Raw genomic sequence first — 57,671 nt, 5'->3', positions numbered from 1 at the left:
GTTAAAATAACAGAGATCAGAATAAGCGTTGCAACCGTCGGGTTGCTTGCCGCTTCCTCGGTCATTCCCATTCCGTGTACAAAAAGCTCTTGAATACATTGTCCCACCACGCATATCGCACCGCCAAAAACAAACGCCTTCAAGCAATTCCCGAGAATCGACCGTGGAGGCTCCATCGTTTTGGCGAAGGATTGATATTCCTTTGGCGACATCGACATTTTTTTATAATTGTTTTTGCTTTTGCTTTTTACAGCCACTGCAGCATCCTCCTATTCCGCTACGGCTTCTCCCTATGCGCGAACTCGAAGCTCCGTAACCGTTATGCTTTCTTCTCGTTCATTATTTGTAATAGCAGGAAGCAATATTCCAGCAAAAAAAAGGATTGCCCGGACTAATGATCTAGTCGCGGGCAATCCTTCATTCAAAAACATATCGCAAACAATAAAAGGACAAGTAAAACGTACAATATAAGCACAAGTATGCTCATTAAATAGCGTTGCTGCCGCTTCGTGGACACAAGCGCTGCTCCCCTCATACCGGGCATTTATCTACAGTATATGCCAAACACCTAGTGAAGGAGCCTATCCCGTGCGATTAAGGTGGGCAAATGCTTTGCATTTACTCTTCAACAATCATGACGCCTTTCGCTGCCAAGCTGTAAGTCCCGCTTACAAGCTCGCCGGTCAAGAGCTCATTGCGAGGCCGTGCGCCAAGCTGCAGTTCGGCAGCTTCTGAATTATGGTTCAAAATAAAGGTAAACGATTGGCCGTCCTTGTTCCGGCGGGTTACCTCGACTCCTGCAGGAGCATCCAACAGCGGCTCGATCCCTTTTTCCTTGCAAATGTTCGTTAGAAGCGATTGAAGGAAATGCTGGTCAGGGCTGGAAGCGATATACCATGCTTCTCCTTCGCCGAATTTATTGACCGTTACAGCAGGCATCCCTTTGTAGAAATCAGAGCCGTACTCCGCGACAACCTCAGCGCCTTCTGAATGAATGAGATCGCAAAGCAGGCTGCACGTGTAGGTTCCGCTTAACGCGCCGTCTGCTTTTCTCATCACCATTTGATTTTGCTGGCCAGGCAGCAAGGCATCGATTTCCTCCGCCCAAATGCCGAGCACTTTGCGAAGCTTGCCTGGGTAACCGCCCGTCGTGACAAGATCACTTTCGTTAACGATGCCGCTGAAGAAGGTGGTGATGAACGTTCCGCCGCGCGCGACAAAGGCTTCAACCTTCTCGGCAAAGCCCGGTTTGATCATGTACATAACCGGAGCTATAACGAGATCATACTTCTCAAGACTTTCTTCCACGCTGATCATATCGGTTTGAACGTTCAGTTCAAACAGCGCGTCGTAATATTTATGAACCTCGTCCACATATTTGAGCGCTATGCTTGGGCCGCTCGACAGTTCTACTGCCCAGCGGTTTTCCCAATCAAATACAATTGCAGCTCTCGCATCAATACGCGAATCAAGCAGCTTATCCGACAGCTTGGTAAGCTCATGACCAAGCTCCGCGCATTCGCTGAAAACGCGCGTATGCTCGTGGCCTACATGCTCAATAACCGCGCCATGGTACTTCTCGCATGCTCCGATCGAGCGGCGCAGCTGGAAGAACATAACCGTATCGGCGCCGTGCGCCACCGCTTGATAGCTCCACAGCCGCATGACGCCTGGACGCTTCAGCGCGTTATAGGCTTGCCAGTTTTGCTGGCTTGGCGTTTGCTCCATTAGCATGAAGGGCTGGCCGCTCTTCAAGCCGCGCATCAAGGCATGTGTCATCGCGGTATAGCTGACCGGAGTATCAATCGAAGGATAGTTGTCCCATGACACCACGTCCATATGCTTGGCCCATTTAAAATAATCAAGCTCCGGGTATGTCCCCATTAGGTTAGTCGTAATTTGTATGTTAGGCGAATGCTTGCGGATTTCATCATGTTCAATCAAATAGCAATCCAGCAACGCATCCGATTGAAATCTGCGGTAATCAAGCGAAATGCTTTGGAAGTTGGTACGATTGCCGCCCCATTCCTCGCTAAGCGCATTCGGAGGGACAATTTCATCCCAGTCATAAAACGTATGGCCCCAGAAGCTCGTATACCATGCTTTATTTAGTTGCTCAATCGTGCCGTAGCGTTGTTGCAGCCACGCCTGAAAGGCGTCGGCACAGTTGTCGCAATAACAGTAGCCGCCATATTCATTGGAAATATGCCAAGCAACAAGCGCTGGGTGATCCTTATAACGCTCAGCCAATTTGCCGGCGATCAGCTTCGAATATTTGCGGTATGCCGGACTGCTTGGGCAAGAATTGTGGCGACCGCCAAATTTACGCTTGCGGCCCTCATAATCGACGCGGGTTACATCCGGATATCTTTTGGCCATCCATGCCGGATGGGCGCCTGTACTTGTAGCTAAGCAAACCGAAATTTTGTCCTGATGCAATTTATTTATTATGTTGTCCAACTCTTCAAAGTCATACGTATCTTCGTTTGGCTGTATGCGGGCCCATGAAAACACATTTACCGTCGCAACATCAATGTCCGCAAGCTTGAACATGCGAATATCTTCTTTCATTGTCTCATCGTCCCACTGCTCTGGGTTATAGTCGCCGCCGTACCAAATTTTTGGAAGTTTAGAATTGATCATAATTTTTACTGTTCTCCCTTCGATTTTCACCTGATGACAACGAGGGAAGAGAGCTCATAGTATGAGCCCTCTTCATCGCTGCCTATTTTAAACTTATTTCGACCAAAGCGCCACGCGATCTTGTACCATTTTTGTAAATTCAGCGTTCAATTTAGCTACGCCTGCATCCTCAAGATCCTTGAGGAAAGCATCATAGATTTTATCAAAGTCAGCCGGTTTAGCAAGAATCGCTTCAGGAATGCGTTTTTTCATAATGTCTTGCGTTTTTTGGAAAATAACGTTCGCTTGCGAGCCTGTTTCGAACGGAAGCGTCCAAGCTGCGCCGTATTTGCGCTCTGGGAATGCATCGTCAGCAGGCCACAAATCTCTGTAAGTTTTTGCGTTGTATTTCGCAAGCGTCTTCTTGTCTTGCTCCGAGTACGCCGTTTGAATTTGCTCAGGGAACGTCGTCGTGTAATAGTTGCCGGATGGATCCTTCACGCCGTCGCCATAACGAGCCGACAGCAAGTAGTTGCCGATACCTGTCGTTTTCTTAAATGTATTGTTGTCGTTCGACTTCTGAGCTTGGACGTCGGCAGGAATAACGCGTTTGCCGCCTTCAATGTTGTAGTGCTTGCCTTCAATCCCCCAGTTAACAAGTACTTGGCCTTCATCGGAAGCCAGGTAATCAAGGAATTTGATTAGACGAACAGGATCTTTGGCATTCTTCGTGATCCCTATTCCGTAGCCGGAAAGGTATCCCGTGCCTTGAAATGAGTGATCTTGGAACGTGTCATTCAACGTAACAGGGAAACGAGCGTAAGTCGCATTGAATTTGCCTTCTGCTTTCAATGCGTTTTCCGCATCGGCGTAATCCCAGTTTTGGTCGATTAAGCCCAGAACCCGACCAGATGCCACTTTAGCTTTGTATTGGTCGTACTTTTGAACGAAGCTTTCTTTGTCAAGCAAGCCGATATCGTTCATGTGGTTGAGCCAACGGAAATATTCTCTTTCTTCCGGGCGTTGATAGTGCATGATCGCTTCATGCGTTTCTTGGTTAACGTAGAACTCGCCGTCATCCGGCGCCCCTGTTGCGTAGAAAGCAGGGTTCGTCACGGAAATCAAGATTTGCCATTCGCCGCCGTTAAGCGACATGCCGATTGTCGGCTGGCCGTCTGCCGTTTTAGGGTTTTTCTCGATATAAGCTTTGATTGCCGCTTCGTAATCTTGTACGGTTTTGATTTCAGGATAACCGGCTGCTTCAAGCACTTGATGCTGCAGTTGGAAGCCGCCGCCCGCTTCAAAGTACGTTTGTCCTACGCCGTCTTGTGGAAGCATATAAATCGCATCGTCATCCTCGCTCCAGCGAAGGCGGTTGAAATATTCGCCATAAATCTTCTTCAAGTTCGGAGCGTGCTCTTCGATCAAAGGACGAAGGTCGATCATTGCGCCAGCATCAACCAATTTGCCTGCGCTGCCTTTAGGCATAACAAGGTCCGGATAGTCGTCGCTTGCTACCATTAGGGCGAACATATCGGAATCGGTGCCGCCAACAGGAAATTCCTGTTTAATCGTAATACCTGTTTTTTCTTGAATCGCTTTACCTACGTCGGATTGCATGTCATCCCAGTTCGCGTTATTGTCTCCTGATGCTACGCGAATGGTGATCGGTTCAGCCGCTGCGCCTTCGTTCGTCGAATTCGTTGCTTCATTCGTCGTTCCGCTGCCCGTGCCGCTTTCATTATTCGAATTGCCGCAAGCTGTTACGAATACAAATACAAGTGCTAACATCAAGCTTAATGCCGTTTGCATCTTTCTTTTCATCGCTGGAAAGCCTCCCTTTTTTCTTGTGCACGTTGATGATCATGTATATAACAGGAAACCTGCTACTACCAAAATTAGCTTTTTACTGCTCCAAGCGTCATACCCTTCACGAAATACTTCTGAAGGAAAGGATACACCAATAGGATAGGTACGGTAACAACAATCGTAATCGCCATCTTAATGGATTCAGGTGAAACCGATGCGATCGCTTGCTGCGCATTCGGGTCACGGTAATTGCTTCCCGTTTGCGTAGACAGCAGCACCTTCATCAGCTCGTACTGCAATGTCGTATTTTCGGGACTCCTGTTGTTGAACAGGTAAGTGTCAAACCAGGAATTCCAGTGGCCTACCGCAATGAACAAAGCGATTGTCGCAAGCACGGGCTGGCAGAGGGGAAGGATAACCTTCCAAAATATCGTCCAATCATTCGCTCCGTCGATTTTTGCTGATTCTTGAAGCGCGTACGGCAGTCCGTCAATGTAGGAGCGGACTACGAACACGTTCCAAACGCTCAAAATAGCCGGAATGATGTAAACCGAGAATGTTCCGATCAATCCAAGGTTTTTCATAAGCAGGAAGCCAGGAATCAGGCCGCCAGTGAAATACATCGTCAGTGCGAATACGACTGACATCCATCTTCTTGCCTGAAAGTCGGGACGGCTTAACGTGTAAGCCATCATGGAAGCCGATAGAACACCGATTGCAGTACCTACTACCGTACGAATGACAGAGTTTTTAAAGCCGACCAGCAAGCCGTCGAAGCCAAAAATCGTCTCGTAGTTTTTCAAGGTAAATTCCCGAGGATATATGGTCAACCCGCCTCTGACGGTGTCCACTGAATCGTTAAACGAAATCGCAAGTACGTTAAGGAATGGATATAACGTTACAATAGCAATAATTGCCATGAATAAATAAATGAATGTGTCGAATACTTTATCGCCAGTAGCTCTTCTAGCCGTACCTTGCATATGCCCTGCCTCCTATATGATTGATTCTTTGGTGACTCGTTTGTAGATTCCGTTCGCGGTAAACACGAGCAGGATGCTGACGACGGAGTTGAATATACCGATTGCCGTACCATACGAATACCGGCTCATTTGAATTCCGTACTTCAGCGCATACAGATCGAGAACCTCTGAAAAATCGGATACGAGAGGATTGCCCAGCAAAAATTGTTTTTCAAAGCCAATGCTTACTAAATGACCAATGGATAAAATGAACAGGACCATAAAGGTTGTCCGTATGCCCGGCATCGTGATGTGCCACATTTTGCGGAAACGGCCTGCGCCATCTACCGTCGAAGCTTCATATAACTCGGGATCGATACCAGCCATAGCCGCTAAGAAGATAATGGAGTTCCAGCCCATTTCCTTCCACAGATCCGATAAGGTTACGATGCCCCAGAACCATTCGCCCTTAGCCATAAACTGAATTGGCGAATCGATAATATTTAAGTACATAAGCAATTGGTTGACTGCGCCGCCGTCTGTCGAAAGCATCTTCGTCACCAATCCGGCAACGACTACCCAAGATACAAAGTGAGGCAAATACGAAATGGTTTGAACGGAACGTTTGAAGAACTGCCCTCTCATTTCATTTAATAATAGCGCGAAAATGACAGGAACCGTGAAGCCGACGATCAGTCCCATCGTACTCATGGCAAGCGTGTTGCGCAAAACGATATAAAATCGCTCGTCCTGGAACAACTCTATGAAATTATCGAGCCCTACCCACTTCTGGTCCAAAATCGAATTTTTTGGCTTGAAGTTTTGAAAGGCGGTTAACCAGCCCCATACAGGTACATAGCTGAATATGAATATCCAGATAACGAATGGCAATGACATCATATACAAGTAACGCTGCTGAAAAACTTTGAACCAAAACCGGTTCTTTTTGTTTGCGGTCCCTGCTTTAAGGGCACCTTCTGTTAGCGGTTTCATCGCTGCTCCTCCTCGTGTTTTTGCTTCCGGCAAAAACGGCTTTGCAAGCTACTAGTTTGTCTCTCGTAGCTTACCCTCTCTTATCTGTACTTATCATAAACGATGCATGCCACTACCTTGCACCCAACAAATTAGACTTAAAATCATATCAAAATACGCACTTTCAAGCGCTTTCATAACCGATGGTTACAAATAATTTTGCCATAAAAAAGACGCCTATTTATCAGCCAGCTCTAACAGCCAGAAGAAATGGGCGACCTTTTTCCATGCAGCTTTATCCTTTTTATGGCTTCTACTCTTCTATTCAGAGGCCGGCTTGCCAGACACGCTCTTGAAAGAGGAAGGAGAAACACCCTTATACTTTTTGAATTTGCTGTGGAAGTAATCGACATTCGCATAGCCGACCCGCTCCGATACCTGATGCACCTTCAGCCCCTCTTGCAGAAGCTCGATCGCGTGCTGGATGCGCACCTGATCCAAGTAAGTATTAAAATGCTCCCCCGTATAGTTTTTGAACATTTTGCCGAGGTAGCCGCTATTGTAATTAAACAGATCAGCCAGCGTCTCCAGTTTAATGTTCTCGCTGTAGTGACGTTCAATGAAATCCGTCATTTGCTTCATAACGGACAAGCTGTCCGACTTGCCTATTTTCGCTGCCAAATCCGAAAGCCGCTTCCGAAGCTGATCGATCATTTCATCATAATGATGCGCAAGATACAGAGCGGTAACCATCGACAAATCCTCCTGCACGGAAACTCCCGGATTGGACGCGGTCGCTTTGTTCAATACGATTGTAAGCAGCTGAGCCCAGCTTGATTTGACGAATTGCTCCGATATGTCATACGCGCAAATGTGCTCGGAAGCCTCTTGCAGCGCCTTGTCTATCCCATCCTTGCTGCCGATATCGAGCATGTAATAAAGCTTCTGCGCAAGGCTGTCAATCGAAGGCGCTTCGCTTTGGATAGGCTCCTCCGATTGCTTACCATGAAGAAACAATGATGCCAAGTGAATTTGCTGCCCCTGCAGCATAAAGCGCTGCTTCAGCAACCCCCGTACGGCAGGCGTCCAATTCTGCAGCTCACCGGGATCGCGAACCGAATCGCTTGCTGCTGCCGCGAAGCGCACCCTCGCGCCGCAGCATTCCTCGATCCATTGCTTCATTTGCTCTCGCGAGCCATTTTGCAGCAAAAAATCTTTTAGCAGCACCCCAACATAGGGCTCAGCCGAGAAAACAAAGCCCAGCTGCTTCTGCTCGACAATTTCCGCAAGCTTCTTCTTAAGCGTTGCATTCATCGTAAGGGAATGCTCTCTGCTGTAAAGCTCGATTAAAAGCAGCTGATAATATTTTGCCGGCGCTCCTAAGAGCGTTTTCAATTCTTGGGTGCTAGATAGATTCGGGTCAAGCTTGCCCGCAGCAAGCTGCTGAAGCATCTCCTCGCGCAGAAGCATCGTCGATTGTTCCGCATTCAGCTGCTGCTCGGACTGTTTTTGGAGACGGGTGCTGATGCGCTCGACATAGCTCTCCAGCTCATCCTCATCGATAGGCTTTAAGATATAACCGTCTACATTATGCGCTATCGCTTGCTTCGCATAATCAAACTCGGCATATCCGCTCAAAATCAAGAAGTGGCAAACCGCGTCCGTCTTCCTTATTTCCTCTATCGCTTGCAGCCCATCCATGCCAGGCATCCGAATGTCGATGAGAATCAAATCAGGACCAAGCGCCGCATGTTTCTCCACCGCCTCTCGGCCGTTCGATGCTGCTCCAACGACGGCAAAGCCGTATTTGCCCCAATCCACTAACGTCTGCAGCCCTTCTCGAATCATCGGCTCGTCGTCGACAATAAGCACTTTATGCAAATGGATGACCCCCTATCGGAATTTCAAAAGTAATTTGGGTACCAAGGCCCAGCTCGCTCTTAATCGTTAAGCCGTAGCTGTCGCCATAGATCATGACTAGCCGCTGATGAACATTGCGCAGCCCGATCCGGTACTCCTCCTCTTCTTCCATATCATGAAGAGCTTCATTAATTTGATCGATTTTGTCCTCGCCAATGCCTACGCCATTATCGACAACCTCTATGCGGAGCACACGTTCAATCACCTGCGTCGTTAACGAAACGAAGCCGCCCTCTGCCACATTTTCCAACCCATGCACGACCGCATTCTCGATAAGCGGCTGAATAATGAGCGGCGGAACTTCAATTTCCTGTCCGGCTTCATCGATATCAAGGCGGAAGGCCAAGCGATCATTCCCGTATCTGAACTTTTGGATTTCCAAATAGCAGCGTACCATCTCCAGCTCGTCCTTCAGGGCGATTTTACGCGTTCCAACCTCTAAATTGCGGCGAATCATTTTGCCCAGCATACGGACGATTGAAGAGATTTCCGTCTCGCCCTTGATATGCGCCTTCATACGGATCGACTCCAGCGCATTGAACAGAAAATGCGGATTGATCTGGCTTGCCATCATCTTGAGCTTAATCTCTTTTTGCCTGAGCTGCAGCTGCGCCTGCTGTTTGTGCGATTCCGCTACCTCATCCATTAAGCCGCGTATGCTGACGACCATATTGTTAAATTGTTTGGATAATATGCCGATCTCGTCACTGCCTGTCACATTCGAAATGACATTCAAGTCGCCCATTGCGACCTTGTTCAAGTCTTTATTCAAGACGAGCATCCGCTTGGCTAAAATCGCCGAGAAAATATAAATTAACACAAACGCGATAAGCAGACTTAGCATAATGATGCCGAATCCAAGCAAGCTTATGCGATTGGCCCCGCTTACGATGCTGTCAATCGTAAATACGGAGACGATTTTGAGCCCATTGCGGCTTGAATCAGGAAGCAGATCCTCGATTACGATTTTGGATGGCTTGCCGTCATATTTAAGCTCGTAGGTGCCCTTCGCTTTATTTGTTAGTTTACTGGCAAAGTCTAATTCAGATATGTTTTTGCCCACCCATTCAGGGTTTTTGGCGGCAATCATATTGCCGCTATCATCGATGATCATCGTATCGAACGGCTCCTGGCTGATCATCGCGTTCAGCTCGTCTTGGTTAACCCCGATTACCAGCACGCCGCTTGTCCGGTAGGTTGGAAACGTAATTTTTCGAATGAGGCTCAAATATTTCCGGTTGTTCTTCGTTTCGTCGCGAATATAACCCCAATGAATGCCGTCCTCCCCTATCGCTGACTTATACCAAGGCTCCCGTGCAATAGGGTCGGTCAATTTAAGAAATTCCCAGTTATCTAGGATGGTCATATTCGTCGTGTAGAAACGGATGTTGTACACTTCGCTATATAGGTGGATATAGTCGCGAAAATCGCGGTAATCCCAGAACGCTTTGACAACCTCGAAGGTCGAATCGTACTGTGTGTTCACGACATTGGTCAACCGGCTGTCGACGAGCAGCTTATCCGAAATCTCAATCGGCATCCGAATAATGTCCAAGGTCTGTTTCTTGATTCGCTCTACGTTGTTCGTAATTTGCTGGGTTGCCTGGTCGAGTACGTTTTGGCGAAAAGCGACCGTTAAAAATATGCCAACGATAAGCACGGGAACAAATACAACAAGAATAAATGAAAAGATCAGCTTGTTTTTTATGCGTATATTGTTCATCTTGTTGGCGATCGAACTGATCCTAGTTTTCATATCATCTGCTCCCTCCCCTCATTGGGAAAGCGTTTACTTTTTTGTGCAAAGTTCTGAAGCATCCTATATTATAAAGCGGGCATGGGCGCATTCATACATAACTTATTCGTTATTTTATCATATGGAAATTAGACATTGCCCTTCCTTGGCTTCATGTGTTAAAAGTGAATATACGCTGCTAAGGCTGTCAACAGCTACTAACGCCTAAAACTAGGAGGACCTATATGGATATCCATATCAGACAATTATCAGCTGACAATCAAGACGATTGGATCGACATTGATGATAGCTTTACCGTTGATTCTATCCTCATTTTGCATGCAAACCATAATAAAATCGGATATACGGTAAAAGAGATTCCCCGTTATGAGAAAAGCTACTCCAGTGATCCAAACGAAGAAACAACGGACTCTGACTACTCGGCGTACATCGCTAACCCGAATCAAATCGTATATCTAGCGTATCTGGAAAATAAAGCGGTTGGCCAAATCATTTTGAAAAAACACTGGAACCATTACGCCTATATCGAAGACATCAAGGTGGACAAGCAATCCCGAAGATCTGGCGCTGGCCGCCTATTAATCGAACAGGCTAAGCAATGGGCGAAGTCCGCTGGCTTGCCGGGCATCATGTTAGAAACGCAAAACAATAACGTCAGAGCGTGCAAATTTTATGAAAGCTGTGGATTTGTTATCGGCGGTTTTGATTCCTTTCTATATAAAGGTCTTGATGAGAGCAGCAATGAGATTGCAATCTTCTGGTATTTCACGTTTGAGTAGCTGAGCCGCATGCAAGCGCAAAAAACCGCTCTGATCAGAGCGGTATGCGGTACGATGAATGTTTTTCGACGACATGCTCGCCTTGGTTGTACAACCATTGGAAGGTAAAGCGGTCGCCTGTATACCCCGTCTTGCTGCGTATATCCGGAGCAATAACCGTCTCGAAATGTTCCAAAATAATTTGCTCCATCGAGGAAAGACGCTCCTCATTCGCCTCAAGCCGCTGCTCAGCCTCTTCATCCGATTGGGCAGTCTGAGAGAAGTAGGCAAACGCTGCCTCCCTGTCGCTGATCGAATCCGGCAATGGATGCCCCGAGCCTCGAAATACTTCCTTCACCGTATCGATCCAATCCTTATACAAGTTAATCTCGATTTCATTCTTCACTGCAACTAGCTCCTCTGCCAATGTTCTATGCTAGTTTAAACAATAAAGCCGTTTTTCGGAAAATGCAACCGCAGCCGCGCAAAAAAACGGAGCTGTCCAAGGCCCGTATTGCAGCTTTGAACAGCTCCGTACATTCGTATGAATGAAAGCTAACCTTATTGAATGTGAAAATAGGATAGCTTAACGCTTCCCGTCAAGCCGATAACCAGATCGCCCTCAGGCTTCATGGTGGACAAGTCAATCCGAACGGTTTGCCATTGCTGCTCGCCGCTCGCCGCGACGGTGCAAGCGCCGATTGCTGAACGAACCGGGCTGCCAATCGTAACCGATAACGAGCCGCCCTGTTCCCCGCCGCTGACGCGTGCTTCCAAAACCGAAGAGCCGTTTGACCAATCGATATCCTTGAACGCGATCCAGCCTTCGGATTGCGATAGCCGGACAGCCGTGCCCCCCTCTTTGCTCTCGTCCAAATAAACATGCGCATAATCATCATAGTTCTCTGCGCGAGTTTGCAGCGATAAATTGCGCTGCGGAATCGTTTCTCCCACTATCGTGATGGTGGCAGACACTTTAACGTCATCGGAGGAGCCGCCAGCCGCAAACGTATATGCAGCACTTTCAAGGCAGAACCGGCCACGCGTTACATCCCAAATCGCAAGCTCTTCCGCAGGGACAATGATTTGCACATCCTTTGTCTCTCCTGCCTGCAACGTGATCCGCGTAAAGCCAACAAGCTTCTTCAGCGGGCGCTCAACCCGCGAGCCTTCCGTACGGACGTACAATTGCACGACCTCATCGGCGATAACGGCAGACTCGTTCGTTACCTGCAGCTTAGCGGTTACGCTGCCTTCGATGTTAGCCGCGTTATTTGTTAATTCAAGCGGGCCATAACGGAATGAACCGTAGCTGAGGCCGTAACCGAACGGGTACAAAGGCTCGCCGTCAAAATACAGGTACGTTCTTTTGCCCTTCAAAATGTCATAGTCCATCAGGTCCGTCAGCTGCTCCTCGGATTTGTACCAGGTCATATTAAGGCGTCCTGCGGGCGAATAGTCGCCAAAGAGCACGTCTGCGACGGCGTTGCCGAGCTCTTGCCCCGCATGCGACAAGTAAACAATCGCCGGTATTTTCTCATTAACCGCGTTCAGCGCAAACGGATAGCTGCCGATGACGACTACGCTCGTGTTAGGATTAGCCGCGAATACAGCGCTGATTAGCTCGTTTTGCGATGCCGCCAAATCAAGGCTTGGGCGATCGACCTCTTCCTTGCCGTTAATGAGCGGATTGTTGCCGACGAAGACGATTGCCGTTTCGGCCGCTTTCGCTGCCGCAACCGCCTCAGCGATGCCGTCCGTGATAACATCCTTCGTGAACAGCTCGTTAGTCCCAATCTCAGAAGCTTCTGTAATTTGCAAGGAATCCGCACCGCCGTTCGGAGCCGATACCAGCTTGCCGTTCCACGTCCGAATCGCAAATTGATTGCCTGGCTGCTCGTCAAGCTTGAAAACTTCCTTCACATACCAGCCAAATGCTTCGGTTGCCGATGCTGCGATATTGACATCATCAGCGCTTGTAAGCAGCTTGCCGGAGGTTTTGCTCTCTAGCGTGAAGCTGCCCCAGCCCCAATCGGTAACTTCAAACGTCTCGCCAGCCGCTTCTTCCGATTCGCCGGCCTGCAGGCGGCTTTCAGCGTTCGTTGAAGCTTGCAGCGCTTTGCCGCTTGCAGCCGATTTCAATACAACGCGGTCGTTGCCGCTGCTGTACGAAACGGATTTGCCGGCGAGCTTGCTCTTAACGCCTTCAAGCGGCGTCACTTTGTATGGAAGCGAACCGGAATACCAGTCGCGGTATACGGCATCGGCAAGCGGCCCGATAACGGCTACGCTGTTTAGCTTTTCTTTGTTTAGAGGCAGAATACTGCCTTCGTTTTTCAGCAACACGATCGACTCTCGCGCAGCTTGCAGCGACAATTCGCCATGCTCAGGCGCGCAAAGCTTCGATTCCGGTACGTTGGCGTAAGGATTTTGCCCCGATGGATCAAACTCGCCCAACCGGAAGCGTACGCGGAATGTGTTGATGAGCGCTTTGTCCAAATGCTGCTCCGTCAGCAGCCCTTCTGCCAGTGCTTCTCGGATCGCGGCGCATGATTTCTCTTTATCATCCGTGATGCTGTCAATGCCGGCTTTGATCGCATGCGCCACCGCATCCTTGTAGGAGTCGTAATAGTGATGGTCATTGACGATTCCAAGCAAGTCGCCTGCATCGCTTACGATGAAGCCGTTCATGCCCCATTCCTCTTTCACCACTTTATTTACATCCTCATGCAAAATCGTCGGCGTACCGTTGACCGAGTTGTACGAGGTCATCATGGAATGCGCGCCGCCCTTCACGAACGCCGGCTTAAACGCAGCTTGATAATACTCCTTCATGTTGCGCGGGTCGATGCTCGCCGAGCAGCTGCCGCGATTTATTTCATTGTTATTGCCGATAAAATGCTTCAAGGTCGCAACCGCTTTGAAGTAAAGCGGGTGATCGCCTTGGATGCCCTGCACGAGCGATGCCGTCAGCTCGCCTGTCAGCTTCGGATCCTCCCCGTAAGCCTCCTCCGTCCGGCCCCAGCGCGGATCACGCTCCATATCGACCGTTGGCGCCCATAACGTCAAACCGTTAATGGCCGGATTGCGCTGAAAGTAAACGCGCGCCTCGTCGCCAATGACCGAGCCCACTTCCTTCAGCAGCACGGGATTCCACGTGCAGCCAAGCCCGATCGGCTGCGGGAACGTCGTCGCTTCGCCCAGCCACGCCATGCCATGAGCCGCTTCTGTTCCATGCTTATATGGTTTTACGCCTAATCTCTCGATTTCCGGCTGATATTGCACCATCGATTCCACTTTCTCATCCAGCGTAAAGCGAGATACAAGATCGGTTACCCGCTCTTCTAGCGGAAGCTCTATATTTTCAAAAGGAAAACGTGTATTGGTCGTCATTATGGTTACTCCCCTTCTTTGGTTGTTGTCGTTAGGCTGTACCATTCATTTTTGATTGTTGGGAATGGCCTAGTTGCATCAATTGTTTTGCCCTTGGAAGTATGAACGATAATCGCTTCTTTGGAACTTAGGCTGCACGGCAAACCATGCGTAGAGAGAATGCGGCCGCTCGTCAGCTTTCCGTCCTTCCACTCGATATCAACGACAAAGCCGCCTCTTGCCTTAATCCCTTTAATATGGCCGCTCGGCCACGCAGCCGGAAGTGCCGGCAGAAGCTCAATGCTGTTCAAATGGCTTTGCAGCAGCAGCTCGGCAATGCCTGCGGCTCCGCCAAAGTTGCCGTCAATTTGGAACGGCGGATGATCATCAAACAAATTCGGATGCGTCGAGCGCGCAAGCAGCGTATGAATGAAGCGGTAGGAGGACTCTGGCTCCTTCAGCCGCGCATACAGATTAATGAGCCAAGCACAGCTCCACCCCGTATGTCCGCCGCCGTTCTTAATGCGGCTCTCAAGCGATAGCCGCCCTGCTTCAACGAGCTTCGGCGTTTCTTCCTGATTAATCGTCGTACCCGGATATAAGCCGTATAGGTGCGAGACATGGCGATGACCCGGCTCATGCTCCTCAAAATGCTCATGCCATTCCTGTAGTAATCCGTTAGGTGCAATCTGCAGCGGCGGCAGCTTGAGCCTTGCAGCGGCGAGCCGCTCCGCAAAAGCTTCATCCTGCTTCAGCAGGCTTGCAGCCGCAATGCAGTGATCAAACAATTCGCCAATTAATGTAATATCCATGGCAGACGATTCCGCTACGCTGCTCGGTTCGCCTTCGGAGGTTAGAAATTTATTTTCCGGCGAGGTAGAAGGCGAGGTCATAAGCAGCCCTTGCTCGTTCTCCTGCAGCCAGTCCAAGCAAAAGAGCGCTGCCCCTTTCATAAGGGGATAAGCTTTCTCCCGCAAAAAATGTTCGTTCGGATTATACAAATAATGCTCCCACAAATGCTGCGTCAGCCATACGCCGCCAAGCGGCCAAAACGCCCAGCTTGGATGTCCCGCTGTTGGGGTTGATGTGCGCCACAAATCAACATTGTGGTGGGCTGCCCAGCCCGAGCTGTTGTAATGAATCGCAGCTGTTCGCGCGCCTGACTCGCTTAGCTCCTCAATAAGCTGGAACAACGGTTCATGGCATTCGCTCAAATTGCCAAGCTCCGCGGGCCAGTAGTTCATCTGCGTATTTATATTTGTCGTATAATCGCTGTTCCAAGGCGGCTGCACCCGGTCATTCCAGATGCCTTGCAGGTTAGCCGGCTGCGTTCCAGGACGTGAGCTTGCCATCAGCAAATACCGGCCATACTGGAAATACAACGCTTCCAGCTGCGGATCTTGCTCGCCTCTTTTATAGGCTTCAAGCCGCTCGTCAGTAGGCAGATGGGCATTAGGCGTTTCCCCTAATTGGATCTCTACGCGCTGGAACAAACGGCGATGATCGTCAACATGGCGCACGCGCAACTTTTCATAGCCAAGCGATAGTGCCGCTTTCAGCACGAGATTGTTTTGCATGCTAATGACGTCCGCGTTCGCTTCTGGCTGACGATCAAAACCTTCAAAGCTTGTTGCCGCGCTGAGCAGAAAAGTAGCGGAACGAGCGCCGCGAATCATTAATTGCTTGTCGCCGTTAACACTGGCCTCGCCGCCATCCACCTTCACAGCAAGCTTCGTTTGAAACGTAATGCCAAGGTCCCTTTCATACTGGACTGCCCTCGGATGATCGCCCAAATAATTGTCCGCGACATGGCTTGGACAGCGTCCGTGCAGCACAATAGAATGGTTGTCTTGTGAGGCAAGCTCGAACGGAACGGACGCTTGCAGCGATGCGGTAAGCTCCAGAAGCTCGTCTCCATCCGCTTCAAATCTTGTGCAAAGCACTTGATCGACTGCGCTGACAAACGTCTCGCGTGTATACGTGGTTCGTCCGAGCTTGAAGCTTGTCATGGTGATGCCCGCGTCAATGTCAAGCTTGCGAATATAACTTTCAGGCTGATCGTTTTGTTGTGCAAAATGGTGCTCTACAAACCAATCGCCCATCGGCTGATACGATTCGGTATTAGTTCCGAGCATTTTCGCCTCAATGAGCTGCTCAGCCTCTACAAACCGCTTCTCCGCAATCAGCTCCCGCGCACGCTTCAAATAACGGAGCGCTTCGTAATTATTGGTATCGCGGGGAAAGCCCGACCAAAGCGTATCTTCATTTAATTGAATCCGTTCCTTATTCACGCCGCCAAATACCATGCCGCCTAATCGGCCGTTGCCGATCGGCAGCGCTTCTTCCCATCTGGTAGCCGGCTGCTTATACCAAAGATGCAGCGGATGTATCTGCTCTGCCTTATTTGCCATATTATCGGTCTCCTGTTTAAAAAAACGGTTATTATCCATCATAACGGATTCCCCTTCTCGAACAGTACCCATCAGATTTCAAACAAAATCATATGTAAATTAGCGCTTGCTTGCGGCAATGGTTATTTTTGTTGGTTTTTAGGGAGGTTGTCTGTGAATCGTTGCATGGGAGAAATGGCGCATGCGTTACACCATGGTCGCACGATAAGCACGCGTCTATGGCAATTTCTGCTGCAAACTAAAAAAATGGCTGAGCTGCCTTTACCAAGCGCTCAACCATTTTTAAGTTCCGTTCTATAGGCCTGCTGCGCCAAATACTTTATCGAAGCCGGCTTTGGAGCGCTGAACGAGCTCTTCCGGCGATTGCGATGGAGCCTCAGCGGTCAAAATCTCCTGCGACACCGCGCCCTTATAGCCGATACGATCAAGCGCTTGAAGGAAGCCCACAAGATCAATAACGCCTTCGCCCGGATAGATCCGGCCATTGTCGAGCGCTTCTGCTACTGGCACGTCTGGCGCGTCATTAATATGGACATGCACGATTTGATCGGCGCGAAGCGCTTCGATATCAGCAATAGTCAACTCGTTCGTATACCAGTGGTATGCGTCAAACAACAGCCCTACGTTGCTCTCGCCAATCGCGTCGATCCATTCCAGCGTCTCCTCAATCGTCCAAATGAACGGGTTCGCCCAGCGTGTACGCAAGTGATGCGGACCAACAAACTCAAGTCCGAGGCGTATGCCATATGCGCCAAGAATTTGCGCGCAAGTACGCAATCTGCGTGTTGCCAATGCCATAAAGCGAGCGGCCTTCAAATCCGTGGAAGGCAAAATATACGTGCAGCAGCTCGTGCATCCAAGCGCAGCTGCGGCTGCGGCGGAAGCAGCAAGCTTCTCCAAACCTTCCAGAAACGCCTCTTCCGTCGTTCTCCATTCTACCGGCAGCCCGATTGAACCAATGACCACGCCGTTCTTTGCAAGCAGCTCGCGTGCCTGCTCTACCCCATGACGCTCGATCAGCGATCCCGCATCCAAATCCACAGCCTGAAAACCATTTGCCCCAGCAAGCTCAATAAGGCGTTCATCACTTTCTATGCGGCCCAGCCCTGCGCCGGTTAGTCCTCTTAACATGCGGTTTCCTCCTTATTCCTTCAATTATTTTAGTTTAAATTCCAATCCAGCTTCACTTCGTTGCCTGTGCGGGATGATTCATAAATCGCATCAAGCACAAGGTTGTTCGTAAATCCAGTTAAAGCGGAAGTAATCGGCTGCTTGCCTTCCCGAATGCAAGCAAGGAAGTGGCGGCTTAGACGCGCGCGTTCCCCTTCATCGTTGTCGGCTTTGCGAAGCACCGTTTCGATCGGACGGTCAAACTTCTCCGTAAGCAGCTTGCCTTCGGCACCGCGGTAGCTGGCGCCGCCTTCCGAACCCATCACATGAATGAACGGCGTATTGTCCGTATCCATATGAACTGCCCAGCTGACTTCCAGCGAAAGCGTGCTTCCGTCTTCCATTTTGATCAAGGCCGTTGCCAAATCCTCGACATCATAAGTACCGTTCCAATTCGGCGTTCCCCAAGTGCCAATGCCTTTGCGGCTTGGACCAAACTCGGCATAGGTTGCCCCGTAAACGGATACCGGCTTTGGATTGCCCATCAAGTACAGCGCTAGATCAAGCATATGAACGCCGATATCGATAAGCGGACCGCCGCCAGATTGATCCATTTGCGTAAACCATGTGCCCCAGCCTGGGATGCCTTTGCGGCGGAACCAGCCGGTTTTTGCCGTATATATTTTGCCAAGCTCCCCGCGGTCGATTTGCTCTTTAATTTGCATCGGCACCGATTCCCAGCGCATTTGATGGCCGACCATGACAACGCGATCGGAAGCTTGGCTTGCTTTCAAAATTTGACGAGCCGCATCGCCGTTGATTCCCATCGGCTTCTCGAGCAGGACATGCTTGCCAGCCGCCAATGCTTGCAGCGCAAGCGGCGCGTGGAACTGGTTAGGCACGCCGATAATAACCGCATCTATGTCAGAGCGCTGAATCAGCTCCTCTGGCGAATTTGCTACGTTTGCGATGCCGTATTGCTTCGCGCGCTCTACAGCAAGCGGCAAATAAGCATCCGTAATTGCCGTAATGACGCACTCTTCGCCCAGCTTCGAAAATTCACCTGCATGCACATTACCGATATTGCCTGCGCCGATAATGCCGATTCTAATTTTATTGTCAACGGCCACTGAAATTCCTCCTAATGAGTTGGATAACAAAGCTTCCTTCGCAAGCATTTGCTTTCGCTAACGCTTGATCTCGTTATTTATGTTAAAATAAACGGGATCAGAAATCGTGCTTGTTTTTCGATAAACGTCTCAGATTTTCGGAGGAATCCATTATTTCATGACTTATATACCTGATTATTTGAAAACGTATCCAAATATGAACACTTCCTCTCCTCTCCATATTAGCTTGAACCGGCTTTATCATGGCTTTCGCCCGCATCGCCACGACTTTTTGGAGTTTTCTTATGTCGTAGACGGAAGAGGCTCCGAATCGATCAATGATGCCAAGCATCAAATGCTGCCCGGCACCTTTACATTCGTGCTGCCTTATCAGGTGCATGAGCTTTTTACGGAGCCAGGCAGTACATTAGTGCTTTATAATTGCATGTTCAGCATGGATTTATTGATAGAGCCGGGTCAAGAAAACGGCCTTATGGACTTAATCGCCCAAAATATGCTGCCGCCATTCGTTCAGCTAAGCGGCGCCGAAAACGCAAGGATGAAGCATTTAATCGAGGATATGTATCATGAATATCAAGGTCAAGAGCCTTGGCGCCGGACGATGCTCCAAGTCAGGTTAAAGGAAATATTGGCCTGCTTCGACCGCTATCGCCGGAAAGCAGCTCCATCAGCAGTCATTTCAACGCTTGGCTCCAAATCCAACGCATCGGTTTGGCCGATCATTCATTATATTCATCGCCATTATCAGGATGAGATCGCGCTCTCTGATCTTGCCAGCCGCTTCTCCCTCAGCGTATCGCGAATAAGCGAGGTCATAAAACAGACGACCGGACAAACCTTCGTCCACTTCCTGCATGACCTGCGCTTGCGGCATGCGTGCAGCCTGCTCGTCTCAACCGATATGAGCGTCGCCGAAATCGCGCTTGAGGTGGGCTACGGCTCCTACAAAACATTTTCCCGCATTTTTCGCGAAACGAAGGGCGTCGTGCCTAAGGAGTACCGAAAAACAAAGCTCAATCAGGAAAAGCTCAGCTAATAGCCTATAGCCATTCAAATAAAACGAGCAAGGGCTGCCCAACGTAGAACATTCTACTCATGGGGCAGCCCTTGCTCTGTTATGTGTTTAGTTGATAATAGACAGAACCACGAATAAGATGGCTAGCAAAACGTAAATGACAAGCGATACGATCATTAAAGTCCGCTTACTCACAGCGCTACTCCCCTTCCAGCACCGATTGGGCTATACACCATTATTGTATGTGCATGGGGACAACGCGGAAATTGTCCAAGTGAGAAATTCGCCCTCTAACTGGTCGAGACAAGGTGCTGCTAAGCACTATATTCATAACCCTATGCTTCCCAGCTCGTATCGAATGCCTTGCAAGCCTTACCCGTGCTAATCTACTCGCTAGCCTTACTCTTCCGATCCGATGGCAGCAAAATCGTAAGCATGCCGAGCAGAGGCAAATACGAAGTGCAGCGAATGACAAACTCGATGCCCATGGAGTCGGCCAGATTGCCAAGGATAGCCGAGCCGATGCCGCCGAGTCCAAACGCCATCCCGAAGAACACGCCTGATACGAGTCCTACTCTGCCTGGCAGAAGTTCATTCGCATAAACCAGTATTACGGAGAAAGCCGAGGCTAAAATGAGTCCGGCAAAAAAGATTAAAATGACGGAAAACGTTAAATTCGCGTAAGGGAGCAGCAGGGCAAACGGAGCCGTTCCCAATATGGAAAACCAGATCAAGCTGCGGCGGCTGAACTTATCCGCCAAAATGCCCCCGAGCAGCAAACCGATTACGTTGGCGGCCAGAAAGACGAACAGCACCATTTGCGCATGGCCGACCGATAATCCAAAATGATCGATTGCATAGAAGGAATAGTAGCTGCTGATCGCAGCGATATACACGTTTTTGGAAAAAACAAGAATCATTAAAATCGTGAGCGCAAATACGACTTTACCCGATGATACATTTAGCTTAGACACTGGCTTGGCCGCCTGTTTCGTGCTCTTGCTAGGAACCAGAGCAAGCTGCGACCCATACCATTTTGCCACATTATATTGAATGACGATTCCGATTGTAGCAAATAGCGCAAACCAGATGACACCCTGCTGACCCGTATGTACGAATAACAGAGCTGTCATGATCGGAGCAAGCGATTGTCCAATATTGCCGCCGAATTGAAAAATAGACTGGCCTGTGCCCTTCCTTGTTCCTGCTGCTAAATAAGCTACACGCGCGGAGATCGGATGGAAGACGGCCGAGCCGACCCCAATAAGCATTACAGCGGCCATGACCATCCAGAAATGTGACGCGTAGGATAGTGCCGCAACCCCGCCCAGCGTAAACAGCATGCCTATCGGCAGCAGCATCGGCTTCGGATGCGTATCGGAGAAAATGCCAATGATCGGCTGAAGCAGCGCCGCCGTTACATTGATCATCAATGAGATCAAGCCGATTTGCGCGAAGCTGAGCGATAGCGAATCCTTTAAGATCGGAAATAAGGCCGGTACGACAGACTGAATCGTATCATTAATCAAATGTACGAAGCTAATGGCAAACAATAAAGGAAACAGCGTTTGTAAAGCGGTTGGCGACGTGGCGATAGAGGCTTGGTTGCTGGACATACAGGTTACTCCTTACTCAAAATAATGTATTGTGATATGCGATATATTGCATATTATATTTCCTTAAGCGGATAAAAGCAATCTATTCATTTTGCACGTTTAATCATTTGCGTCGGTCATTCATTATGCGATATATTATATATTGGTTGAATCCAAATTAATTAATAATGAAATAAAATAATAAAGGAGGGCTCGTGTTGCCTATTCCAACCGACTATTCCACCCCGGTTAGACTATCCGCCAAAGAGCGCACCTTGACCCAGCTTCAAAAATGGATTATCGACGGCACGCTTCAGCCTGGAGAGAAGCTTATCGATACTGATCTTGCCGAAGCGCTGGGCGTGAGCCGCACGCCGATTAGGGAAGCTTTTCAGCTGCTTGAGGTTCAGGGTCTCATTCAGACGTTTCCAGGAAAAGAAACGAGAGTGACGACGCTGGAGAAGGAGGATATCGTCAAGCTATATGGGCCGTTAACTGCCCTTCATGCATTAGCTGCCGAGCTTGCCGCCGCCAACATCCAGCCGGAGCATATCGAAGAGCTGCGCGCCATCAATGCTTCCTTCGACGAATGCGTTGACCAAAAAGAGTTTTATCAAGCGATGGAGTTTGACGAGAAGTTTCATGATAGGATTTTGCAAATCGCAAACAACCCGTATATATTGACGTTCAGCTCCTCCCTTCAAATGCATATTAGAAGATATAAGTACATTTTTATTAAACGCCCGAATTGGGAGACGCAGGCTGCCGGCAAAGATCATGAGGCGATCATTCAAGCGTTGGAAGCACGTGATGTCGAAGCTGCCGCGAGCTTAATGAAATATAATTTACTCAGGCCGCTGCAAAATCTGGATGCCATGCTCTAATCCGTATGCAGCAGCAACTAAAAAAAGTGATGATTCCGCCGCATTTGGCGTATCATCACTTTTTTTAAAACACTCGACTATCATTTGCTGCCTTCAATGCTTTCATAATAACGGCCGATTTCAATAATTAGCGCGCCCATTCTCTCCAGCTCCGGGACAACTATCCGTTTCACCCCGTACTCCCTCAGCGCCTCCTGCGTTACTTTTCCGACTGCTGCTGCAACGATTCGCCCTTCAAAGACATCCAACAGAAAAGCTATGCGATCCGTTTCACCGGCATACTTAAACAAATAATGCACCTGCACCGCGGTCGTGAAGCATATGGTGTCTACCGATCCTTCAGCCAACTCCGCCATTAGCGTATCCAATGTGGCTGCACTCGGCGGAACATGTTTGTACGGCAGCACGGTCTCTACCTGTTTCGCGCCTTTTGATTCAAGAAAACGCACCAGCTCAGGCGCCGGCTCGCCATGCAGCTGAATCCATACGCGCTGCCCTTGAAAATCATATGCCGACAAATTGTCTATTAGCCCCTTCATCGTCCCGTCATCATCGCTGACAACGGCCTTGAGGCCCGCCCGTTTGAGAAACGCTGACGTTTTGTAGCCTCTTGTTGCAATTTTCGCTTGTGACATCCGGTCCCGAACAGCCTGTCCAATGCCCAGCTTGTCAGCTGCGGCAATCAAGCTGTCCGATCCCATCCCCGTCGTCAAAATGAGCCAGTCGGTGCCCTGCTCTGCGAATTTCCGCAGCGGCTCCGCAAGCAAATCCTCGTCAAACATCGTTAAACCTTGAAGCGAGCGAATGATTGGAATTCCGCCTTGTTTTTCTACGATTAAGCTCATTTCATCTGTTTTGCGCGATCCGGCAATGACGATTCGTTTATTTTTCAAAGCGATTATGCTCATATTGTTTCTGCCACCGTACTTTCGGTTAATTTGCCTAAGTCGACGTCATTATACCAGAGAAAGGAAGAACACGCATCCATTCAGCCAAATAAATATCATGCGTTTTCCCATAATTGCTTAAAGAATAGCTCATACACCCTGCAATAAACGATTTTCAAAATCATATACACCGGTATAATGAGCAAAATGCCAAGTATCCCCGCTATATCCCCGCCTACAAGCACCAATATAATTGTTGTCAGCGGATGAATATCAAGCTGCTTGCCAAACACATATGGGGCAATCAAATTATCTTGGATTTGCTGAGCGATCGTAATGATCACAATCGACCAGATCGCAATGGACGGCGCTTCAATAAATCCGATGATGACGATAGGCACCGAGGACAGGAATGAGCCGATAAACGGGATAAAATTAAGTATGACCGCCACGACGGTAAGCAGCAGCGCGTATGGCAAATCAATAATTAGAAAACCAACGTACATCAATACGCCAAGCGCCAAATTGACGATCACCCGGCCTACGATAAAGCTGCTTAGCATATGATCGATCTCAGCCATAACCTCCGTCCCGTCCTTACGGAACCGCTTGGGGATAAAGCTGACGATTTGTTCCCCAAACTTCCCGCCTTCCTTCAGCATATAAAACAGCAGAATCGGAAACGTGATTAACACGATCGCAAAATTGGAGAAAAAGGCAAATAGCCCGGATAAATAATCCGTGAGCAACGTAAAGCCTTTGTTCAAATACTCGGTCAGCTTAGAGAGTAGATTCGAATCCTGCGGCAAAAAAGTCGATAAAAAGCGATTATGCTGAAGCTCCTCTACTTGATCGCTTAACGAGGTGAACAGCGTAGGCGCATTTTCGACCAGATTAAACAATTGTGTTCGCAGCGAAGGCCATACGACGATGCTAAAACCGGCCATAATGACCGCGAACGCCAAATAAATGAGCAAAACGGCAAAGGTCCGATTCACCTTGTGCCGCTCCATTACATTCACGAGCGGACGAACCAAATAATAAAAAAATGCTGCAAGCATGAGCGGTACGATGATCATACTGAATAACGACAAAATGGGCTTGAAAATAAAATCAACAAGCGATCCCAAATAAATGATGATCAGCACCAAAATGATCGAAAAGCACCATCTCATAAAACGATTATGCTTGGCCATGCATTCACCTTCTTCTCTTTTTAGATGAGATATTCAGCCAAGCGGCACAGATGGCAGAAAGCACTGTGCCAGTCGGTCGCCCCCAAAAATAGGTTACTTCCCATTTACCCGCTTCAACTTCTGCTGAAACAAAAAGAAGATCGCAGCAAGGCGCTTCCGCCCCCGCTGCGATCTTCTAAACCTGCCTATTCGCTTACTTGGAAAATAGCTTTTCTGCATCATCAAGCGCCATGCTATGGCCGATGGAGGAGTAATCCAGCCATTTCTGGCCGTCCAGCACGTACACATGCTTATTTTTGACCGCCTTCAAATTTTGCCAAACGATGTTTTTCTCCAGCTCGTCGAATTTCGCTTTCGCCTCGGTGCCTTTGCTAATAATGACGAAGATGGCATCCGCGTCAAAGTCTGGCAGCACCTCTTGTGAAATAACCGTATAAGGCTCATCGACGATTTTTTCGACGCCTGCCGCTGGCTGGAGTCCGAGATCCTCAAACATAATCGGTCCGACCGGACGCGGCATGCCCATGACCCGAAGCTCCTTCGCTGTCATGCGGATCGCCATTGCTTTTGCGTCTTGTCCAAGCTCTGCGTGAATTAACGCCTTCACGCGCTCTGCCTTAGACTCGTAACCCTTAATAAAAGCTTCCGCTTCCTTCTCCTTGCCCACATGCTTAGCGATCCGGTTCAAATGGTCGCGCCATGTTCCATTATCCATATCGATGCTGATCGTAGGGGCAATCTTCTCGAACTTAGCCAAATCTTTGCCGGAGTAAACCTCATCGATGTAGATGACGTCCGGCTTTTGCGCGAGTACCGCTTCCATATCCGGATCCGTTACGACACCAAACTTCGCAGCGCCCTGCAAACGATCTGCCACATGAGGAAGAAAGTCCTTTACATCGCCGCCAACGACCGAGCCTACAGGCGTTATGCCGAGCGCGAGCAGGTTATTCGTAATATGTATCGACATCGAAGCAATTTTCGCATTTGGATCATGCGACTTAACGTCTGCCGAAGACTCGGGCGCTTCGGTTGCGGCATTTGACGGCGCGTTCGTGCCGGCAGCGCCATTATTCGAGGACTGTCCGCAAGCGGCTAGCACCCCTACTAGCATAAGAAAAACAACTGTTGCGACTATTCTTTTCATGTTAATGATTCCTCCGTGTGTTAGGTTTTGAATGTAAGAGCAAATAGAGAAAATACGGACCGCCAATCGCCGCAACGACGACCCCAGCTGGAATCGCATTTGGCTGAAAGATAGAGCGGCCTATTGTGTCCGCGCTCACTAGTATAAGCAGCCCCACAAGCGCGGCTATCGGTAAAAAATGGCGATGCTGCGGCCCTGCGAGCCGCCTCGCAATATGAGGGGCTATGAGCCCGATAAAACCGATGCCGCCCGCCATCGACACGCTTGCACAGGATAATGCCACCGCTAACCCCAGCAAAAACAAGCGATTCCGCGTCACATGGCTGCCTACGCCGGAAGCTGCCTCATCGCCTAAGGCGAATAAATCAAGCGACCGTGAACGGAAATAAATGATCGGCACGATCAAAACGATCCAAGGCAGCAGCGCCCATACATTGATCCAATCTCTCCCCCAGACGCTTCCGGCAAGCCACCGGGAGGTGAAGGAATACGTATCCTCGTCCAGCCTTAAGGAGAGAAATAACGTGAAGGCGCTGACGCCTGCTTCAACCGCGATCCCAACCAATATCAAGCGGATCGGAATGATTCCTTTATATCGATCGTAGGCGAGTGCAATAATGATAATCGAAATGACGACCCCGCCTGCAAAAGTGAACATCGGGATTAGCAGCGCAGCCGGCCCTTCCATCGTCCGAAAAAAAGAAACGAAGAGGATTAATCCAAAGGCCGCGCCGGCATGAATGCCGATAATGCCCGGGTCCGCCAGCGTGTTGCGGGACACGCCCTGCATGACAGCTCCCGAAATGCCAAGGCCGATGCCAGCCAGTATCGTAATGACAATGCGAGGCAAGCGGTAATCGAATAAAATAAGCTGTTCATCGGATGTTCCGCCGCCAAGCAGCGTTCGCCAGATCGAAGCCGGGGACAATCGAATTGTTCCCGTATTCAAGCTCACGATGACAACGGCAATGGCGAGCGCCAGCAAAATAATTGCGGCAACTAACGCTCTGGCTGATCTTTTTTGTTCCAAGCTAGCCATACTTAAAGCTCCCGCCTTTCTTTGCGGGCCAAATACAGAAAGAAAGGCACGCCGACTAGGGCAACCATAGCCCCTATCGCAAACTCCCGCGGCGGATTGACCATACGCGACGCAAAATCAGCCCATACGAGCAATATCGCCCCCAGCAAGGCGGAGAAAGGAATAATTTTGCGATAATCAACCCCCATAAACCGACGGGCAATATGCGGTACAACCAAACCTACAAAACCGATTGATCCCGCTGCGGACACGGAAGCGCCTGCTAAAATAACTGCAGCAGCCATGCCAAGAACTTTTATGGTGCCGGTATGTATGCCAAGACTTGCAGCCGTTTCATCCCCTAGCGACAAAAAACTAATGGAGCGGCCCATCGTTGTTGCCCATGCAATAACAAGGAACACAAGCGGCGCTAGCACCTTCAAATGCTCCCACTTCACCCCTGCAACGCCGCCAGCATACCAGAATGCGAGATCTTGGCTCAAATCGTAATAGATCGCGATCCCGCTGCTGAAGGAATGAAGGATTGCCGCTACGACAGCGCCAGCAATCGTCAGCCTAATGGAATGAAGCCCGCCTTGCGTTGCCGATCCGAGCAGAACGATTAACAGCGTGCTAAGCGCCGCCCCCATAAAGGACATGAGCATGAGCTGCGTGTAAGTCAAGCCCGGCAAAAAGGCAAAGCACAGCGCCACGACAAAGGCCGCCCCCGCGTTCACGCCAAGTATGCCGGCATCCGCCATCGGATTTCGCGTCACGCCTTGCATAAGCGCGCCGGCTACAGCGAAAGCCATGCCGGTTATGACCGCGCCCAGCACGCGCGGGATCCGATATTCATGCATGATTTGATGGGCCGTCAAAGCCGGATCGTAATGGAAGACGGCAGACCACACCGTCGCAAGGCTCAGCTCCTTCGCGCCGCTCGATATTGCCCAAAATATAGACATCAACAGCGCTGCGAATGCCGCTGCAAACCATATCGTTGTTTTCCATGTTTTATTCCCTGTCATATCCTTCTATACGAAATAAGCCTCCCTTCACTCTTTTAATATTGATAATCATTATCACCAATTTATTATACCTTACCCTTTTTTTGCGTACATGACATAATTCAAGATTGTTTCATGGATTATTCCAAGATCGCCGTCGGCGGCTGCTACATCCTGCTCAGCAGCCGCTCGATCTCTTCTAATTGTTGGTTTATTCCGTGAGGCGCATACACGATCCACTTCTCCCAATCGATAAAAAACAGTTTATTGTTCTGAATGGCCGGATGCTTCATCCAATAAGGATTAGCGCGGATGAGCTTCACAAGCCGCAAGCGGTCAGCCTCCGTCTCGCAAGAAATAAACAAATAATCCGATTCGAACTCCTTAATCTCATCCGGCTTAATCGACAGCCAGTTGAAGCCTGTGCCAATGGGATGAGCACCCTGCGTCTTGCTAATTCTCTCCGGCAGCTCTAATTGCAGCGAACGATAAAAGATATGGCCAATGTTCCGCGTGCCATACACTCTAAGATCATTTTTGCGGACTACACATATCGTTACCGTTGCACCGCCAATCGTTTTTCGTGCCTTCCTTCGCACGTGTTCCGCCAGCCGCTCATGGTTGTCCATCCAATTATTTGCCGCCTGCTCTTTATCAACAAGCTCCGCAATTTCCTTTAGATGCGTATAAATATCCTTGCTCGCCCAAGGAATAGGCACGATCGGGGCGATATCGTTTATATGCGCTTTCGCTTTTGACAGGACATTGTCCTTGCAGACAATCAAATCGGGCCTCATGTCGCTAAACGCCTGCCTGCTGATCTCCCATGGATCGGTTGCATGCTTCGGCAAAGTGAGCTCCGTCGTCACGAGAGGCAAAAATCGATGCATTTGCGCTGCGCAAGGCCGCAGCCCAAGCGTATATAAATGATCCGTATAGGGGGAAGAAAGCGAAATGATGTTCAAATCTTGTTTTTTCGTATAAATAGTAGGCGAATAACCGCTCGTTTCCTTGAATCGGCGGCTAAAATAAAATTCATCCTCATAACCTACATCAGCCGCAATATCATTGACAGGCATATCGGTCATAAGCAGCATCTCTTTTGCTTTGTTCATTCGCAGATGAGTTAAATAGGATACGGGGGTTTTAGCCATGGACCGCTTGAATACTTGCGCGTAATAGGAAGGATGCAGCTGCGCCAGCTCAGCCAGCTTGTTTACTCGAATCTCCTCGCGGTAATGGCTCTGCATATAATCGATCGTTAATCGCAAACGATCCTCTATTTCATGATTTGCAGCGGGCTCGGCTTGACGAAGCAGCCCCTCCAGCAACTCATATAAATACTGTTGTCCGAGCAGTCGATTCCGCTCTTTTAACTGCTGCCCATCCGATGCCAGCAAATAAAAATAGCGCTTGAACTCTTTGCCGCTGACCTTTAGCTTGCCCTGCAGCGGAAAAGAAGTCTCGCGCACATAGGATCTTCCTGCATCCGACCGCTCGGATAGACGAAACCAATCAAACGCAACCCAGTACAGCTCCGTGCCGGAATCAGATAACAGCTGCATATCCAAAGTCGTGCCGAGCGTAAGAACATGGAGCGAATCACGTTCGATTCGGCTCGATTGTCCGTTGATGCTGAGGCTGCCGTCGCCCTTTGCGATGTATAGCAAAATATGCTGGGCGAGCGGAATCGTTCCGTCAGCCCAGCTTGGTGTCTCCATGCTCTTGCCTGCTTGCTCTATTTCAAAAATAACGTCGCGTAATAATGGACCATGCTCAAGCGTGCTCATACCAGCCGCGCCCCTCCCGGATAGTTTATCGCTGCCAGTGGCAGAAATAAATGAAAACCATTATCAATTGTAATGAAAATCCGGGACGATTACAATCCTTTTACGCTGTATATTTCTTCAAAATAATAACGGCATTATGGCCGCCGAAGCCAAAGGAATTGGACATGCCAATTTCGATATTCGCCTCGCGCGCTTCGTTCGGCACATAATCGAGATCACAATACGAATCTGGTTCTTCTTGGTTAATCGTCGGGGGAATGATCCCCTCTTGGATGCTTTTCACCAGAGCAATCGCTTCCGCGCCGCCTGCAGCGCCCAGCATGTGGCCGGTCATCGACTTGTTCGCAGTTACTGGAATACGGTAGGCCAGCTCGCCGAACAGTTTTTTGATGGCAGCCGTTTCCGAGCGGTCGCCGATTTCCGTGCTGGTCGCATGCGCGCTAATCAGATCAATTTGCTCCGGCTGCAAGCCAGCCTCGCGCAGCGCATGCTTCATCGCTTGATAGGCGCCGATGCCATCCGGATGGGTCGCCACCATATGATAAGCGTCGGAGCTAGCTCCGTAGCCGATCACCTCCGCATGAATGCGGGCTCCTCTGGCTAAGGCATGAGACAACGATTCAAGCACGAGAATGCCTGCTCCCTCTGCCATGACGAATCCGTCACGCCCCGCATCAAACGGCCGGCTTGCAAGCTCCGGCGCCTCGTTGCGCGTGGAAATCGAGGTCGCGTTGCCAAAGCTCGCAAGCGATATATCCGTAATAGCGGCCTCCGAGCCGCCAGCGATAACGACATCCGCGCTGCCCGAGCGAATAAGGCGCCAAGCTTCGCCAATTGCTGTATTTCCTATCGAGCAAGCGGTAACCGGTGCCATCGACGGTCCTTGCGTGCCGAACCTGATGCTGATCATCGCGGCAGCCATATTGGCGATCATCATCGGAACCAGTGTCGGGCTAACCCGATCGGGACCGCGCTCATGCAGCACCTCAGCTTGGCCCAGCAGCGTCTGAATGCCGCCGATACCCGATCCAACATAGACGCCGACGCGCTCACGGTCGGTTTCATCAAGCGAAAGCGCCGCGTCCTCCAGCGCTTGTTCCGCAGCCGCTATCGCAAACTGGCTGAAACGATCCATCCGGCGTGCTTCCTTGCGGCCAAATCGCTCATCCGCGTCAAAATCTTTTACGAGGCCGGCGATTTTAGCTTTATGTCTAGACGTATCAAAGGTGTCAATCGTTGAAATGCCCGACTCCCCTTTAACCAACCGATTCCAAAATTGCTCCACATCGTTTCCTAGCGGCGAAATAACGCCCATGCCTGTAATAACGACTCTTTCCATCGTTAATCCTCCTTCACGAATACCTTGATGTAGTGTAGTTTGTCATAGTTGTTATCCTATTACAAGTTGTAGTTTATTATAGTATAATCAGTACTACTATACTGAAATAGGGTGGATTCTATGATCAACCGAGAAACGAGACTACAAGCGCTGTCCTCCTTCCTCAAGTCGAAGCGCGCCAAAATCAGGCCGGAGGATGCTGGTTTTCCGGCAGGAACGCGGAGGAGAACGCCTGGGCTAAGGCGCGAGGAGGTCGCTTCGCTTGCCGGCGTGAGCCCAACCTGGTACACATGGCTTGAGCAGGGACGTGATATAAAAGTATCTTCCTCCGTTCTCGATTGTGTCGCGGCCGCGCTGCAAATGAATGATGATGAGCGAAAATATTTATATGCCCTCGCGCTCGAGACCGGCCACGGCGCCATCCAAATGAATGAGGAGCAATCCGAGATTACGCCCTCCTTGCAGCGAATTTTGCAGGAGCTTCGCTTTTGTCCAACGATTATTTCCGATCGCCGCTGCCAGATTGTCGGATGGAATCAAGCGGCTTCTCATGTGTTTATGGATTTTGAACAAATTCCCGCTGAACAGCGAAATATGATTGAGCTGTTGTTCACAAGGAAAGAATTCCGGCGGCTTGCCGGCAATTGGGAGCATTTTGTAGGCGGATATTTAGCTATCTTTCGCGCTTATTACGGCCAATATGTACAGGATGATTGGTATGAGCGATTTATTGAAGAAATGAAGGGGAGCCATCCGGAGTTTCAATATTTGTGGGAGCAAAGCCAGGTCAGCTCTGCTCCGGATGTATTGCTGGAATTTCGGCATGCGAAGGTAGGTAAAATGCTGTTCCATCTCACTTCCTTCCAAGTGCAGGGAAGCACCGACCTTCGGTGCAGCGTGTATACGCCTGCGCCTGAATCTTCAACGGAAGCGAAGCTGCGCAGACTTATGGAGAAGCATGATTAACGGGAATTTCGTATCCATTTATTCGCCAAATTGGACCGTGCGGCTGCAAATTTTGCTTACTAGGGCATGGTCATGGTTGACAACGAGCAAACCGATCTGACGGGAGCGAACGATATCCAGCACCGTATGCCAAATTTGCGCCTGCGTAATCGCGTCAAGCATCGTCGTCATTTCATCCGCGATCAGAAATTTCGTCTTTGGACCCAGCGCTCTTGCAATGCAGCAGCGCTGCAGCTCGCCTCCGGAGAGTTCATTCGGATATCGAACCAGCCACTCCTCTTGGAAACCAAGCGCAGCAAGAAGCTCGGCATCAGGGGTCCATCCCTCCGTTAACGTCTTAGCCATTCGCCATCTTGGGTTAACCGCGCGTTCGGGATGCTGAAAAATCATCTGCACCGGATCATAGCTTTGCGCACGCTTGCTTTGGCCTCCGACGGTAACCTCGCCTGTCATCGGAGCTGTGTAGCCAGCTAATATACGTCCAAGCGATGTTTTGCCGCTTCCGCTAGGACCGATCAGTCCTAACACTTCACCAGGGGCAAGCGAGATGCTGAAGTCTTGAAACAACCAATCGCCGCCAGGGTAGCGCCAGCTGAGATTTTTTCCTTCAAGTCGCATGGATACACCTCACCATTCCGCCTCTTAGGTCACGCGGCTCCGGCCTGCTAGAGCCGCAAGAGTCAGCAGCCGAGCTGCATCGCTCCGCGAAAAGGCAGCCTTTGATGGCAGCGCTTTTTGCAGGCTGCGTGCCGGCAATTGGCTCAAAGCCATTTTGCGGCAGCGCGCGCCACAAAGCTTGGCTGTAAGGATGCCGAAGCCGCTCGCCATTCCCATGAAAATCTGCTGCTGGAGCAAGCTCAATAATCATCCCCGCATAAAAGACGGCAACCTTATCGGCGATGCGAAGAGCCGCCTCAATGTCATGCGTAATGAACAATACCGCGCAGCCACCCTCGGCCAGCTGCTTAAATTTCCCGAGTGCCTCCGTTACATCGCCCGGATGCATGCCTGGCGTCGGCTCGTCTGCAATAATGAGCCGCGTTCTTCCAAGCGCCGCCGTCGAGACAAGCACCTTGCGCGCCATGCCGCCGGAGAGCTGAAACGGAAAAAGCTTCTCCACATGCTTGCCAAGCTGAAACCGCTCGAATAAGCCTTGCCGTTCCTTAAGCTGTTCAGCTCCGTCAGCTTGCGTCCGCAGCTGCTTGCCTACCCGCATTAACGGATCCAGATAGCTGACTGACTGGGGAACAAGCGCGATTTCCTTGCCGCGGTAATGTCGAAGCTTAGCCTCGTCAAGCAGCTCGCCGCCATAGGAGATGCTTCCCGTCATCACGACATTTTTCGGAAGAATTCCCATAATCGCATGAGCAAGCAAGCTTTTGCCCGAGCCGCTCGCTCCGACGACCGCAACGATCTCCCCCTCGTTTATCGCAAAATCAAGCTCCTCCATGACCGTAACCTTTTGCTGCTGGCTGCCTTTCTGGTATTGCATGAAGGAAATCGATAGCTTGTTTACCTCTAGCAGAGGCATATTGGTCCCTCCCTTCCATTGCTGTTATAGATGCGTGCTTCTAGGATCAACAAGCTGCCTAAGATGATTGCCCAGCTTATCGAACGCACGTACCGTTACCAATAGGCCAATGCCCGGAAATACGGCCAGCCACCACATGCCTGTCGATAAATAGCGCATCGATTCGGATAAAATAATGCCGATTGCCGGCTGATGCGGCGACATGCCAAGGCCAAGAAACGTAATCGCTGCTTCATGCAAAACGGCATGCGGAAACAAAATAAGAAAGCCTACGAGCAGCTGCGGAAACAAGTGCGGAGCCAAATGGCGAGACGCGACGTGATATCGCGATCTTCCCAGCTTCCTCGCTACAAGCACGTATTCCGCCGACATGAGCTGGAGCGCCTCTGCGCGAATAATCCGGGCAAGGCTAGGCCAGTGGGTGAGCATAATGCCGATTGCAATGCCTTTCAAACCGCCGCCGCATACGAACGCGATCAGGATCAGCATCACGAGATGCGGAACGCTCAGGAAAACATCGATCAGCCATGTGATGATGCGATCAGCCGTCTTCCCAAGCGTTGCCGCCATTAAGCCCATAATAGCTGCAATTACAACGCTGCATGCTGCTCCAAGCAGCCCTACTTTAATGCTTAAAGCAAGTCCCTTCACCGTGCGGGAGAGCATATCTCTTCCAAGCCAATCCGTTCCGAATAAGTGGGACAGCGACGGTGCCAAATTCCGATTTTCCAACTGTACGGAGAGCCCCGACGAGCCCAGCAGCCAGCTGCCTAGCCCAATGCTTGCAAGCAGGATCGCCGCTCCAACAGCAGAGATAAGTGTGCGCCGCCGCTCGTTCCAACGATATTTACGTTTCTGGGCGGTAACAAGCTGACTCATCCTTGCACCTCCTTCTCATGCCGCAGCCTTGGGTCAACCATGCGATAGAAATAATCAGCCAGCGCATTTCCCGTAAAAACGAACAGCGTGCTGCATAGCACAAGCCCCATCAACAGCGGCACATCGCCTCTTAGTCCCGATTCCACTGTCGCTTGTCCAAGTCCAGGATAGGAAAACACTTGCTCCGCAAGCACGGCGCCTCCGAACAGCTCGCCAAATGACGCAAACTGCAGCGTAATGGCCGGCAAGGCGATATTTCGCAAGCCATGCCTAAGCAACAAGCCCATCCCTCGTTCTCCTCTTGCTCTAGCAAACAAAATATAATCGCTATCCATGACATCGATAAGCTTTTGCCTTGTATGAAGCGCAATCGGCGCGATGCCCACGACGCTAAGCGTAATCGCCGGCAATATCATATGCTTCACATAGTCGCCAATCGTGACGCTGCCCGATAAGACGCCTGCCGGAACCCCTAGCCCAACGGGGAGCCAGCCTAGCCAAACCGCAAAAATCATCATAAGCAGCAGACCGATCCAGAAGGCAGGCGTTGATGCGAGCGTGTAGCAATAGCTTTTGATTAGTCGGTCGACCCATGAATCTTTTTTTAACGCCGCTGCTATGCCTGCCGTAAATCCAATCACGCCCGACAGCATCCAAGCGAACGCCATCAGCAGAGCCGAATGCATGAATCTCTCGGCTATCACTTTCGTTACAGGCTCGCGGTAGATCATGGATGTCCCCAAATCTCCTTGAAGCAAAGCCGACGCCCATTTCAAAAACCGTTCTGCAAACGGCCGGTCCAGTCCCCAGTACGCGGCGATTTCCTGCCTCTGCTCCGCTCCGACACGCATGACATCGGCGCCAATGTAGGACTGCACCGGATCGATCGGCGACATGGCGACCAGCGCAAAGGCAATTATACTAACCGATGCGAGCAGCGCGAACAGGCGAATGACCTTTTTTCCCAAAAAAACGGCTAATGCTTGAATCATCCCAAATACCTCTTCCCGCTATTACTCTTTCCTGCCCCAGCTCTCGATATTGTCCGTTAGCGGCCAGCCATGGCCATGCGGCTGTATCCGCTGCTTGCCGATATCAAGGCCATCCTTCACCAAATACAGATGGTCGATATTAACGAGCCATGCCCATGGAGCATCGCCTTTGACGCTTAGCCCTGTCTGTCCGTCCCATTGCGCTTTTTTCCAATAGCTGAGCGCTTCCTCTTCCGTACGCGCATCAAGCGCTTGCTGGAACCACTTGTCGACGGACGGATTGCTGTAAAAGCCTGTATTGTAATAATCGACGCCGCCAAAAGAACTGCTGTAAAGGTTATACATTTCAAGCGGATCATGACTGCCCCAGCCTAGAAGGATCGCATTCGCATGCATAAGCTTTTCGATTTCATCCCAGCTTTTTCCCTCGACATTCATTCGAATGCCTGCTGCTTGCACCATATCCGCTGCTGCAAGCGCGAGCGATTGTCTAGTTACGTCCCCTGACGGATAAATAAGCGTAAACTCCGCTTTCAACGTCCCTTTTTCTACGATGCCGTCGTTATCGCTGTCCGTCCAGCCGCCCTCCGATAATATTTTTGCAGCAGCTTCCGCGTCGTTGTCTTTGATGACCGACTCCTCGTTCCACCATGGAAGCCCGTCGTTTGCCGTATAGGCAGGTGAACCGTGGCCTTCCAAAATACCGTCCACCAATTGCTGGCGGTCCATGACCGCATTGATTGCCTTGCGAATGGCCACATCCGAAGTCACGTCATTGCCAATCGGATAACCTTCCTCTGTCTTGCCGCCAGCTTTCACGTAAGGGAACGCGATGCCGCGATTATCGACTGACTTCACCGCTTCAAGATACATGCCGGCAACCTGTTGCTTGCTAAAGGCAGACGGGATGTATGCGATATCCACTGTTCCAGCTTTAGCTGCTGCAAAAGCCGCATCCTCATTAAGGAACAGGAAGGTCAGCTTTTGAAAATGTGGTTTGCGCCCGTAATAATTGGCATTCGCTTCTACGATTAACTGCTGCCCGCGATCCCACTGTACAAATGTATAGGGTCCCGAGCCGATCGGCTTTTCAGCATAGGTGCTGCTGTAAGCATGTTTAGGTACAATTCCTGTCGTAATGAGAAAATAAACAAACGTAGACTGAGGTTTCTTCAGTTTGAAAATCACTTCATTAGGCCCCGCCTCAACGCTTGCCAAATTCGTTAAGTCAATGGCCGCGCCGTTGCTTGCAGCCGTATCGAAGGTGAATTTTACATCCTCCGAGGTGAGCGGCTTGCCGTCGGAGAACAGCACATCCCCCCTGAGCTTAACGGTCCAAACCTTGCCGTCCTCGCTAATTTCGTAGCCTGCTGCCAAATCATTTACGATCTTTAGATCGTCATCACGCTTCAGCAGCGTGCTCTGGAACAATGGAGAGCCATAACGGCCCCAGCCCTTTGTTGGGTCAAAGCCGGTATCCGGCTCAGCGCCTATCGCCACAACTAAATCGTCGGACTTGGTTACGCTGGCTTGCGGCTTTGCTCCGGCGCAGCCTGAAACGACTATCATCACGATGATCGTATACATGATTGCAGTTACAAATCTTTTCACTTGAGCTCCCCTTTTCTTGTGTTAACTTTCGTGACACGATTATGTGATATTGTAACACGATATTCTCTTCATTTCATCCCTTTTCTATATAAATAAGGTGGGAGAGCGGCTTTTACTAGCATCGTATTTGCGGCTTGCAAGCCGTATGCGTGCTGACAAAGTGAATTCGGCATGGGGTACAGACAAAAAACAGCTGCAAGCACGTATATGCGCTTACAGCTGTTGAATGTCCCGAACTTATCGCTTGTTAGCACCTCTCCGTGCTTACGAGCGATTGGCCGTGCCGCTCTATACTATGAATGCTCATGCTCCATGCCTTGCTCGTGTTTATCCGCATAAGTAACGGAGAGCTCCGCATAGATGACGCCCCGCTGGGCTTGAATCTGCTGATGCAGCGATCGAAGCCGGGAGAGCTGCCCCCTTACAACGATGACCTCCAGGCATTGATCGTGATTCAAATGGACATGCATATTGGAGATGATGTCATGATGGAAGCGGTGCTGCACCTCCATTAGCACGATTGGAAGATCGCTCGCGTGGTGGTCATAGACGAGGACAATCGTGCCTGCAACATGCTCCTGCCCATTCATGCGGGCAGGCTCCAGCAAAGCTCGCCTTGCCAAATCACGAATGGCCTCCGATCGATTCGAATAACCCTGCTCATCCGTAAATCGATCGAATTGCTCGATTAGCTGGGCCGGGAACGATACGCCAAACCGGACCAATTCTTCTTTGTCAGCCATGTATTCACCCTGCCTGCCTCATTTTCTGTAACACCCACTCTAGCAGCTATTGCTTGTTTGATATCGGATAGTCGATCACGATTACATTTTCGATGAGGCCATCAAGCTTGCTGACAAAGCTTTGATGCGCAGGATGCGGCCCGTATGCGAGCAAGGCTTGTTGATCGGCGAAAGTCACCCGGAGTCCAAGCGTATACCCTTGGATGTTGCCTGTTTCTGTCGTTTCATTAATGCCGGCTGTCAGCTCCACGATACCCGGAACCTCTGACGGCAGCACATGCAATGCGTCCAACAGCTCTTTCTCCATGCCCTCGGACAGCTTCTCTTTAAACTTAAAGGATACTAAATGCTCGTACATGTTTGGTCATGCTCCCTTCGAATGCATTGGTCATTTCCCCTATCATATCACGGACTACTGCCAAAATGTTATAATCAAAACGTTCTTTGGAACAACATCATTAAAGGAGAAATAACGATGAATGAGCAGATAAACCAAGCCTTGGAGGCTGCTTTAAAAAACTGGAGCATGATGTCGAGCTCAATTGATGACTATGCGGAAGGAGCGGCGGATCAATTCGAATCCTCCTTCTACGCCTTTATCGATACTGTGCGGGACTGGGCTTATACCGAATTGAAGCCTATGCCCCAAACCGTTGAGCTATTTCTTGATTTGCCTTTGGTTATCGGTATTCTAGAGAGGCTTCCCGCTCCTCTGCACTTAAATTTCGAGACAGAAGCAGAGCTTATTGTCGATCAAAGCATTCGAATCGACGATGAAAAATACGATTAATTCAGCTATAATTGGAGGGTCCATAATACTTCCAATTGGATGTGTACATATTAATATTAATCCATTACCGTAAAGTTAGGACCAGACACATCATCATTCGCAAAAGGTGTTGGCAGAGCATGTGGAAACCCGATCGTTCATCACAAACCCCCTTATACCAGCAAATTGTCGATCATATCCAGCGCGCCATCTCTTATGCGGAGCTTCCGCCTGGCAGCAGCCTTCCCTCCGAACGCAAAATGGCTGAGCAGCTAGGCGTGAACCGAAGCACCATCATCCAAGCCTATGAAGAGCTTCGCGCATCCGGATTAGTGGAGAGCACCGTCGGCAGCGGCACTCGCGTCAGTCTGACCAAATGGGGCATTTCGCCTAAAAATACGCCAAACTGGCGGCAATACACGGAAGGCGGCACATTTCTGCCAAATCTTCCGCTCATGCGACGGGTTCGGGAAGCTCTGCAAAACGACTCTTCGATCATTAATATGGCAAGCGGCGAGCTGTCGTCCGATCTTTTTCCAAACGAGCTGGTCAATCGGATTTTGCGAGAGCAGCCCTTTCATGAGCATCTCGGCTACGATGATCCGCAGGGCTATTATCAGCTGAGAAAAACGCTCGTTGGCTCCCTTAAGCACTACAACGGCATTCATACGACGGAGTCGTCCATGCTTATCACATCCGGTTCGCAGCAGTCTTTATACCTTATTACGCAATGCTTGCTGTCGCCGGGCGATGCCGTAGCCATCGAGGACCCCTCTTACAGCTACTCGCTGCCGATGTTCCAATCGGCTGGGCTGCGCATTTTTCGGCTGCCGGTGCACGAGGATGGCATTGATCCCGATGATGTTGCAAGCCTGTACCGGCAGCATCGCATTCGGATGGTTTTTTTGACGCCCAACTATCAAAATCCGACCGGTACCATCCTTAGCGAGTCAAAAAGAAAACGGCTGCTGAAAATTGCCGCAGATTTGCGCATTCCCGTTGTTGAGGACGATCCGTTTAGCTTAACCGCTTTTGACGGAAACGTCCCCGCACCGCTCAAATCGCTGGATACGGGCGGAATCGTGCTTTATATCGGGTCCCTTTCCAAGATCGCCGCGTCCGGCCTTCGGATCGGCTGGATGGTTGCCCCCCAATCGGTCATTGAACGACTAACCGACGCTAGGCAGCAAATGGATTTTGGATTGAGCATTCTGTCGCAGTGGGCAGCGGAACGGCTGCTCACTTCGGAGCATTTTGACCGGCATATCGTTCAATTACGCCAAGCTTTATTTAAAAAGCAGCTCATCATGGTTAAGACTTTAAAGGAAACGCTGCAAGGAAAGATAAGCTTCGTCCCGCCGCTCGGCGGTTTAAACCTATGGTGCAAAATCAATCAAAAAATTGACGATGCAAAGCTTTTGGAAGAAGCGATCAAACGAGGCGTGGCTTTTATACCCGGAAGCGTCTATGGCTCGGAGCCTGGTTATATCCGGTTTTGCTATGCGAAACCTAAACACGAAGAAATATATCCCGGGATCATGGCGTTCTCGCAAGCGCTAGAGAGCTTTAAATCATGAACTAAATCTTGTTGCTAATGAAAGGAGATTCATCCCATGACTTATATCGTTATTTTGAGCGCACTGTTTTTCGGCGGCATTATTTATATCCTAATGGCTGGAGCTGGCATAGTACGTGATGATGATGCCATTCAGGATCAAATATTGAAGCAGATGAACGAATCACATTAAGTGAATAGCTTGTGATAAAAAAACGAGCCTTAGAATCGCTTCTAAGGCTCGTTTGCTGTTTCGGTAAATCATTCTGTACAAATAACAGGAAATACTCCATCTATTTCTCTGCTGGGAAGTCAGATCGACCATTTAGCTGGAAAATCTCCCGTTAATCCTGTCTCCATAGCTCCAACCACAAGAGCGCGCGAAGTATCTTTTTTTACAAGCGATGAATGTTAAAAACAAACGTCATATCCTGATCCGCTTGGATCAGATATTCATCATGTACCGGCGCGCCCCAGCTGTCATCGCCGCCAACACCCATCTGTCTGCCTGCTACCGTAACGACCGTATAGTGAACATCCGGCAGCTCGTAATGATGCTGGGCATTTTCCAGCTCAAATGCGGTATACGGCGAAATGCTGCATTCCACCGGCTGCGTCGCAGGCGCTGTAATACGAATGCCATGGCCGTCATCATTGGTGATGCCAACGCGGCGGACGCCTGTACGGTTGCCCGATTCCTGTGGAACTACGTAGCCGGATACATTATCCGCGGCATCATTTTGGAACTCGCCGAGGCGAGCGCCAAAGGCACGGTCGATATAGTTTTCTTCCGGACCCATCGCGTACCAATCCAAATGGCGATAATCAGCCGGAACCTTAAACGACAAGGCAAAAATCGGCAGCTTCGGCAATCCTTCTGCCCCTTTATAGGACGATGTAACGTTCAAGCTTCCATCCGCAAGCACCTTGTATGCGACGGTGACGAGAACCTCGCTGCTAATGCTAAGCTTGTACTTGAATGTGACCGTAGCGCTTCCTGCCTGCTGAGTCAGCTCCACGCTGATGCATTTGCGCGTCAAGCTAGCCGCGAACCATGCGCCGGAGTCAAAGCCCAGCGCAAAACCTTTGTCATTGTCCGTCGTCGCACGCCAAAACAATGGTGCCGGCGGAATCGCGATCATCTCTCTGCCTGCGTAGTTTAACGAAATCAGCGTTCCCGCTTGCTTCGAGAACATGATGCTGAAATCTCGGCCATGGACACCGATATTGACATCGCCCTCTACGACTCTAAGCGCTCCCTCGGGCTGCGCAGAGACTGCGCCCGCTTCATTCACAAATACAAATTGTCCGAATGCTATCTCATAACCCGCATCCGCCCATAACGTCTTTTCCTTTAGTTCTAGCGAAGCGTGCATCGCATACTCGCCAGGCTGCCCTGATGCTGGCAGCTCGATTGGCAGATAGGCTTCGCTTTGCGCAGCTACATCCACATCCATTTTGCTGCGGTAAATCGCCTTGCCTTCGTGATGAAGCGCAATAACCAAATGATAGCCGCTGGTGCCCTCGAACAAATTCTCATTAATGATCTTCACGCCGCTGCGATCAGGGATCAGCTTGATGTTTTGGTAAAGGAACTTGACCTCCTGCATCTTCGGCGATTCCTTGCGATCGGCAAACACGATACCGTTCGTACAGAAGTTGTAATCGGTAGCACGGTCTCCAAAATCACCGCCGTAGGCAAGAAACTCTTTGCCATACCGATCTTTTTTCACAATGACCTGATCGATATAATCCCAGATGAAGCCGCCCTGATACATGGCGTATTTCTGCTCCAGCTCCGTATACTTATGCATGCCGCCGACGGAGTTGCCCATCGCATGCATATATTCGCAGCTGATATAAGGCTTATCCGGGTTATCGTTCAAATAGTGCTCGATATCGGCTGGTTTTGCATACATGCGACTCTCCATATCGCTTGTAGCATTGTACTTGCGGTTATGGAATACCCCTTCGTAATGGACAAGCCTGCTCGGATCCGTCTCGCGGAAATAGTTCGATACGTTCAGCAGCACTTCGCCTGCATACGCTTCATTGCCGACCGACCAGATGAGGATGGACGGATGGTTTTTGTCGCGCTCCACCATCGAAATCGCCCGATCCATTACGATCGGCTGCCATTCCGGCTTGTTCTCCGGGATGTTCCAAGAAGGCTCAACGGCCCCCATTTTTTGCCATGAGCCATGCGTTTCCAGATTCATTTCGTCGATGACATATACCCCGTAAATATCGCAAAGCTCGTACCACAGCGATTGATTCGGGTAATGAGAGGTACGGACTGCATTCAGATTATTGCGCTTAAGCGTTGCAATATCCCATAGCATATCTTCCTTCGTAATGGCCCGGCCCCTGCGGCTGTTGAATTCATGGCGATTCACGCCCTTGAATACGATGCGCTTGCCATTGAGATGCATAATCTTGTTTTTCATTTCGAAGTTGCGGAAGCCCACCCGCTGCGGGATCGCTTCGATTAGCTTGCCAGACTGGTCATAAACAGTTAGATAAAGGACGTACAAATAAGGTTTTTCGGCGTTCCAAGCCGTTACTTTGCCCGCTTCAACAGCGAGCGACAGCGTATCGCCTATGGATCGCTCCGACGAAGCTGCTCCTACCGTATGCCCTTTCGCATCCTTCAATTCGAGCTTAACCGTATAGGGCTGCTCCGCGGCGGAAACCTTTAAATCTACGCGCAGGCTGCCGCTTGTGTAAGACTCGTCGAGTTCAGCATGAACAAACAGATCACGGACATGAATGCTAGGAACGGAATATAAATAAACATCGCGGAAAATACCCGAGAAACGCCAGAAATCCTGATCCTCGAGCCAGCTCCCCGTACTCCGTTGGTACACCTCTACAGCCAGCTTGTTCTCGCCTTCCTGCAAAAATGGAGAAAGATCAAATTCAGACGGCGTGAAGCTATCCTCGCTATAGCCAACAAATTCACCGTTCAGCCATAAATAGAATGCCGACTCTACGCCCTGAAATGAAATATAAACAGGCTTGCCCTGCATATTGGATGGCACGGAAAAATAGTTAACATAGCTGCCGACCGGGTTATGATCCTCTGGTACAGCCGGAGGACGGATATCATTATGCCCATCCCACGGGTACATCGTATTGACATATTGCGGCTTGCCGTACCCCTGCAATTGAATATGTCCCGGCACCTCGATATCTCTCCAGCCATCGCAATCGTAATCCGCCTTATAAAAATGCTCTGGGCGGTCGGCTGGCTTCACGGAATAGCTGAATTTCCAGCTTCCGTTCAAATAATGGCGAAGCGCCACTGGCGCAAACGCCGCAGCTTCCTCTATCGACTCGTAATAACGGTGGTCGGAGTGTGCTTGCAATCGGTTCACAGCAAATACGCTCACATCAGTGAGCCAGTTTATACTCGGCTTTATCGGATTCATCACATTTTCCCCTTAATCGTATTTAAAAGCCAGACAGCCGCGATTGAAGCGTGCAGCCGCCTGACTTTGCTCTTGCTTTATTTGACCGAGCCTGTCATCCCTGCCACGAAATGCTTCTGCATGAGGAAGAAAACCAGTGCAGTCGGAATGGTGGAGATCACGATTGCGGTCATGATAATGCCATAATCCGGCGAGTAGCTGGACCCTAGGTTGGAGATCAGCATCGGGATCGTTTTTTTCTCCGGCGATTGCAGTACGATGAGCGGCCATAAGTAATTGTTCCAGCTCGACATGAACGTAATGATGCCGGCTGCCGCGTATGTTGTCTTCATCGTAGGCATAAAGATACGGAAGAAAAGGCTTATTTCGTTTAGTCCATCAATCCGGCCTGCTTCAAGCAGCTCGCGCGGAAACATTTTTGTGTTTTGACGGAAGAAGAAAATTAGAAACGCGGTCGTAAAGGTCGGCAGCACGACGCCAGAGAGCGTGTCCAAGCCGATAAAAGGAATCGCTTGCGATATGCCTGCAAACATTTGATACAAGGGCACCATGATCGCCGCGAACGGGATCATCATCGAAAGCAGCAGGATCGTAAATACAACGTCCTTCGCCTTGCTCCTGTAAATTTCAAAGCCGTAGCCGGCTAAAGATGCGATAACCATGGCCAGCACCGTTGTCGTTATGGAGATTTTTGCCGAGTTCAGCAGCGCTGGCACGATATCTACCGTACTGAACAAAGTATTTATGTTTTCGATGAGCTGGCTGCCGGGCAGCAATCTTCCCTTCGTGACATCTGCCGACTTGTTTGTCGCGCTGATGATCATCCATAGAAACGGGAAGATGGAGACGAATGCAGCTGCGCTTAGAAAAATGTAAACAAAAATACGTTTGAATTTATCCATTTTTATCACCTGCCGCTTTAAACTGGATGAACGCCAATATGATGATCATAATGACAATCGAATACGACACGGTTGCCGCATAACCGAAATCAGACGAATATTTGAAGGATAGATTGTAAATATATTGCGAAATGGACATCGAGGCATTGCCCGGTCCGCCCTTCGTAATATTGACAACTTCATCAAACAGCTGCAGCGTACCGATGGTGGACGTAATGGATGTAAACAAAATAATCGGCTTAAGCAGCGGTACGGTAATGCCAAAAAATTGTCTGGTCGACGAAGCGCCATCGATTTTTGCAGCCTCGTAGATCGAATGATCGATATTTTGAAGCGCGGACAAGTAGAAAATCATGTTATAGCCTGTCCAGCGCCATGTGATTGCGATAATAACCGTCACCTTTGCCCAGAACGGATCCGTAATCCACTGAATGGGAGTCCCGATCAAATGAAGATTGGTCAACAGCTTATTGACCAGCCCTTCCGTAGCGAACAAATATTTGAAGATGACAGAATAAGCAACGAGCGAGGTAACAGCCGGCAAAAATATCGCCGTACGGAAAAAACCTTTAAATTTCAATTTGCTGTCATTGAGCAAAACGGAAATGAACATCGCCAGAACGATCATGACAGGTACTTGGATAATTAAATAAACGAACGTATTTTTAACCGCGGTTAGAAATGTCTTATCACTGAAAAGACGGACGTAGTTATCAAAGCCAACAAATGATAGATTCATGCCTTTGCCGGATTTGAACGACAATAGGAGCGCTTGAATCATGGGATAAAAATAAAATGCCGCTATCATGATCACGGCCAGAATAACGAACATCCAACCAGTCAGGTTTGCTCTCCTGCGAATATTTACGCCAGGCCTCGCTGCTTTCACGGTAGCCTAACCCCTTTCTTTACGGAAATAAAACCTTGGAGACTCCTCCAGCTCCTGCTGCCGGAAAAAACTTGCCAATCAGGAGATGGAAAAGCCCCAGGTTTTATTTAATTGCCGTATGATCTAATTTATTTAACTTGCGTTTCCGCTTGCGCTTGCGCGTCGCTTAGCGCTTTGTCGATCTCTTTGCCGCCAAGGTAATTTTGCATTTCGACAACGAGAATGTCCTCAATCGCGTACGTATGCATACCGTAGTTCACCCGTGGTATTTGCTCCGTCCATTTCGCGAAGTCTTCTACTACCTTTTGGCCGCCGAAGAATTCGTCCGCTTCTTTATACGCCTCGCCAGCAGCTGCTGCTTTAAGCGTTCCGATAGCGCCGATTTCCTTCACAAGCTTCTGGTAAAGGTCCACGTCAGAGCCAAACGTTTGTTTCAAGAAGTCTGCCGCCGCTTCTTTGCCGTCAACATTCATGACATACCATGAGCTGCCGCCAAGGTTAGATGCGTGAACCGCATTTGGCGCTTTCGCTAGTTTAGGGAAAGGAACGACTGCCCATTTGCCGGATTGTGACGCTTCTGCTTTAACCGACGCCGTAATCCAGTTGCCCGTAGGCACGGTTGCTACTTCGCCGCCGTTGAATGCGCCGACAAATTGACTCCAGTCCGAAGTTACTTTTACGATATCTGCGCCCATAAGCTCTTTGTACGTTTCAAATGCTTCCTTCAGCACTTCGTTGCCTGCAAGGTTAGGCGTTGTGCCGTCATCCTTCAAGTACCAAGAGCCAGCGGATTGAATCATCATTCGAATGAGGCCAAGATCGTTAGGATCCTGTGTAAGCAGCGATTTGCCTGTTTTTGTTTTTACTGCTTTGCCGATTTCGATTAGTTTCTGCCAGTCGATATCCTGCAGGTCATCGATTTTGAAGCCTGCTTCTTCCAAGTAATCTCTTCTTACGTACAAGCCCGCCGCGCCGGAATCGAACGGAACGCCGTATTGTTTGCCGTCTAGGCTAGTCGGCCCGATTTTATAATCGGCGAAATCACCCGGTTTAATGAAGTCCGTCAGCTCGAAGAAAGCATCCGGGTAAGCTTGCAGGAAGCTTTGCGCACGGTAATCCTCGATCAATACGATCGTTGGCAAGCTTTTTGTCGTACCCGCATTTAGGCCTGCGTTCAATTTTTGAATGATATCAGCCTGTGCATTCTCTACAATATTTACTTTCAAAGTGGAATCCGGGTTTTTAGCCTTGTAAGCTTCGCTTGCCCGCTCCATCGCTCCGATATTAAATGCCTTATCCCATGCCCATACTGTAATTTCTTTTGTTCCTTCAGCAGTCGTGCCGCCGTTATTCGGTGCATTGTTTTCTTTGCCGCATGCCGTGAGCAGCACGAAGCTGGCCAACATAATAGCGAGTAATTTTTTCAATTCCTTCAACCCCTTTTAGTAGCTGTAAGCTCTTTTCTGAAAGCGTTTGCCGGCTAACAAGATTCATTATAGCAACTCTGGAAAATGACTCGTTAGCAATATATTTGTGTGGATTTGTCATTCTATTGTTACCTTTCCCATCGTTAATATGTAACTAGAAATAATTTTGTGAATTGGTACTTTTTTTAGGTCTTATGCAGCGGCAATCTAATTTTCACGCGGGTCCCTTCACCATCGCCGCTCGCAATCGAAACGCCAAACGGTTCGCCATAAAGCAGCGTGATCCGGTCATGCACGTTGCGAATGCCGATGCCGGAGAAGAAATGGCTCGTGCTAATGGAGGCATGCTCGGGATTTTCGTGGTCATAACCGCTCATCCCTACGCCGTTATCGACGACCTCGCACACCAACGCGTCTTCCTCGCGGGAAATAAGCACATAAATATGGCCTTCGTTGCGGTCTTGGAAAGCATGAAAGAAGGCATTCTCTATGAACGGCTGGATGATGAGCTTAGGAATGTGATATCCATAACAATCATCGGATACAAAATAGTTGACCATAATCTGCTCGCCGTAGCGCACATGGTTAATAAAAACATAGTTTTTCAAATTAACGAGCTCTTGGGCTACGCTGATCGTCTCGCTGATGTTGCTTACCGTATTTTGCAAAAGCGAGATGAGCGAGTTTATCGTTGCCGCCGCTTTTTCTTTATTGCCCTGCTGCACTAATATTTTGACGGATGCCAGCGTGTTATATAAAAAATGCGGATTAATTTGCATTTGCAAAGCGGAGAGCTCCGCGTTCCGTTGATCCTTCTGCGTCTGTATCAGCTTCTCGATATAATCGTTCAGCTCATCGAGCATATAGTTATAGGCGTTGCCAAGCTCCTTGATCTCATGACTGCCTGTAACGGAAATGTAGTTAACGAAATTATTTTCCGTTATGCCTGACATTTGTTTGGCCAGCATCGTTAAGGACTTGGTCAATCTTCTGGATATAAGAAATACGATGATTAGAGCAACAAAAACAATCGCAACGCAAATAAGCGCGACCGTCTTGAAATCGACCATCTCGCTGAGCACCTCTTGCTTATCGATGAGGTTGACCAAATAAAAATCGTACACAGGCAAATAATTGGACAACACGAGGCTGCTTTTCCCGAGTGCGTTCACATCTTTAAAGCGCAGCTTCTCCTGCTCGATTTCTTTCGCATAGCCAAGCAGATCAAGCTCTTTGCTGCCAATAAGCTCGTGGCGGTTGCTTGATACGACGACACCTGAACGATCCAATATGATCACATCGTTGCCCTTGCTCGTAAAGCTTGAATAAAACCGCTTAAAATCGCTTTCCCTTATCGCAAAATAGAGAATGCCATATTGCTTGCCGCTCGTCCTCTCCATTAGCGCTCTCGAAGCAACGATAGCCGGATCTTCATCGGAAGAACCGGCCACATTTTGTTTATCCAATTGATAAATCAGCTTCTTTGGCTGAATTAACGTATTCACGGTCAAAATGCTGTTTTTAAGCTTCTCCAAGGAGTTTGGCCAATACGAGCTATCCGTTGAGTGGCTATTTTTATTCATGCCCATAATCGTCATCGTAACCGGATACGCCGCTACATTCGATTGAATCCGTTTCATCTGCTGGCTCGCCGAATAGTAGCTGTACAGAGAGGAAAGCGTGTCCATGTCCGGCTTTGTCAAAAAGCCTTTGATCGCGCCATTTTGCATCACGTTGTTGGACGCCGTTACGACCGAATAGTTGAACGATTCAAAGTTGGTCTGGATTTGGCTAATAATTTTCGAGTTCGTAATGCTGAATGTATTCATGAACAGCTTCTCTGACATCTGGATCATCACAATCGAGGTGAGAAGCGATACGGAAATGATGCTGACCAGCGTCACGATAAACATTTTGATAAAAAGGCCGTGATATTTAAATTTGTCCAAAAAGCCTTTCATAACCTAATCCCTCTTTTTGCCGGTATATTGTTTTCTGTAATGGCTTGGCGACAGGCCCGTTAACTTTTTAAATACCTTCGTAAAATAGCTATGGTCCGAATAGCCGACCATCCCGCTAATCTCTGAAATGGACGCCATATCCTGCTGCAAGAGCTCGGCTGCCTTCCCCACTCTAATCTTGTTCAAATATTCGCTAAAGCCTTCCTTATTATGCGATGTGAAATAGGTCGAGAGATAAGATGGATTAAAGTGGAAATGCTTCGCGATTTCCGTTAGACTGAGCGGCTCGGCATAATGCTCCTGAATAAAATGAAGCAGCTGCGTCATGTTGGGATTGCCGCTTGCCGCGCCTCTTGACTCGATAACCGCGCTCGCCTCCGCAATAAAGGAATGGAGCAGGCCAAGAGCCTCGCTAACATGCGTCGATTCGCCGATCGATTTGAAATAAGCATATTTCGCTTCGTCCAGCTTTTTCATATTGGATTCAAGGCGGCCGAGCAAAATCGTAATATTAAAAATAACGTTGCCCAAAAAAGACTTAAACTCAAATACGTCGGTCGTATAATGGCTTGCAAGAACACGGACATGATCCAGTAACATCCCAAACGCCTCTTCAAATTGTCGCCGGTTCATCAGCTCAGTAAAATGATTCATATTAAATGGGCGTGCTTCTTCGGTTGCTCGCGGAAGCTCTCCATGTACGATTAAATGCTGGGATGCCGGGAGGAAGTAGCGATATGCGTTTATTTTCAAAAAGCTGTCCTTATAGTTTGCGCCAAGTTCACCCAAGCCGGTAAACGATTCGCCTATGGTCCAGCCGATCTCAGGAATCTGCTCGCCCATCCTTGCGGCAAGAGTTCGGGCGATGCCCGTCAACCTATCCTGGTCGCGGACATCCAAATTGACAAGGACAACGACCATATTCGGTTCGGTTGGCAGGTGAAAATAAACCGCTTGCGGCATGCTGGCATCGAGTTCATTTGTGATTTCTTCCAGCCGCTTCGAATCAGCCTGCCGCTCCCTGCTTTTGCCCGTCAGCTGCTTCAAATCGGCTCCGAGCAATCGGAATCCATTATGCGGAAACGCTTCCACGATTACGCTGTTATCGACATCAACCTCATAACCCGAGATGAGCTTATCGAGAACAAGCTTAATCGACAGTCCGGCATCATCGTCGGATTCAAGCAGCTGCAAGGAAGGAATTTTCCGGGCTGTGCGCTTCACGATCTCAAGCAGCTGTATCGCTTCCAGCTTCGGCTTTAAAATATAATCCGCGACCCCGCTTTGAAACGTTGACCGGACGTAATCAAACTCGCCGAAGCTGCTTAATATAATGACCTCGATTTCCGGGAACCTCGACTTAATCGCACGGGTCAGCTCTTCTCCTCCCATAATCGGCATTACGATATCTGTAATGACGATATGCGGCTCCAATTGCTCGACCAGCTCCAGCGCCTCTTTGCCGTTCGACGCTTCGCCGACAATTTCAACGCCCTCGTTCTCCCAATTCAGCAGATGTTTAATTCCCTGCCTTGCTAATATTTCATCATCAACGATAAGTACACGACATGAAAATGCCATTTTGTTACCTCCGCCATCCGTATTGTTCCTCACGATATTCATTTGCTGCTTATTCGTAATAGCTGCGAATGACAATATCCTGATCATAATTGCCAAAGCCTTTTCCGTACAAGGTTAGTCCCCCGCGCCCGCGCGAGACATCCTCTGCGCTGATGCGGAACGTCCACTGGTTACTATCCCATGGCACATCCGTTATTTTAACCGATGAAATTTGCAGTCCATCTATGAAGGTTCCTTGTTCATTAATCCGAATAACCTTCATCAGACCGTATTGATTAACATCAGTATGCCACCATGCTGGCGATAATCGTCCTCTCATACTGCCAAAATCTCCTGGACTTGTCCATACGCCAAGCAAATGGTCATTAATCGTAAACCGAATATCGGATGGCCAGTTCTCATTGGTATGAGGCGCTTCCGACCCTATTTCCATGGAAATTTCGATTTCCCGTACCGTCTGGTCCTTAAATAAAAAATTAGGTATTTTGTATTCAACAAATCCTCTAGCAAACCACAAAATACCTGCATGGACACGCTCCGGGTCTAAAAAATAGGTCGGATTGTCATAATGCCCGATCATCTTCTCCGTCGTGGCGATACCGCATGTGGGCGATGCTTCAATATTCGTATAATGCCCCACAGGCACGGATACCTCAGCGAATTTCCTTGCCTCCGGTTCTTTTTTGGAAAGCCTGATTTGGAGATACTCCGTGCAAAGCGAGCAATACTTATAGGTTCCTCCGTTGACTCTTCGCATCCTATAGCTGACTAGACCCGCTTTTTGCAGCTTGCTGACATGCGTGCTTACAATTGCGCTGCTCAAATATAACACTGAAGCGAGCTCTTTAATATGCATCTCTTTTGTATATAATAAATCGATGATTTGCAAACGCACCTCGCTTGCCAATGCTTCATAAACTCGCAGCGATTCCGTATCCGTCGTTAAATACATGTTCACACCCGCTTTACAATTAGTAATTTAGTTAATCCTACTCTCTCATATTGCATGCATTTATTTATTATGATAAATATTAAATACGAAATCAACACTTATGAATTAATTAATTTACTAATTCAACTAGGAGGTTCATCTACCATGTCTATGAAATCAACGATGCTTATCGATAAAAATTTTACCGTCTCCGAGGTCGATCCTAGGCTGTATGGCTCCTTCATTGAGCACTTGGGACGTGCGGTATACGGGGGCATATATGAGCCCGGCCATTCAACGGCAGATGAAAATGGCTTCCGCCGTGATGCGCTTGAGGCGATACGGTCGTTAAATGTTCCGATCATTCGTTACCCGGGCGGCAACTTTGTGTCCGGCTACAACTGGGAGGACGGCGTTGGCCCCAAGGCGGAGCGCAGGCGGCTGCTTGAGCTCGCTTGGTGGACGACTGAAACCAATGAAATGGGGACAAATGAATTTGCGGACTGGGCGAAGCTGGTCGGATCTGAGGTCATGATGGCCGTCAATCTTGGCACACGCGGCGTTGATGCCGCCCGCAATCTTGTTGAATATTGCAATCATCCGTCAGGCTCATATTACAGCGATCTCCGAATCTCGCATGGCTACAAAGATCCGCATAAATTCAAAACATGGTGTCTAGGCAATGAGATGGACGGTCCATGGCAAATCGGGGCAAAAACAGCTGTGGAATACGGCAGGCTTGCGAACGAAACGGCCAAAGCGATGCGCTGGGTTGATCCAACCATCGAGCTGGTCGCATGCGGAAGCTCATCGAGCGGCATGAGCACCTTTGCGGATTGGGAAGCTACGGTGCTGGATCTCACTTACGATCAAGTCGACTTTTTGTCGCTGCATACCTATTACAACAACAACGAGAACGATTCATCCAACTTCCTCGCGAAGTCGCTTGATATGGATCAATTCATCTACAGCGTTACCGCTATTTGCGACTATGTGAAAGCGAAGAAACGGAGCAAGAAGAAGCTCATGCTGTCGCTCGATGAATGGAATGTATGGAACTCGATCGGTACAAGCCGCGCCGCTGAGCGCTGGCAGGTAGCGCCGCCAGAGTTTGAGGATGTGTATACGCTTGAGGATGCGCTGGCAGTAGGCTGCTTCCTGATTACGCTGCTTAAGCATGCTGACCGCGTAAAGATGGCATGCATCGCGCAATTGATTAACGTCATTGCGCCGATTATGACGGAAAACGGGGGGCCGCTATGGCTGCAAACTACTTATTACCCGTATCTACATGCTTCACTATATGGAAGAGGTACAGTGCTTCACCCGATTACCTCTTCGCCAAAATACGACTCCAAAGATTTTACGGATGTCCCTTACCTCGAAGCAATTAGCGTTTTCAATGAAGAGCTGGGCGAAATAACGATCTTTGCTGTCAATCGCCATTTGTCGGAGAGTCTCGAGCTTGACGTTGACGTTCGCAGCTTCGGCGAGGTCAGCATTACTGAGCATATCGTTTTGGAGAATGAAGATTTGAAAGCAAGCAACACCAAAGCAAATCCAGGCAACGTCGTTCCTCATAGCCGCGGCACCGCTAAAGCGGATAACGGTCATGTGAAAGCCACGCTTGGCAAAGCTTCGTGGAATGTCATTCGCCTTCAAATCAAAAAAGGCTAGCCCGCACAAAAACCGCCGTATCCTAGGATCCGGCGGTTTTTTTATTAGTGGATATGCAGCATGCGAACCCGCATGGCGCCCGCTGGCGTAGCAACGTTTATTATATCATCTCTTCGGGTCATCAGCAGTTGCTTACCTACCGGGGACAAGAATGAGATGCAATTTTGCTCAGGGTCGGCATCCATCGGATATACGATTTTAAACGTATCCTTCATTTGGTAATCGATATAATCGATCGTAACCTCGCAGCCGATAAAAACAGCAGGCGGCAAACCTGTCTGCACATCGGCAAGCTCGTTCTCAATAAATTGCACATACTCTGCAAGAAGCTGCTGCGTTTGCTTACGCTCTACGCCTTGCCTAGGGAAATAAGCGTCGAGAAACGCATGTTTCTCTTCGCCGAGGACGATGAGCTGATGAATGAGCTGCTCTCTAAAGCTGCCTGCTTGAACACTATGGTTCATAGTAGACTTCACCTCCTAAAGACTCATTGCGCGGCAACAATCCTCGAACATTTGATTGAACCATATTCTGCTCCTCCTTATAAAAATATAGACCTCTACGCAGGGAGGTCTTGTTCCCATATTATCAGACTTCCCATAGAAGTCCAGCCTCTTCTCTTTTTCATCCTTAATAGCTTGCATTTCAGCTATCTAATAAAAAGAACCCTCTGCTAGGAAGACAGTAACTAATCGTTACTCTCAGCCGGGCAGAGGGCTCTTCTATACGATTAAACATTCAAATTATGGCGTAGTCGCCTCATCGGTTGCTGCCGGATCCATCGTCTCTTCAGGCGTATTATTCACGCCGTCCGTTATGGCATTGCTATTCCCGTCATCATTTACATTCGCGTCATTATTGCACGCTGAGGCGGTAAATACGACAGCAATGCTCAGCATTGCGATCATGATCAATTTGGCTGCGCTGCGGTTTTCGTTATTCTTTTTCATCCGTTTATTTCCCCTTTCAGCTGGTTGAGTAAGTTTGCTTACGCAATACTTAACCAAATGGGGAAGTTTGAAACGATTTTGTTCATGAGAAAATATTCAGATTTCATTTATAACAAAAAAAAAAGACCGTGCCCGGTCTCTTTTCTTTGATAGCAACTATGAAAACGTCATTTTTAATAAAAAGATTCCGAGCGCGCTTCTGTAAAATGAAATAAGCCTGTTCGATGATTAGAATCTCTAATTTTATCCATAATCTGGCATAAGCTGATCATTGAGTCAGCATCTCTCGTCGACGAGGCGATCTGATAAAGGGTATTAAAGCTTCCTAATGCATACTCCTTATTAACGGACCCGTTCTTAAGGTTAGTAAGTACACGCTCGATCTCGCTGTTAATGAACCATACAATTCTTTTCCGAAAATTTAAATTCGAATTATTCATGAGCAACCCTCCGCTGTCGATGAAATAGTACCTGTTAAGTATAGCTCTGAGGCAACTAAAACGTTGTCGAAGCGCGAAGTCGAATAATATTTTTTTCCAACAAAAATCCTGTTTCTTCTCGGCAGGGGCGTTTAGACCGAAATACTCTCGCCTGGCTTTAAGACTGTTCCTTTAAGCCCCTTGCTCTCAAGCTGCCGCACAAAATGATCTGCTTCCTGCTGAATAACAGGGAATGTATTGTAATGAATAGGCACAACCAGCTTTGCATTATACCATTCTGCCGCCTGAAGGGCGTCTTCTGCACCCATCGTATAGTGGTCCCCGATTGGAATAAACGCGATGTCGATAGCATGGCGGTCGCCGATCATTTTCATATCGCTGAACAAAGCCGTATCTCCAGCATGGAGAATGTTAACGCCATCAATGCTTACGATATAACCTGCAGCCATACCTCCATACAAGATCGTTTTTTCCTCTTCCAGCACGATGCCCGAGGAATGGAAGGCTTGTACCATTTTCGCTTTTGCGAATCCAAGATCCACCGTACCGCCGATATTCATATCAATCGTTTTGACACCCTTCCAAGACATATAGGCCGCAAGCTCGGCAATCGCCACTACCGGCGCATCATTGTTTTTGGCAATCAGGTCAGCATCCAAAATATGATCGACATGCGCGTGCGTCAGCAAAACCGCGTCCGTCTGAATAGCCTCGGGCTTTGTAACAGCTAAGCTGTTGCCTCTAAGAAATGGATCGATAATAAGGGATTTGCCTCCCGAGATGATTTGAATGCAAGAGTGACCATGATAAATAATGTCCATGTTATGAAACTCCTCCTCTTTCCTTTTTCTCCATCGATTAATGATTGCCTTGCAACACTTATCTTATAACATGACAGCTGCCCTTCGCTACTTCACCCGCGCGATGACGCGAGCAATTGATGAATCCGCCTGTATACGAAGCGGCAGCGCGATGATCTCAAAGGCGCTAATGCCCGCGAGCCGCTCTACGTGCTTCAAGTTTTCGATGATGAGAATATGATTCTCGAAAAGTTTTTTATGTATGTCAAATGGATATTTATCGGGAGAAGGCGTATCCAAGCCGATCATTTTCACCCTTTTCCGAATAAGCAAGTCTACAAATTGCCCATTCAGCACCGGATAATCCGTAAAGTAAGATGGCTCGCCATACAGCTCCCCATGGCCGGAATATACGATGACGATTTGTTCCTCTTTGATCAGCTCTTCGTATTCTTCTTTATAGGCAATCGCGCTAACGCCACGTACGTCCAGCAAGACGGCATCGCCAACGAATTGCTCCACGGGAAATTCATCGATATACTGCTGAACGTCCAATAAATGCATCGGCCCATCAATGTGAGTGCCGGCATGCATGTTGATCGACAGCTGATGATTGTTGTAACCATCCTGGCTAATATGCTTGGATTGCTCCAATACGGTGTCCGCATCGCCCGGATACACCGGCATTAAATGCTGGATCGTATGGGTAAGATCAATAATCATTTGGCTTAGCAGCTCCCTTCGACAAAGATTCTCTTCGACTATAGCATAAAAGCAGCATGAGCGAGAATAGTTCCATCTGAGGAAGGCAGCGCTATCTATTTATTGGGTAAGTATCTGAATTGAATAGCTGCTGGGGCGCAGGACGCGTGGTTCATTCGGGTTTAAACGGATGGCTGCAGCACAGCCGACATCGTGAGAAGCGACTGCTTCATGACCGCTTGCTTGACTCTCTTCTGCTGAAGCGGCTCGGTAAGCTGAAAAAAGGATTCATCCTGCATAATCGCGATAAGCGCTTTTGTTGCCGTCACGGCAGCAAGCGGTTCGCTCTCGAGCAAATAATAGGCCGCTTGATAGGCGTAAATCTCGTGCCGCTTTAGGATGTTTGCCTTCTGTTGAAGCTCTCGTTTCCTGCTTGGTGTAAGCATCTTCACCGGACGTATTCACCGCCTTCAGTCGTATAATTCAACTATATACGAGTTCGGAGCGTCCACCTAGTACCATGTTTGTGTAGTACTTGACAGCGTTTAATACAGCCGATTCATTAATTCGATCTTTTGCTTCATATATGCAACGGCTTCCAAAGGCTCTTTAATTATAGCGTCTCCTGCCAGCCTCCAAATCTTATCGATATAAAAAGGCATATCCTCTGCCGCGATTTGAATCGCTGCTGTTCCGCTTCCATCCTCTGCGCGCTCGATATAAGGAGCAAACCGGGCATCGGATTCGAGCTGCCATACTCCTCTTGGCGTCAATGCCAGCAGCAGCTTAATCTGTTCCAAATGGCTTTTCTGAGGTACATGCAACAGCGTTTGGCGCTCGATATCTTCCTTGCATGGGATCGAATCATTGAGCGATGCGGCTAGTACCCGATCAGCTCTGAACTGTCTTATTTCTTCACGTGCAAAGCAATAGGCAGGGCAGTACCAATAACCGGAGCTCGCATAAAGGCCGATCGGCTGAATATCCCGCTTCGTTGTGCTGCTCCCCGAGCGATATTCAATCGTAACGACGCTGCGAACCATAATCGCCTGCAGCAACGTTTGAAGCACTTCCGGTGACATTTGCCGATGCGGGCTATAGATCATCACTCTATTTTTTAAGCGGTCAATCTGCTCCCTTATGTCGGCAGGCAGATAATGATAAAACTTATGCAGCGCTGAGCCTGCCCCCTCGCCAAAAGGCAAAGAGCCAAAGTATTCCAAAGACTGGCACGCGAAAAAAATAGCGATTGCTTCGCCTTCCGAGAAGCTGATCGGCGGAAGCAATCTTTCTTGCAGCAGCTTATAGCCGCCGCCTCTGCCCTGGATAGAATAGATCGGCACGCCAAGCTCGCTCAGCTCCTGCAAATCCCTTGTAATCGTCCGGCTGGACAGCCCAAATTCATCGGCCAGCTCTCCGACGGTAAAAGACTTTTTCGCATTGATCCTCATAATAAGCTGAATTAATCGCTGTGACTTTTGCATAGGCAGCCCCCCGCTCTCACTCGATCCTTTGATTTTATTCCACAAATAAGACAATAACTGTCTTATTTAAATGATACCATCAAGTTGTATTCGAGTTCAAACGATGATCAGTGGAGGAATGGCGATGACAACACAAAAGCATAACCAACAAACGGTAGGGTTCGTATTTGTGAATGGAGCCGGGCTTGCGAGCGGCATCTGGAGCAAGGTGGCCGATGGATTGGAGCACCCATGCTTGCTGGTTGATTTTCCGCTTAGGGAAGGTACGATTGAAGCAAGGAAAGAGCTTGCTTTGGCGGATTATGTGACTCATATGCAAAAGCAGGTGAATGAGTGGGGAGTGCATAAGTTTATTTTAGTGGCACACTCGCTTGGAGGCGTTCTTGCGCTTAGGCTCGCTTCCTTATTTGCCGATCGCCTGGTCGGTTTTGTCGCTGTTGGAGCAGCCATTCCGAGAAATGGCGGTTCATTTCTATCGGTTCTGCCTTTTCCGAAACGGATTCTACTGGCTGCTATTATGCGGATAATGGGCACAAAACCTCCAGAGTCCGCGATGCGTACAGGATTATGCAACGATCTTACGCCAGAGCAAGCATTGGAAATTACGAATGGCTTTATTCCGGAGTCCATGCGTGTGTATACAGATCGTGTCGATGCTTCCATCCCGGACGTACCAAAGCTGTACGTAAAGCTAATCAAGGATAAGGAATTTGGGCCAGCCCTCCAAAATAAAATGGCCTCTCATCTTTC

Annotated in this window: 49 protein-coding genes and 2 pseudogenes (2 of these 51 only partly in view); 9 read left to right on the top strand and 42 right to left on the bottom strand. The window is 49.1% G+C overall.

Annotation, left to right across the window (positions count from 1 at the left end):
• From spoVAC to ADU23_RS20145, 7 genes are all read right to left on the bottom strand, one after another.
• Window positions 1-218: the 5' portion of a stage V sporulation protein AC gene (spoVAC, locus tag ADU23_RS20175; protein WP_053377740.1), read on the bottom strand. The gene continues 235 nt to the left of window position 1, outside the view; only the first 218 of its 453 coding nucleotides appear in the window; the start codon lies at window positions 216-218; the stop codon falls past the left edge of the window.
• A gap of 400 nt (window positions 219-618) precedes the next feature.
• A complete protein-coding gene (locus ADU23_RS20170) occupies window positions 619-2,643 on the bottom strand; it encodes a beta-galactosidase (protein ID WP_053375376.1) in 2,025 nt (674 codons plus the stop codon).
• A gap of 93 nt (window positions 2,644-2,736) precedes the next feature.
• On the bottom strand, window positions 2,737-4,446 hold the full coding sequence (locus tag ADU23_RS20165; RefSeq protein ID WP_053375375.1) for an ABC transporter substrate-binding protein: 1,710 nt from the start codon (window positions 4,444-4,446) through the stop codon (window positions 2,737-2,739).
• A gap of 74 nt (window positions 4,447-4,520) precedes the next feature.
• The gene (locus ADU23_RS20160; RefSeq protein WP_053375374.1) at window positions 4,521-5,414 is read right to left on the bottom strand and encodes a carbohydrate ABC transporter permease; all 894 of its coding nucleotides are present in this window, start codon (window positions 5,412-5,414) and stop codon (window positions 4,521-4,523) included.
• 12 nt (window positions 5,415-5,426) lie between these two features.
• Window positions 5,427-6,386 (bottom strand): ABC transporter permease, encoded by a 960-nt coding sequence (locus ADU23_RS20155; RefSeq protein WP_053375373.1) that lies wholly within the window; start codon window positions 6,384-6,386, stop codon window positions 5,427-5,429.
• A gap of 300 nt (window positions 6,387-6,686) precedes the next feature.
• Window positions 6,687-8,213 (bottom strand): response regulator transcription factor, encoded by a 1,527-nt coding sequence (locus ADU23_RS20150; protein WP_442950656.1) that lies wholly within the window; start codon window positions 8,211-8,213, stop codon window positions 6,687-6,689.
• A 25-nt stretch (window positions 8,214-8,238) separates the two neighbouring features.
• Window positions 8,239-10,041: a sensor histidine kinase gene (locus tag ADU23_RS20145; protein WP_053375371.1), complete on the bottom strand. Its 1,803-nt coding sequence runs from the start codon at window positions 10,039-10,041 to the stop codon at window positions 8,239-8,241.
• Between the two features lie 224 nt (window positions 10,042-10,265).
• On the opposite strand from ADU23_RS20145, the gene ADU23_RS20140 reads away from it, so the two are divergent.
• Window positions 10,266-10,820 carry a GNAT family N-acetyltransferase gene (locus ADU23_RS20140; RefSeq protein WP_053375370.1) on the top strand — a complete coding sequence of 185 codons (555 nt, stop codon included), beginning with the start codon at window positions 10,266-10,268 and terminating at the stop codon, window positions 10,818-10,820.
• Between the two features lie 34 nt (window positions 10,821-10,854).
• Here ADU23_RS20140 and ADU23_RS20135 read toward each other — a convergent pair whose 3' ends face one another.
• The 7 genes and pseudogenes from ADU23_RS20135 to ADU23_RS20115 form a co-directional block, all read right to left on the bottom strand.
• A complete protein-coding gene (locus ADU23_RS20135; protein WP_053375369.1) occupies window positions 10,855-11,205 on the bottom strand; it encodes a hypothetical protein in 351 nt (116 codons plus the stop codon).
• 155 nt (window positions 11,206-11,360) lie between these two features.
• Complete coding sequence (locus ADU23_RS20130; RefSeq protein ID WP_053375368.1) at window positions 11,361-14,192, bottom strand: glycoside hydrolase family 3 C-terminal domain-containing protein; 2,832 nt, start codon at window positions 14,190-14,192, stop codon at window positions 11,361-11,363.
• Between the two features lie 5 nt (window positions 14,193-14,197).
• Window positions 14,198-14,482: a glycoside hydrolase family 95-like protein gene (locus tag ADU23_RS34295; protein WP_442950655.1), complete on the bottom strand. Its 285-nt coding sequence runs from the start codon at window positions 14,480-14,482 to the stop codon at window positions 14,198-14,200.
• A gap of 24 nt (window positions 14,483-14,506) precedes the next feature.
• Window positions 14,507-15,697: pseudogene (locus tag ADU23_RS34290) on the bottom strand (glycosyl hydrolase family 95 catalytic domain-containing protein); the annotation flags it as partial.
• Window positions 15,698-15,802: 105 nt separating this feature from the next.
• A pseudogene (locus ADU23_RS34285) lies at window positions 15,803-16,582 on the bottom strand (glycoside hydrolase family 95 protein); the annotation flags it as partial.
• 294 nt (window positions 16,583-16,876) lie between these two features.
• Complete coding sequence (locus tag ADU23_RS20120; protein ID WP_053375366.1) at window positions 16,877-17,713, bottom strand: sugar phosphate isomerase/epimerase family protein; 837 nt, start codon at window positions 17,711-17,713, stop codon at window positions 16,877-16,879.
• A 29-nt stretch (window positions 17,714-17,742) separates the two neighbouring features.
• Entirely contained in the window at window positions 17,743-18,822 is a 1,080-nt protein-coding gene (locus ADU23_RS20115; protein WP_053375365.1) for a Gfo/Idh/MocA family protein, read from the bottom strand.
• A gap of 157 nt (window positions 18,823-18,979) precedes the next feature.
• Between ADU23_RS20115 and ADU23_RS20110 the strand changes: the two genes are divergently transcribed.
• The gene (locus tag ADU23_RS20110; protein WP_053375364.1) at window positions 18,980-19,858 is read left to right on the top strand and encodes an AraC family transcriptional regulator; all 879 of its coding nucleotides are present in this window, start codon (window positions 18,980-18,982) and stop codon (window positions 19,856-19,858) included.
• Between the two features lie 365 nt (window positions 19,859-20,223).
• Here ADU23_RS20110 and ADU23_RS20105 read toward each other — a convergent pair whose 3' ends face one another.
• On the bottom strand, window positions 20,224-21,453 hold the full coding sequence (locus tag ADU23_RS20105) for an MFS transporter (protein WP_053375363.1): 1,230 nt from the start codon (window positions 21,451-21,453) through the stop codon (window positions 20,224-20,226).
• Window positions 21,454-21,650: 197 nt separating this feature from the next.
• On the opposite strand from ADU23_RS20105, the gene ADU23_RS20100 reads away from it, so the two are divergent.
• Window positions 21,651-22,316 (top strand): GntR family transcriptional regulator, encoded by a 666-nt coding sequence (locus ADU23_RS20100; RefSeq protein WP_053375362.1) that lies wholly within the window; start codon window positions 21,651-21,653, stop codon window positions 22,314-22,316.
• An 80-nt stretch (window positions 22,317-22,396) separates the two neighbouring features.
• On the opposite strand, the gene ADU23_RS20095 is transcribed toward ADU23_RS20100, so the two are convergent.
• The 7 genes from ADU23_RS20095 to fabF all read right to left on the bottom strand — a co-directional run bounded on the left by ADU23_RS20095 (window position 22,397) and on the right by fabF (window position 30,700).
• Window positions 22,397-23,224: a uroporphyrinogen-III synthase gene (locus tag ADU23_RS20095; RefSeq protein WP_053375361.1), complete on the bottom strand. Its 828-nt coding sequence runs from the start codon at window positions 23,222-23,224 to the stop codon at window positions 22,397-22,399.
• A gap of 95 nt (window positions 23,225-23,319) precedes the next feature.
• Complete coding sequence (locus tag ADU23_RS20090) at window positions 23,320-24,399, bottom strand: AI-2E family transporter (protein WP_053375360.1); 1,080 nt, start codon at window positions 24,397-24,399, stop codon at window positions 23,320-23,322.
• A gap of 193 nt (window positions 24,400-24,592) precedes the next feature.
• Window positions 24,593-25,546, bottom strand: a complete 954-nt coding sequence (locus ADU23_RS20085; RefSeq protein WP_053375359.1) for an ABC transporter substrate-binding protein — start codon at window positions 25,544-25,546, stop codon at window positions 24,593-24,595.
• A 1-nt stretch (window position 25,547) separates the two neighbouring features.
• Window positions 25,548-26,585: a FecCD family ABC transporter permease gene (locus ADU23_RS20080; protein WP_053375358.1), complete on the bottom strand. Its 1,038-nt coding sequence runs from the start codon at window positions 26,583-26,585 to the stop codon at window positions 25,548-25,550.
• A 2-nt stretch (window positions 26,586-26,587) separates the two neighbouring features.
• Complete coding sequence (locus ADU23_RS20075) at window positions 26,588-27,592, bottom strand: FecCD family ABC transporter permease (RefSeq protein ID WP_053375357.1); 1,005 nt, start codon at window positions 27,590-27,592, stop codon at window positions 26,588-26,590.
• Between the two features lie 146 nt (window positions 27,593-27,738).
• On the bottom strand, window positions 27,739-29,361 hold the full coding sequence (locus tag ADU23_RS20070; RefSeq protein ID WP_053375356.1) for a helix-turn-helix domain-containing protein: 1,623 nt from the start codon (window positions 29,359-29,361) through the stop codon (window positions 27,739-27,741).
• Between the two features lie 100 nt (window positions 29,362-29,461).
• Window positions 29,462-30,700: a beta-ketoacyl-ACP synthase II gene (gene fabF, locus ADU23_RS20065; RefSeq protein WP_053375355.1), complete on the bottom strand. Its 1,239-nt coding sequence runs from the start codon at window positions 30,698-30,700 to the stop codon at window positions 29,462-29,464.
• A gap of 123 nt (window positions 30,701-30,823) precedes the next feature.
• Between fabF and ADU23_RS20060 the strand changes: the two genes are divergently transcribed.
• Window positions 30,824-31,666 (top strand): helix-turn-helix transcriptional regulator, encoded by an 843-nt coding sequence (locus ADU23_RS20060; RefSeq protein ID WP_053377739.1) that lies wholly within the window; start codon window positions 30,824-30,826, stop codon window positions 31,664-31,666.
• An 18-nt stretch (window positions 31,667-31,684) separates the two neighbouring features.
• On the opposite strand, the gene ADU23_RS20055 is transcribed toward ADU23_RS20060, so the two are convergent.
• From ADU23_RS20055 to ADU23_RS20025, 7 genes are all read right to left on the bottom strand, one after another.
• Window positions 31,685-32,284 carry an ABC transporter ATP-binding protein gene (locus ADU23_RS20055; RefSeq protein WP_053375354.1) on the bottom strand — a complete coding sequence of 200 codons (600 nt, stop codon included), beginning with the start codon at window positions 32,282-32,284 and terminating at the stop codon, window positions 31,685-31,687.
• Window positions 32,274-33,197: an oligopeptide/dipeptide ABC transporter ATP-binding protein gene (locus ADU23_RS20050; RefSeq protein WP_053375353.1), complete on the bottom strand. Its 924-nt coding sequence runs from the start codon at window positions 33,195-33,197 to the stop codon at window positions 32,274-32,276. Before ADU23_RS20050 ends, ADU23_RS20055 begins: the two co-directional genes overlap by 11 nt.
• Before the next feature lie 24 nt (window positions 33,198-33,221).
• Entirely contained in the window at window positions 33,222-34,076 is an 855-nt protein-coding gene (locus ADU23_RS20045) for an ABC transporter permease (protein WP_053375352.1), read from the bottom strand.
• On the bottom strand, window positions 34,073-35,068 hold the full coding sequence (locus ADU23_RS20040) for an ABC transporter permease (protein ID WP_053375351.1): 996 nt from the start codon (window positions 35,066-35,068) through the stop codon (window positions 34,073-34,075). Before ADU23_RS20040 ends, ADU23_RS20045 begins: the two co-directional genes overlap by 4 nt.
• Before the next feature lie 21 nt (window positions 35,069-35,089).
• Complete coding sequence (locus ADU23_RS20035; RefSeq protein WP_231637624.1) at window positions 35,090-36,637, bottom strand: ABC transporter substrate-binding protein; 1,548 nt, start codon at window positions 36,635-36,637, stop codon at window positions 35,090-35,092.
• Window positions 36,638-36,972: 335 nt separating this feature from the next.
• The gene (nikR, locus tag ADU23_RS20030; protein WP_053375350.1) at window positions 36,973-37,422 is read right to left on the bottom strand and encodes a nickel-responsive transcriptional regulator NikR; all 450 of its coding nucleotides are present in this window, start codon (window positions 37,420-37,422) and stop codon (window positions 36,973-36,975) included.
• A gap of 46 nt (window positions 37,423-37,468) precedes the next feature.
• Complete coding sequence (locus ADU23_RS20025; RefSeq protein WP_053375349.1) at window positions 37,469-37,780, bottom strand: Dabb family protein; 312 nt, start codon at window positions 37,778-37,780, stop codon at window positions 37,469-37,471.
• 117 nt (window positions 37,781-37,897) lie between these two features.
• On the opposite strand from ADU23_RS20025, the gene ADU23_RS20020 reads away from it, so the two are divergent.
• From ADU23_RS20020 to ADU23_RS33960, 3 genes are all read left to right on the top strand, one after another.
• Window positions 37,898-38,212 carry a hypothetical protein gene (locus tag ADU23_RS20020; protein ID WP_053375348.1) on the top strand — a complete coding sequence of 105 codons (315 nt, stop codon included), beginning with the start codon at window positions 37,898-37,900 and terminating at the stop codon, window positions 38,210-38,212.
• 119 nt (window positions 38,213-38,331) lie between these two features.
• Entirely contained in the window at window positions 38,332-39,768 is a 1,437-nt protein-coding gene (gene pdxR, locus ADU23_RS20015; RefSeq protein ID WP_053375347.1) for a MocR-like pyridoxine biosynthesis transcription factor PdxR, read from the top strand.
• Between the two features lie 36 nt (window positions 39,769-39,804).
• Window positions 39,805-39,939, top strand: a complete 135-nt coding sequence (locus ADU23_RS33960; RefSeq protein WP_255314133.1) for a hypothetical protein — start codon at window positions 39,805-39,807, stop codon at window positions 39,937-39,939.
• A 202-nt stretch (window positions 39,940-40,141) separates the two neighbouring features.
• On the opposite strand, the gene ADU23_RS20010 is transcribed toward ADU23_RS33960, so the two are convergent.
• The 7 genes from ADU23_RS20010 to ADU23_RS19980 all read right to left on the bottom strand — a co-directional run bounded on the left by ADU23_RS20010 (window position 40,142) and on the right by ADU23_RS19980 (window position 50,889).
• On the bottom strand, window positions 40,142-43,177 hold the full coding sequence (locus ADU23_RS20010) for a glycoside hydrolase family 2 TIM barrel-domain containing protein (RefSeq protein ID WP_053375346.1): 3,036 nt from the start codon (window positions 43,175-43,177) through the stop codon (window positions 40,142-40,144).
• A gap of 77 nt (window positions 43,178-43,254) precedes the next feature.
• Complete coding sequence (locus ADU23_RS20005) at window positions 43,255-44,079, bottom strand: carbohydrate ABC transporter permease (protein WP_053375345.1); 825 nt, start codon at window positions 44,077-44,079, stop codon at window positions 43,255-43,257.
• On the bottom strand, window positions 44,072-44,911 hold the full coding sequence (locus tag ADU23_RS20000; protein WP_141680225.1) for a carbohydrate ABC transporter permease: 840 nt from the start codon (window positions 44,909-44,911) through the stop codon (window positions 44,072-44,074). The genes ADU23_RS20005 and ADU23_RS20000 overlap by 8 nt, the downstream gene beginning before the upstream one ends.
• Window positions 44,912-45,096: 185 nt before the next feature.
• Window positions 45,097-46,395 carry an ABC transporter substrate-binding protein gene (locus ADU23_RS19995; protein ID WP_053375343.1) on the bottom strand — a complete coding sequence of 433 codons (1,299 nt, stop codon included), beginning with the start codon at window positions 46,393-46,395 and terminating at the stop codon, window positions 45,097-45,099.
• A 185-nt stretch (window positions 46,396-46,580) separates the two neighbouring features.
• On the bottom strand, window positions 46,581-48,356 hold the full coding sequence (locus ADU23_RS19990) for a sensor histidine kinase (RefSeq protein ID WP_053375342.1): 1,776 nt from the start codon (window positions 48,354-48,356) through the stop codon (window positions 46,581-46,583).
• 3 nt (window positions 48,357-48,359) lie between these two features.
• On the bottom strand, window positions 48,360-49,937 hold the full coding sequence (locus tag ADU23_RS19985) for a response regulator transcription factor (RefSeq protein ID WP_053377737.1): 1,578 nt from the start codon (window positions 49,935-49,937) through the stop codon (window positions 48,360-48,362).
• A 49-nt stretch (window positions 49,938-49,986) separates the two neighbouring features.
• Window positions 49,987-50,889, bottom strand: a complete 903-nt coding sequence (locus ADU23_RS19980; protein ID WP_053375341.1) for an ArsR/SmtB family transcription factor — start codon at window positions 50,887-50,889, stop codon at window positions 49,987-49,989.
• 144 nt (window positions 50,890-51,033) lie between these two features.
• Between ADU23_RS19980 and arfA the strand changes: the two genes are divergently transcribed.
• Window positions 51,034-52,545, top strand: a complete 1,512-nt coding sequence (gene arfA / locus ADU23_RS19975) for an arabinosylfuranosidase ArfA (protein WP_053375340.1) — start codon at window positions 51,034-51,036, stop codon at window positions 52,543-52,545.
• A gap of 44 nt (window positions 52,546-52,589) precedes the next feature.
• Here arfA and ADU23_RS19970 read toward each other — a convergent pair whose 3' ends face one another.
• The 6 genes from ADU23_RS19970 to ADU23_RS19940 form a co-directional block, all read right to left on the bottom strand.
• Complete coding sequence (locus ADU23_RS19970) at window positions 52,590-53,009, bottom strand: GreA/GreB family elongation factor (RefSeq protein WP_053375339.1); 420 nt, start codon at window positions 53,007-53,009, stop codon at window positions 52,590-52,592.
• A 279-nt stretch (window positions 53,010-53,288) separates the two neighbouring features.
• Window positions 53,289-53,495, bottom strand: a complete 207-nt coding sequence (locus ADU23_RS19965) for a hypothetical protein (RefSeq protein ID WP_053375338.1) — start codon at window positions 53,493-53,495, stop codon at window positions 53,289-53,291.
• Between the two features lie 571 nt (window positions 53,496-54,066).
• Window positions 54,067-54,756: a metal-dependent hydrolase gene (locus ADU23_RS19955; protein WP_053375336.1), complete on the bottom strand. Its 690-nt coding sequence runs from the start codon at window positions 54,754-54,756 to the stop codon at window positions 54,067-54,069.
• An 87-nt stretch (window positions 54,757-54,843) separates the two neighbouring features.
• Window positions 54,844-55,458: a cyclase family protein gene (locus ADU23_RS19950; RefSeq protein ID WP_053375335.1), complete on the bottom strand. Its 615-nt coding sequence runs from the start codon at window positions 55,456-55,458 to the stop codon at window positions 54,844-54,846.
• 161 nt (window positions 55,459-55,619) lie between these two features.
• Entirely contained in the window at window positions 55,620-55,889 is a 270-nt protein-coding gene (locus ADU23_RS19945) for a hypothetical protein (RefSeq protein WP_053375334.1), read from the bottom strand.
• Between the two features lie 93 nt (window positions 55,890-55,982).
• Window positions 55,983-56,921, bottom strand: coding sequence for a helix-turn-helix transcriptional regulator (locus ADU23_RS19940; protein ID WP_053375333.1), 939 nt, complete (start codon window positions 56,919-56,921; stop codon window positions 55,983-55,985).
• A 124-nt stretch (window positions 56,922-57,045) separates the two neighbouring features.
• On the opposite strand from ADU23_RS19940, the gene ADU23_RS19935 reads away from it, so the two are divergent.
• Window positions 57,046-57,671 carry the 5' portion of an alpha/beta fold hydrolase gene (locus tag ADU23_RS19935; RefSeq protein WP_053375332.1) on the top strand. 106 nt of this gene lie beyond the right edge of the window, so 626 of the gene's 732 nt are visible here — the first part of the coding sequence; its start codon is at window positions 57,046-57,048; its stop codon lies off the right edge, out of view.

The organism is Paenibacillus sp. FJAT-27812 (assembly GCF_001273905.1).
GTDB lineage: Bacteria > Bacillota > Bacilli > Paenibacillales > Paenibacillaceae > Pristimantibacillus.
The sequence above is the reverse complement of the archived record's forward strand: the minus strand, read 5'-3'. Positions and strand labels throughout refer to the sequence as shown.

Bases quoted from the DNA above. Each gene is read 5' to 3' on its own strand.
- fabF (WP_053375355.1), bottom strand. From the start codon at position 30,700: ATGGAAAGAGTCGTTATTACAGGCATGGGCGTTATTTCGCCGCTAGGA.
- ADU23_RS20050 (WP_053375353.1), bottom strand. From the start codon at position 33,197: ATGCCTCTGCTAGAGGTAAACAAGCTATCGATTTCCTTCATGCAATAC.
- ADU23_RS19965 (WP_053375338.1), bottom strand. From the start codon at position 53,495: ATGAAAAAGAATAACGAAAACCGCAGCGCAGCCAAATTGATCATGATC.
- ADU23_RS20005 (WP_053375345.1), bottom strand. From the start codon at position 44,079: ATGGATAAATTCAAACGTATTTTTGTTTACATTTTTCTAAGCGCAGCT.
- ADU23_RS20075 (WP_053375357.1), bottom strand. From the start codon at position 27,592: ATGACAGGGAATAAAACATGGAAAACAACGATATGGTTTGCAGCGGCA.
- ADU23_RS20120 (WP_053375366.1), bottom strand. From the start codon at position 17,713: ATGTTAAGAGGACTAACCGGCGCAGGGCTGGGCCGCATAGAAAGTGAT.
- ADU23_RS19970 (WP_053375339.1), bottom strand. From the start codon at position 53,009: ATGAACCATAGTGTTCAAGCAGGCAGCTTTAGAGAGCAGCTCATTCAT.
- ADU23_RS20055 (WP_053375354.1), bottom strand. From the start codon at position 32,284: ATGCGACTTGAAGGAAAAAATCTCAGCTGGCGCTACCCTGGCGGCGAT.
- ADU23_RS20145 (WP_053375371.1), bottom strand. From the start codon at position 10,041: ATGAAAACTAGGATCAGTTCGATCGCCAACAAGATGAACAATATACGC.
- ADU23_RS20140 (WP_053375370.1), top strand. From the start codon at position 10,266: ATGGATATCCATATCAGACAATTATCAGCTGACAATCAAGACGATTGG.
- ADU23_RS20110 (WP_053375364.1), top strand. From the start codon at position 18,980: ATGACTTATATACCTGATTATTTGAAAACGTATCCAAATATGAACACT.
- ADU23_RS19955 (WP_053375336.1), bottom strand. From the start codon at position 54,756: ATGGACATTATTTATCATGGTCACTCTTGCATTCAAATCATCTCGGGA.
- ADU23_RS20080 (WP_053375358.1), bottom strand. From the start codon at position 26,585: ATGGCTAGCTTGGAACAAAAAAGATCAGCCAGAGCGTTAGTTGCCGCA.
- ADU23_RS20070 (WP_053375356.1), bottom strand. From the start codon at position 29,361: ATGAGCACGCTTGAGCATGGTCCATTATTACGCGACGTTATTTTTGAA.
- ADU23_RS19950 (WP_053375335.1), bottom strand. From the start codon at position 55,458: ATGATTATTGATCTTACCCATACGATCCAGCATTTAATGCCGGTGTAT.
- ADU23_RS20105 (WP_053375363.1), bottom strand. From the start codon at position 21,453: ATGTCCAGCAACCAAGCCTCTATCGCCACGTCGCCAACCGCTTTACAA.
- ADU23_RS20045 (WP_053375352.1), bottom strand. From the start codon at position 34,076: ATGAGTCAGCTTGTTACCGCCCAGAAACGTAAATATCGTTGGAACGAG.
- ADU23_RS20035 (WP_231637624.1), bottom strand. From the start codon at position 36,637: ATGATAGTCGTTTCAGGCTGCGCCGGAGCAAAGCCGCAAGCCAGCGTA.
- pdxR (WP_053375347.1), top strand. From the start codon at position 38,332: ATGTGGAAACCCGATCGTTCATCACAAACCCCCTTATACCAGCAAATT.
- ADU23_RS20090 (WP_053375360.1), bottom strand. From the start codon at position 24,399: ATGGCCAAGCATAATCGTTTTATGAGATGGTGCTTTTCGATCATTTTG.
- ADU23_RS20000 (WP_141680225.1), bottom strand. From the start codon at position 44,911: ATGTTCGTTATTCTGGCCGTGATCATGATAGCGGCATTTTATTTTTAT.
- ADU23_RS20010 (WP_053375346.1), bottom strand. From the start codon at position 43,177: ATGAATCCGATAAAGCCGAGTATAAACTGGCTCACTGATGTGAGCGTA.
- ADU23_RS19985 (WP_053377737.1), bottom strand. From the start codon at position 49,937: ATGGCATTTTCATGTCGTGTACTTATCGTTGATGATGAAATATTAGCA.
- ADU23_RS20150 (WP_442950656.1), bottom strand. From the start codon at position 8,213: ATGATTCGAGAAGGGCTGCAGACGTTAGTGGATTGGGGCAAATACGGC.
- ADU23_RS33960 (WP_255314133.1), top strand. From the start codon at position 39,805: ATGACTTATATCGTTATTTTGAGCGCACTGTTTTTCGGCGGCATTATT.
- ADU23_RS19990 (WP_053375342.1), bottom strand. From the start codon at position 48,356: ATGAAAGGCTTTTTGGACAAATTTAAATATCACGGCCTTTTTATCAAA.
- ADU23_RS20020 (WP_053375348.1), top strand. From the start codon at position 37,898: ATGAATGAGCAGATAAACCAAGCCTTGGAGGCTGCTTTAAAAAACTGG.
- ADU23_RS20170 (WP_053375376.1), bottom strand. From the start codon at position 2,643: ATGATCAATTCTAAACTTCCAAAAATTTGGTACGGCGGCGACTATAAC.
- ADU23_RS19980 (WP_053375341.1), bottom strand. From the start codon at position 50,889: ATGTATTTAACGACGGATACGGAATCGCTGCGAGTTTATGAAGCATTG.
- ADU23_RS20025 (WP_053375349.1), bottom strand. From the start codon at position 37,780: ATGTACGAGCATTTAGTATCCTTTAAGTTTAAAGAGAAGCTGTCCGAG.
- arfA (WP_053375340.1), top strand. From the start codon at position 51,034: ATGTCTATGAAATCAACGATGCTTATCGATAAAAATTTTACCGTCTCC.
- ADU23_RS20095 (WP_053375361.1), bottom strand. From the start codon at position 23,224: ATGAGCATAATCGCTTTGAAAAATAAACGAATCGTCATTGCCGGATCG.
- ADU23_RS20130 (WP_053375368.1), bottom strand. From the start codon at position 14,192: ATGACGACCAATACACGTTTTCCTTTTGAAAATATAGAGCTTCCGCTA.
- ADU23_RS20160 (WP_053375374.1), bottom strand. From the start codon at position 5,414: ATGCAAGGTACGGCTAGAAGAGCTACTGGCGATAAAGTATTCGACACA.
- nikR (WP_053375350.1), bottom strand. From the start codon at position 37,422: ATGGCTGACAAAGAAGAATTGGTCCGGTTTGGCGTATCGTTCCCGGCC.
- ADU23_RS20040 (WP_053375351.1), bottom strand. From the start codon at position 35,068: ATGATTCAAGCATTAGCCGTTTTTTTGGGAAAAAAGGTCATTCGCCTG.
- ADU23_RS20085 (WP_053375359.1), bottom strand. From the start codon at position 25,546: ATGAAAAGAATAGTCGCAACAGTTGTTTTTCTTATGCTAGTAGGGGTG.
- ADU23_RS20165 (WP_053375375.1), bottom strand. From the start codon at position 4,446: ATGAAAAGAAAGATGCAAACGGCATTAAGCTTGATGTTAGCACTTGTA.
- ADU23_RS20155 (WP_053375373.1), bottom strand. From the start codon at position 6,386: ATGAAACCGCTAACAGAAGGTGCCCTTAAAGCAGGGACCGCAAACAAA.
- ADU23_RS19940 (WP_053375333.1), bottom strand. From the start codon at position 56,921: ATGCAAAAGTCACAGCGATTAATTCAGCTTATTATGAGGATCAATGCG.